A 57,671-nucleotide genomic window follows, 5' to 3' on the forward strand; every position below is an offset into this window, starting at 1 on the left:
CATTAATAATGCTAAAGCCTATGGTACATAAACGATTAGGAGACTTTCTAATGAGTTAGGTTTATCATTTGATAAAGTGATTGATAAAGATAGTGACAAAAAGGTTGATAGTAAAGCATTATCATATGATAATCGTGATAATGGAGAGCTGTTACAAATGAAAAACGACATGATAAAACTATTGGAACAGCAGCTTTCTTCACAAGAGGATATAATAACGGAACAAGCCAAACAAATTGATAAGTTAACCCAGCTATTGGATCAAGAGCAGCAATTAAATTTAAAGAAAACTCACTTACTATTAGAGAGCCAAACTAAAAAAAGTTGGTGGTAGTTCTGGAAGTGAACACATAGACAAAGGGTGCGAATAATGTTCTTATCCTTTCGGTTAAAATCGCTCAACGAAGTTTTGCGCTCGTATTATTAGTACGAGTGATTATTTGCCCCTTTCCTAAGCATTGATGAAAAGGTAGTAAACAATGCTTACATGCTTTAGTAAAGCTAAGGATATCATTATTACTTATTTTTTGTATACAGTCGTGATGGTCACAACTCGATAATATTATATTATTACTGTTACTATTAAAGCTGTTACTATTAATATGGTCGTTTTGCGTATGCACGTTTAGGTCAAAGAAAAATGGTGTTGAGTATGTTAGGTGGAACAGGATTAATAAGTATCTGAATATTGATTCGCCACAAGTGGAGAAGATAGACGTTGCCATAAGTGGCTACGATTTAATTAAATTTTACTGATTGATATAGTACTAGTGTTAGTTTGCGTATATTACTGGTAACTGATAAAGGAGGGTTAACACGGATATAGAGTTCATGAGGTTATGTAAGAAACATCCTATCATGTCGCTGGTGTATATAATAGTAGGTAAAAGTTCATGGAGGACTAAACGAGTAATGTTTGAGGTGTGGAAGTTTGTAGTATTTGATTTTGATAAGTTAATATAATACCCCTGCACTTAATTGAGTGATTAATTAAAAATTGAATACGGTTTTGAATACGGTTTGACTACGGTTTCTAGAAACTTAATGAAAATAAAAAACCGTCAACGCTTGATACGTCAACGATTTAACAGTTAATGAAACTGATTGAATTCGAAAAATGGAGGCGGCGGGAGTCGAACCCGCGTCCAAGCATATCGCCCCCTGAAATTCTACGCTTATAGACATGCTACTTAAAGTTTCGCTCCCTGTATCGCCGCATGACGGGCTTTAAAGGTTGCTAGTCTGATAATCTCTTTCAGGCATTGCAGACGGAAACACCTGATGTATCCCACTGAGTTTGAGACCCTTACCTGAGCACATGGGCGATGCCAGGAGGATCTTCGCTAACTACTTATTAGGCAGCTAAAGCGAAAGAGTTGTTTTCGTTTTTTGCAGTTATATTTAACTGAGCGTTTTTACGTAGTCGCAACCTACGAAGCGCTATTCAAGCTCGAACTATACCTGTCGAATCCGTAACGCCCCCTTAATAAATAAAGGTACATTAGTACATCTAGTAGTGTAACATAAAAGAGAGCAAAATCAACCATTTTGCTCTCTTTTTATGCTAATCAAGTAGTTGGTAATGTTTTAAACCATGAATAATTCCACCATCAGTATTCTTTTTTGTGACAAAAGTAGCAATATCTTTTAAGTGTTCTACTGCATTTCCCATAGCGATTTTATAGTCACAAGCATGGAATAAATCTAAGTCATTAGGACCATCTCCAAAAGCATAGGTTGGAACTCCTTCAAGACCGCTATTTTTCAAGAATTGTTTGACACCTGTTCCTTTTGAATTACCTTTTTTAATCACATCAATAGCAAATGGACCATTTCTAAAGTAAGTAAAGTCAGGCAGAGCTTGATGGTACTGCTCATCTTGATCTTCGCCAATAATTAACATCATGTTAACATCTTGATGCTCATAAAAGGTTGGATCTAAGGGAGGCAACCCTGAATTGATATAACTGTAACATTTTTTAGCAGCATCAGAATAACCAGATAAATAAATGTTGTTTGGATTATAAAAAGCTAACTCTTGTCCTAGCTCTTGAGTTTTCTGATGTAGTTTTAAACAAGCGTCTTTTGAAAAAGTATCTGAAAAAATTCTTTCACCTTCATAAGTGACCACCTGACCATTCATCGTTACAGAAGATTTTATTCCTGTTTGGTTTAAAATAGATGTTATTTCTAGATTTGTTCGCCCAGTTGCGATAACAGGTATGACATGGTTGCGATATAACTCTTGCATTGAATTAGCAATTTCTTTAGTAATTTTAGAATGGCCATCTAATAATGTCCCGTCTAAATCAAAAAAGGCAATTCCTTTGATTTCTTTCATATTAAAAACTCCCTATTTCATTTAATCGTTCCTATCTTAACAAACTATTGCTTGAATAGCCATGATTGTGAAATAAAAAAGAGCGATATAATTTTGATTAAATTTTTTAATATCGTCTATATAATTGTTTAAACTCATGTATAATAAGGATTGAACACTAGTTAACTAACTTAGAACTAAGGGGGCTACTCTTGTGCATATTTTAATGATTGAAGATAACGAATCTGTTTCAGAAATGATGCAAATGTTTTTTTTAAGTGAAAATTGGGAAGGGACATTTGCTTATGATGGACAAGAAGGATTGGATTTATTTTTAGAAAAACCTGAATATTGGGATATGATTACATTAGATCTTAATCTTCCAACTAAAGATGGGGTAACGGTTTGTCGAGAAATTAGAAAAGAGTCTAAAACGGTACCGATTATTATGTTAACAGCGAGAGACTCAGAAAGTGATCAAGTTATAGGGTTAGAAATGGGAGCCGATGATTATGTGACAAAACCCTTTAGTCCTTTAACTTTAATTGCTAGAATGAAAGCTCTCCATAGACGTGCAGAATTACTAGATACAACGAAAGGGTCTGTTGATTCTGAAATTGAAACCTACGATATTCAAACGGATCATTTTTGTATGAATACTAAAACAAGGGAAGCTTATTTAAACAAGCAATTAATAGAAGGATTAACGCCTAAAGAATTTGACTTACTATATACGTTAGCTAATAAACCTAGACAGGTTTTTTCAAGGGAACAATTACTTGAGTTAGTTTGGGGATATCAGTATTTTGGCGACGAGCGGACAGTAGATGCCCACATTAAAAAGTTGCGACAAAAAATTGAAAAAGTTGGACCGCAAATTATACAAACAGTTTGGGGAGTCGGCTATAAATTTGATGACTCTGAGGCAGGAGAATAATGAAGTACTTGTTTCAACAAATGATTGCTTTCTGGACGATTATTTTAACGATTTTAGTGATTGTGGGAGTTTCCTTTACCCAGTTTACTAAACAAACAGTATTAAGTAGTACCTATACACAATTGACTGGGTATGCTGAAAATATTGTAACGGATATTCAAACAGAGCCTGAAAGATTATTATCTGATATTCGGGCCACTGAAACTGTGCTACAAAAACAAAATGTTAATTTGTTTTTATTAAATATGCACCAAAGAATTGAATTTCCAGAAGAAATTCGTGGAAGTTCAGCTCAATTTATCCCTAAAAAATCTTGGAATGAAGCGATTAGAGGTCAAGTGGTTCAAAATAGACTAGATGTAGAGCTTTCTAAAAAGAAAACGCAGGTTGCAGTTATTTTGTATCCAGTTGTGATTGGTAGTGACCCTCTTGGAGTGTTGGCAGTCGTCCAACCACTAAGTACTCTAGAGCGGAGTTTACAGATGTTAACCGATAACTTATTTAAAGGTTTTTTAATCTCGAGTATTATCGCTCTTGTTTTCAGTTATTTTATTGCTAAGTTTCAAGTGAACCGAATTAATCGCATGAAAAAAGCGACGAAAGAAATTTCACAGGGAAACTTTGATGTGAAAATCCAGATTAATGGAACAGATGAGTTAGATGAGCTAGCAGGCGATTTCAATAAAATGACTCAGGCATTAAAAGAATCTCAAGAAGAAATTGAAAGACAAGAAGATAGACGTCGCCAGTTTATGGCAGATGTCGCTCACGAAATGAGAACGCCTTTAACTACGATTAATGGCTTATTAGAAGGGATTGCTTACCACGCTATCCCACCTGAACAAGAAGAAAAATGTATTAGCTTAATGCGTAACGAAACCAATCGGTTAATTCGGCTAGTTAATGAAAATTTGGATTATGAAAAAATACGAAGCAATCAAATTCATTTAGCCATTCAAAAAATTGATGCAACGAAGACCTTACAAAATATAGTGATTCAATTAGAAGGTAAAGCTCAAACATCTCAAAATGAACTAGTTTTTACTGGAGATGAGGGGATCTTTGTTTACGCAGATTATGACCGTTTTGTCCAAGTGGCTATGAATATTATTCAAAATGCTATTCAGTTTACTGAAAATGGGCGGATAGAAGTATCGGTGTATGAAGCTGCGGAAGGAATCACAATGAAAATTTCAGATACAGGTATTGGTATGTCAGAAGAAGAAGTCAGAAATATTTGGGAAAGATACTATAAAGTAGATCCTTCTAGGAAAAATACTAAGTACGGAGAATCAGGATTAGGCTTGCCTATTGTCCAAGAGATTATTCGGTTACATCACGGAAAAATCGAGGTCGATAGTCAACAAGGAGTTGGAACTACCTTTTATGTGACTTATCCAAAACAAGAAAAAGAGTAAAAGAAAGTTGTTCTTTTACTCTTTTTCTTCAGGTTACACGCATAAAATACTTGGCTTCCTGCTATACCTTCTAAGCAATTTTTGTTACACTAACCAATAAGATAGACTAATTAAAAGGAATGAATAGGATGGAGAAAAATTATAATTACCCGCTGGATATGGACTGGTCACATGCCGAGTTAATGAAAGTAATGGCTTTGTGGCAAGGAGTAGAAAAAGCCTATGAAACAGGAATAAGTCAGGCTGATTTTATGGCTCTTTACCGAGAATTTAAAACAGTTGTGAAAAGTATTGGGGAAGAACGTCAATTAGGTAGAGAATTTGAAGAAGCTTCAGGTTACTCACTCTACCGAGTTGTTCAGCAAGCTAAAAATACTTCAGGCAAAGTGAAAATGCAAGATTAGGGGAATGGTGGATGATGGAGGAAAAACTAGTTTCAAAAGTAAAAGATTGGATAGCTGTAGCCACAGCTTTAATCAAAGAACGGCTAGAAGAACCTTTAGATGTAGAAAGAAAATCCAATTATTCAGATTTAGTCACCAATGTAGATAAAGAGGTCGAAAGCTTTTTTGTTCAGCAAATTCGTAAAGAATTTCCTACTGATAAAATATTAGGAGAAGAGGGCATGGGCGGAGAGCCTGTGACTGATTTTAGCGGTCGTGTTTGGGTGATTGATCCAATTGATGGTACATTAAATTTTGTCAAACAACAAGAGAACTTTTGCATTATGATTGGCATTTATGAAGACGGAAAACCAGTCTTAGGATTTATTTATGAAGTGATGAAAAAAGAACTTATTTGGGGTGGCCCTCAAGTGGGAGTCTTTATAAATGATACAGAAATAAATCAAATCTCAACAGATTCCCTAAAAGACTCATTGGTTAATGTAAATACGATGATGTTTCTCCAAAATGACTGTCATACTCAAGAGATTGGGTTAACAAGCTTAGGAGTAAGAATGTGTGGGTGTGCTGGCATTGGCTTTAAAGATACCTTGTTAGGTCGTCACCATGTGTATATTTCTTATTTACAACCTTGGGATTATGGTGCTGGTTTAGTATTAGCAGAAACTTTAGGATTTGTGACAATTGGATTAGATAACAATAAATTAGATTTGAAGAAACGTGTACCTGTATTGGTAACTACACCAATCATTTATCAAGAATTACAAGAAACTTACGAGGAATTATAAAATTATTGAGAAAATACTATTTTCTGAAAACTTTTCCTTGTTTTTCTCCTAGTTTTCTTGGTATAATTAAAAGTCGGTGAAATTCAATTGAAGATACTGTGTTGTGTGTCAAAAGTGAGGAGAATAAACATTGAAATTAAGAGAAGATATTCGAAATATTGCGATTATAGCCCACGTAGACCATGGGAAAACGACAATCGTAGATGAGTTATTAAAGCAGTCTGATACGCTAGATGCCCATGTTAACCTACAAGAACGTGTGATGGACTCTAACGATATTGAAAAAGAACGTGGTATTACTATTTTATCTAAAAATACGGCTATTAACTACAAAAATACTAAAATCAACATTATGGATACACCGGGACACGCGGATTTTGGTGGCGAAGTAGAACGTATTATGAAGATGGTTGATGGGGTATTACTAGTTGTTGATGCATACGAAGGAACTATGCCTCAAACTCGTTTTGTTTTGAAAAAAGCGTTAGAACAAAAATTAACTCCTATCGTAGTTATTAATAAAATTGATAAACCTTCAGCTCGCCCTCAAGAGGTTGTAGATGAAGTATTAGAATTATTTATTGAATTAGGTGCCGATGATGATCAGCTAGAATTCCCAGTTGTTTATACATCTGGTATAAATGGAACTTCTAGTTTATCAGAAGACCCTAAAGATCAAGAAAAAACAATGAATCCTGTTTTGGATACAATTATTTCACGTATTCCAGCTCCTATTGATAACAGTGATGAGCCTTTACAGTTCCAAGTATCTCTATTAGACTATAATGAATATGTTGGACGTGTAGGGATTGGACGTGTGTTCCGTGGAGCGATTAAAGTAGGAGACCAAGTTTCTTTAATGAAATTAGACGGTTCTGTTAAAAACTTCCGTGTAACTAAATTATTTGGTTTCTTTGGTTTGAAACGTGTTGAAATTGAAGAAGCAAAAGCAGGAGAATTAATTGCAGTCTCTGGTATGGAAGACATTTTCGTTGGGGAAACAGTAACTCCTGTAGACCATCAAGATGCTTTACCTATTTTGCATATTGATGAACCAACGTTACAAATGACATTCTTAGTTAATAACTCTCCATTTGCAGGTCGAGAAGGAAAATATGTAACAGCTCGTAAAATTGAAGAACGTTTGTTAACTCAATTACAAACAGATGTGTCATTAAAAGTAGATCCAACTGACTCACCTGACGCTTGGATAGTATCTGGTCGTGGGGAACTTCATTTATCTATTTTAATTGAAAACATGCGTCGTGAAGGTTTTGAATTACAAGTGTCACGTCCTAAAGTAATTGTAAAAGAATTTGATGGCGTTAAATGTGAACCATTTGAACGAGTTCAAATTGATACACCAGAAGAATATATGGGAAGTGTTATCGAATCTTTAAGCCAACGTAAAGGTGAAATGCAAGATATGATCCATACAGGTAATGGACAAATGCGTTTAGTTTTCTTAGCCCCTGCTCGTGGTTTAATCGGTTACCGAACTGAATTCATGTCTATGACACGTGGTTACGGTATTATGAACCACACATTTGATTCTTATTTACCATTATTAGCTGGTACAATCGGCGGACGCCGCAACGGAGCTTTAGTTTCAATTGATACAGGTAAAGCTACTACTTATAGTATTATGAGTGTAGAAGAACGTGGAACAGTTTTTGTTGAACCAGGAACTGAAGTTTATGAAGGTATGATTGTTGGTGAAAATAGTCGCGAACGAGATTTAACAGTTAACATTACTCGTGCAAAACAAATGACTAACGTTCGTTCTGCAACGAAAGACCAAACATCAGTGATTAAGAAACCTAAGACGTTAACTTTAGAAGAATCATTAGAATTCTTAAATGATGATGAATATTGTGAAGTAACACCTGATAGCATTCGTTTACGTAAACAAATTTTACATAAAAACGAACGTGAAAAAGCAGCTAAGAAGAAAAAAATGGCTGAAGACGATAAATAATAATAACTAAAACCATCTGACTTAAGGTTAGATGGTTTTTTTGGGGATAAAAAACAAACCGTTTTCAAAAACAATAGATTTTTCTTTAAATCAGCAGAAAAAAGATAAAAAAATCGGTCAATTTTTGTTATGATATTGAAGTTGTTAGTAAAGTGAAGTATAATAAATAATGTAATGAAATGGCTTTTACAATCGGATTGAAAAAATTGCTTTCTGTAATTGTTTTTCGGACGATTTTTGTAAAGGAAATGGATTTACCAAGAAAAACATAATGGAGGCAGTTTTTACATGGAACGCGGAAAAGTAAAATGGTTTAATAATGAAAAAGGTTTTGGCTTTATCGAAGTAGATGGGAAAGATGACGTATTCGTACATTTTTCAGCTATTCAAGGAGACGGGTTCAAAACATTAGAAGAAGGACAAGACGTAGAATTCGCTGTTGTTGAAGGCGATCGTGGACCTCAAGCAGCAGAAGTTGTAAAATTATAAGAGTCCTTATAGCTATTATAACTTTAAGCACCTTTCGTTTAAACGAAAGGTGCTTTTTCATTTGATTAAAGACCAGTCTTTAGACTTTTTTTAGAGAAGTTTAAAATAGAATTTGCTATAATGGAGAAGATGTAAAAAAAGAGAGGACGTTGTAAAGTGACAACCAGACAATCCTTACTAGCAGGAATGAATCCAAAACAAACAGAAGCAGTTCTTCATACGGACGGCCCACTTTTAATTATGGCGGGAGCTGGAAGTGGTAAGACTCGAGTGCTTACTCACCGTATTGCTTATTTAATCGAAGAAAAAGGCGTTAATCCATGGAATATTTTAGCGATTACTTTTACTAATAAAGCAGCTAAAGAAATGAGAGAGAGAGTTAGTCGTTTATTAACTACTGGTGGAGAAGAGGTATGGGTTTCAACTTTTCACGCTATGTGTGTTAGAATTTTACGACGAGATGTTGACCGGATTGGTTATAATCGTAACTTTACAATTTTAGATAGCTCAGAGCAATTAACGTTAATGAAACGTATTGTAAAAGAGCAAAATATTGACTCGAAAAAATTTGATCCTAGAAGTATTTTAGGAAGCATTAGTCAATCGAAAAATAAACTAATGACACCAGAAGACTTTAGTGAATTTCAAGGTAGCTATTATGACCGTATTGTAGGACAGTGTTATGAAGCCTATCAAAAAGAGTTACATACTAATCAGTGTATGGATTTTGACGATTTAATTATGCTTACTATTCGCTTATTCCATCAAGAGCCAGAAGTATTAGCCTACTATCAAACTAAGTTTCAATATATTCATGTAGATGAGTATCAAGATACTAACCATGCTCAATATATGTTAGTTAATATGTTAGCTGCTCATTTTAAAAACTTATGTGTCGTTGGAGATGCTGATCAAAGTATTTATGGCTGGCGTGGGGCAGATATGCAAAATATTTTAGATTTTGAAAAAGATTATCCTAGCGCTCAAGTTATTTTGTTGGAGCAAAATTATCGTTCCACTCAAACGATTTTATCTGCAGCCAATCAAGTCATTGAAAATAACTATAATCGGCGAGATAAAAAGTTATGGACAGACAACCACTCTGGTGAAAAAATCACTTATTTTAGAGGAGATAGTGAGCGAGATGAAACTCGCTTTGTGGTATCTGAAATCCAAAAACAAATGAGAGAACACCAGCGGGCATATCATGAATTTGCAGTACTTTATAGAACCAATGCTCAATCTCGAGTGATTGAAGAGATGTTACTAAAAGCCAATATACCTTACAAAATGGTAGGAGGTCATAAATTCTATGACCGAAAAGAAATTAAGGATATCCTAGCTTACTTAAATCTTTTGGCTAATCCTGTTGATTCTATTAGTTTTGGAAGAATTATCAATACACCTAAACGAGGCATTGGACCTACTTCTGTTGAAAAGTTACGTCAATTTGCCAATGTGCAGGAGTGGTCATTATTAGAAGCCTCTCAAAACGTTTCATTAGCTAATATTGGCGGAAAAGCTGGCCGAGAGTTAGCTCATTTTGGTGATATGATTGAAGATCTTAGTCGAATGATTACGTATTTAAGTTTAACTGAATTAACGGAGCAAGTACTAGAAAAAACAGGCTACTTAGAGGAGTTGAGAAACCAAGCGACTCTAGAAGCTGAAGGACGAATTGATAACTTAAATGAATTTTTAACGGTGACACAAGAATTTGATAAACGCTTAGAAAAAAATGAAGAAGAAATTAATCCTGAAGATAAATTGACGGTATTTTTAAATGATTTAGCATTAGTTTCTGATTTAGATAATTTAGAAGAAGAGTCTTCCCAAGTGACTTTAATGACTTTACATGCAGCGAAAGGTCTTGAGTTTCCAGTTGTTTTCTTAATTGGATTAGAAGAAGGAATTTTTCCTTTATCTAGAGCAATCCTAGAAGAAGATGAATTAGAAGAAGAAAGACGTTTAGCTTATGTGGGGATTACACGAGCGGAAGAAAAATTATATGTATCCAATGCTAAATCTCGGATGTTGTACGGTCGGACACAGTATAATAAACCTTCTCGCTTTATTGAAGAAATCGATCAAACTCTTTTAGATGCAGAAACGTCCCATCAAGAAAATACTTACCAGACTAAGCGAAGCACCATGTCTTATAGTCAACCTAAGTACCAGTACACACAACCTAGACAAACGAAAGTTTCAAGTAAGAAAGCGACAGGAGCCGATCAATTGGCTTGGCATGAAGGAGATAAAGTCACACATAAAAAATGGGGAGTAGGAACGATTGTGCGAGTAGGGGGTACCGCTAAAGATATTGAGTTAGATGTGGCCTTCCCAGCTCAAGGTGTGAAAAGACTTTTAGCTGCCTTCGCTCCGATTACAAAGGTAGATTAACTAAAGGAGGGATTTAAATATGGAGGTAACAGAAGCTAAAAAGAAAGTATTAGAACTAAGAAAAACGCTGAAACAATATGCATACGAATACTACGTTAAGGACACTCCCTCTGTTGAGGATCATATTTATGATAAGTTATATCATGAATTAGTTTCTCTTGAACAGGCATTTCCTGAACTAGTTACCTCTGACTCCATTACTCAAAGAGTCGGTGGCATTGTGTTAGATGGCTTTTCTAAAGTAACTCATACTCATCCTATGTTAAGTTTGAGTAATGCATTTAACCAAGCAGATCTTGAAGCATTTGATACGCGCATAAAAAAATTAACAGACCAACCTTTTTCTTATATTTGTGAGTTGAAAATTGATGGCTTAGCTGTTTCGGCTAGATATGAAAATGGCGTGTTTGTTCAAGGTGCTACCCGGGGAGACGGGCGGATCGGAGAAGATATTACAGAAAATTTAAAAACTATCCACTCCATTCCACTAACTTTGCCTGAACCTATTTCAATTGAAGTACGGGGAGAATGTTATATGCCGAAACGCTCTTTTGTTGCGTTAAACAAAGCAAGAGATGAAGAAGGGTTGCCTGTATTTGCTAATCCAAGAAATGCTGCAGCAGGTAGCTTGCGTCAACTAGATTCTAAAGTCGCAGCAAAACGTAATTTAAGTACCTTTATGTACCAAGTAGTAGAACCTGCCCAGTACCAAGTGCACACTCAAAGTGAGGTGCTTAATTATGTGGATTATCTAGGTTTCCAAACCAACCCAGAACGAAAAAAATGTCTGTCCATAACAGAGGTTTGGGAATTTATTGAAACTTATCAGGAAAAACGCCATCAATTACCTTATGAAATTGATGGGATTGTTATCAAAGTAGATGAGTTTTCCGCTCAGGAAGAAATAGGTTATACAGTTAAAGCACCTAAATGGGCTATTGCCTATAAATTTCCAGCTGAAGAAGCGGAAACGGTAATTAGAGAGATTGAATGGACTATTGGAAGAACAGGTGTGGTGACTCCCACAGCTGTGATGGATCCTGTGACTTTAGCAGGAACAACGGTAGCTCGTGCGACTTTACATAATATTGATTTTATTAAAGAAAAAGACGTCAGACTAGAAGATACTGTTATTATTCATAAAGCAGGCGATATTATTCCAGAAGTATCACGCGTATTAGTGGAAAAAAGAACAGCAGAGAGTGAAGACTACTTAGCGCCTACTCACTGTCCTGTTTGTGAAAATGAATTAGTTCATCTAGACGGTGAGGTAGCCTTAAGATGTATGAATCCTAACTGTCCGGCTCAAATAAAAGAAGGACTGGCTCACTTTGCTTCTAGAAACGCCATGAATATTGAAGGGTTAGGGCCTCGGATTATTGAACAGCTATATGATCATTCCTTAGTGAAAGATGTGGCTGACTTATACACCTTAACAGAGACGGATTTGTTAACCTTAGATAAAATCAAAGAAAAATCAGCTAATAATTTGTTAACAGCCATTCAAGCCAGTAAAGAAAACTCTCTTGAAAAATTATTATTTGGTTTAGGGATTAGACATGTTGGAGCAAAAGCTAGTCAAATTATAGCTAGTCATTTTGGTACATTAGAGAAGTTAATGGCTAGTACTGTTGAAGAAATCACTCAATTAGATACGATTGGTGAGATTATAGGGGAAAGTATTATGACCTATTTTTCTCAAGAAGAAGTTAAAAAATTAATTGGTAAACTTCAAGCAGCCGGAGTTAATTTAACTTATCTAGGTGTGACTCAAGAAGAATTAGCCCAGGTAGACTCTCCTTTTAAAGGAAAAACGATAGTATTAACAGGTAAACTTGTTAAATATAACCGAACAGATGCAAAAGAAAACATCCAAGCTTTAGGTGGAAAAGTTACAGGAAGTGTTTCTAAGAAGACGGATTTAGTTATTGCTGGAAGTGATGCAGGAAGTAAGTTGACAAAAGCAGAATCTTTAAATATTGAGATTTGGTCAGAAGATGACATGATTCAAGCTATTGAAGGAGTCCTAAATAATGAAAAAAATAATTAAAGGCTTGTTACTTGGGGTTTCACTTCTACTATTAACAAGTTGTCAGGGACAAACAACAGAAAAACAACCTTTGCCTACTACTAATCGAAAAGAAGAAACAGGAAAAATTGTTAGTACTGGTCGAGTAGATGAAGCAGAATATCAAGCAGTGATGATAGACGGAAAATACGAAATTAGTCAAGCTCGTACTCTTTCTGCCAGTTATTTAAATAGCCACTATAATTTAGCTAACTTTGAATCTGGCTTGTTGACTTTATCAAAAGAAAATTATTCAGTTGATAGTTATTTGTTCCGAGAAGGTCAATTATTAGATAAACAAACTATTATGAATTGGTTAGACCGAAAGTCTAAAGATAATCCTACTGGGTTAAATCCAGAGTCAGAGGGGGAACCTTTAGTTGTCCAGCAAGTTTTAGAGCAAGATTATTTAGATAAGAAAACACAAAAATTAGCTGGTATTAGCTTAGGGATTGCAGTCAACCAAGTGGACTATAGTCAAGATCCAGCTAGAAATATTGACCAAGAAACAGCTTTAACTGTAGGGAAACAAGCTGCCCAAACTGTGATTGAGCATTTAAGACAAATAGAAGCAGGGGCTAATGTGCCAATTACAGTTGGTATCTTTGAGCAAGCGACTAAAGATGATATTGCCGGAGGAGCTTATTTACTTAAAGGGATGACAAAAGGTTCTGAAGTAACTAAATGGACAGAGGTTAAAGAAGAGTACATTACTTTACCAGTGCCAGAAGGAGAAACTAATAGTGCCACTAAAGACGGTATTAGCAATAAATACCGAGATTTTAAAGAAATGGTTCAAGGGTTTTTCCCTAATTTAAGTGGGTTTTCTGCTATTGCCCATTATCAAGATAAAAAATTAGACAAAATGGTCATAAAAATAGAAACAAAGTATTATTCTGAAACAGAAATAATCAGCTTTACTCAATTTGTTGGTAAAAATTTACTATCTTCTTTAAATATTCCAGGTGAAATTGAAGTTCAAATCAACTCCATTGAAGGACCTCAAGCTTTTATCGTGAAAAAAGCAAATGAAAATACTATTTCATCACATATATTTAATTAAAAATAGATGAGGAAAGAGTTCGTCTCTTTCCCTATTTTTATGGTAAAATAGTTGTTGATAGTTTTCATAGAAAGAAGGGAAAATAAATGAAAGAACAAGATATTCAACATGTAGCAAAACTTTCAAAGCTTTCTTTGTCACAAGATGACTTACATCAGTTTACAAGTCAATTGACAGACATTGTTCATATGGTAGAACGTTTAAATGAAGTAGATACAGAAGGTGTAGCAGTTACCGCTAATGTTGTCCATGATATAAATGTCATGCGTGAAGATGTAGCAGTAAAAGGAACAGATCGTGATTTACTTATGACCAATGTGCCAGAACATGAAGATGGCTTTATTAAAGTTCCAGTAATTATTGATAACGGGGAGGCTGGCGCGTAGTGACTAAATGGTATGATAAATCTGTTGAAGAACTTCATGACTTATTAGTTAAGAAGGAAATTACTGCAACAGAACTAACAAAAGAAACATTTAACCGTCTAAAAGAAACAGAACCAAAAATTGATGCCTTTTTAGCGTTAAATGAAGAAAAAGCTTTAGAACAAGCTAAATTAATCGACGAAAAAGGAATTGCTGCAGAAGATGTTTTAGCAGGGATTCCAATTGGGATTAAAGATAATATTGTTACTAAAGGTTTACGCACAACTGCTGCAAGTAAAATGCTTGAAAATTTTGATCCTATTTATGATGCAACAGTTATGTCAAAATTATATGACAAACAAATGATTCCTGTAGGGAAACTAAATATGGATGAATTTGCTATGGGAGGCAGTACTGAAAATTCTGCATTCAAACCAACTAAAAACGCTTGGGATCAAAGAAAAGTTCCTGGTGGCTCATCAGGTGGTTCTGCAGCTGCTGTTGCAGCGGGACAAGTTCCTGTTTCATTAGGTTCAGATACTGGTGGTAGTATTAGACAGCCAGCTGCTTTTAACGGCATTGTTGGGATGAAACCTACATATGGACGAGTATCTCGTTTTGGTTTAATTGCATTTGCTTCAAGTTTAGACCAAATTGGGCCATTGACTAGAACTGTTCGGGATAATGCTCTTGTTTTAGAAGCCATTAGTGGACAAGATGAGCGTGATAGCACAAGTGCTAGTCATCCAGTTGCTAACTATGTTGCAGATATCGATGCAGGAGTTAAAGGCATGAAATTGGCAGTGCCAAAAGAATTCATGGGAGAAGGAGTCGAGGCTGGTGTACGTGAAAGTGTTCAAGCCGCTATTGAAAAATTCCGTGAATTAGGTGCTACAGTAGAAGAAGTAAGTCTACCTAATATCGCTTATAGCGTGGAAGCTTATTATATTATTGCCTCTTCAGAAGCTTCTTCTAACTTACAACGTTTTGACGGGATTCGTTACGGGTACCGAGCAGATGATTGCCAAAACTTAGAAGAGGTTTATATTAAAACACGTTCTGAAGGATTTGGGGATGAAGTAAAACGTCGGATTATGTTAGGAACTTTTAGTTTAAGTGCTGGTTATTATGATGCTTACTTTAAAAAAGCTGGACAAATTCGGACATTGATTAAAGAAGAATTCCTATCTGTACTGAAAGAGTATGACCTAATTATTGGGCCAACTGCTCCAACAGTAGCTTATAACTTAGGTGAAAATATCAAAGATCCATTAACTATGTACGCTGCGGATATCTTAACTATTCCAGTTAACTTAGCAGGACTTCCTGGTATGTCCATTCCATGTGGTTTATCAAATGGCTTACCAGTTGGACTACAAATTATCGGTTCTTATTTTGATGAAAAAACTATGTATCAAGCAGCTTATGCGTTTGAACAAGGAACAGAGTTTCATAAACTACAACCAGAGATTTTAGGGGGGAACAACTAATGAATTTTGAAACAGTTATCGGGTTAGAAGTTCACGTGGAACTTAAAACAAACTCTAAAATCTTTTCTCCAGCACCTGTTGCATTTGGAGCAGATCCTAATACTAATACTAATGTGATTGACTGGGGCTATCCTGGAGTTTTACCTGTATTGAATAAAAATGTCGTAGAATTTGGGATGAAAGCAGCTCTTGCATTAAATTGTGAGATTTCACAACATACTTATTTTGACCGTAAAAATTATTTTTATCCAGACAATCCTAAAGCTTATCAAATTTCTCAAGATGAATTTCCATTAGGACATGATGGTTGGATTGAAATTGAAGTAGAAGGAGAAAAGAGAAAAATTCGGATTGAACGAGTACATATTGAAGAAGATGCTGGTAAAAATATCCATGGATCTGAAGGCTATTCTTATGTAGATTTAAACCGACAAGGGACTCCTTTAATTGAGATTGTTTCTGAAGCAGACATGCGTTCACCTGAAGAAGCCTATGCTTATCTAGAAGCTATTCGTTCTATTATCCAATTTACAGGTGTTAGTGATGTGAAAATGGAAGAAGGTTCTATGCGATGTGATGCTAATATATCACTACGTCCATATGGCCAAGAAAAATTTGGAACTAAAACTGAGCTTAAAAACTTAAACTCTTTAAACTTTGTTAAAAAAGGGTTAGCTTATGAGCAAAAACGTCAAGAACGTGTGTTACTATCAGGAGGCATCATCCAACAAGAAACACGTCGTTATGACGATGCAACTGGTGAAACTATTTTAATGCGAGTAAAAGAAGGGGCTAGTGATTACCGCTATTTCCCAGAACCAGATATTCCTCATCTAGAAATTGCAGATGAGTGGGTAGAATCTGTACGAGCAAGTTTACCAGAATTACCAAGTAAACGCCGTGAACGTTATGTCAATGAATTAGGTTTACCTGAATATGATGCTATGGTATTGACTCTAACAAAAGAAATGTCAGATTTCTTTGAAGAAACCTTGACTCAAGGTGCAGATGCTAAACAGGCATCTAACTGGTTAATGGGAGGAGTGTCTGCTTACTTAAATAGTGAGAAATTAGAACTTCATGAAACTAACTTAACACCTGAAAACTTAGCAGGTATGATTGAAATCATTGCAGACGGGACAATCAGCTCTAAAATTGCGAAAAAAGTCTTTAAAGAATTAATTACTAATGGTGGTCATGCAAGAGAAGTTGTAGAAGCTAAAGGCTGGGTTCAACTATCTGATCCAAGTAAATTATTGCCTATTATCAATGAAATTTTAGATAAAAATGCGCAATCAGTGGAAGACTTTAAAAATGGGAAAGACCGAGCACTTGGCTTTTTAGTAGGTCAAACTATGAAAGCAACCAAAGGACAAGCTAATCCAGGAGTTGTTAATAAATTATTACAAGAAGAATTAAACAAGCGGTAAGAGTTAAGACTATAGAAAAAGGGGACACTTTCCATGAAAGCTAGAGTAATTTATAATCCTACTTCTGGTAAAGAATTATTAAAGAAAAATTTACCAGATATTTTGGATATCTTGGAAAATGCCGGATACGAAGCCAGTGCTTTTGCTACAAAACCTGAGCCAGATTCTGCTGAGAAAGAAGCAAGACGGGCAGCTCTGGCAGGGTTTGACTTAATTGTAGCAGCTGGTGGAGATGGAACCATTAATCAAGTGGTGAATGGAATTGCTCCACTTGAGAATCGCCCTAAAATGGGCATTATACCAGGTGGAACAACGAATGACTATGCAAGAGCATTAAAGGTTCCAAGAGATAATATCTTAAATGCTGCTAGAGTAATTGCTAAAGGCCAAACTGTTAAAATGGATATTGGTAAAGCCAATGATACTTATTTTATTAACATTGGAGCAGGTGGCTATTTAACGGAATTAACTTATGAAGTACCTTCTCAACTTAAAAGTGTGTTTGGATACTTAGCCTATTTGGTTAAAGGGGCAGAAATGTTACCTCGAGTTAAACCGATTAATATGCGACTTGTTTACGATGATGGTGAATATGAAGGAAAAGCCAGTATGTTTTTCTTAGGATTGACTAATTCTGTTGGAGGATTTGAAACAATTGCGCCAAATGCTCAATTAGATGATGGAAAGTTCTCGCTAATTGTGGTAAAAACTGCTAATATGTTAGAGATCATGCATTTAATTGCTTTAATGCTAAATGGAGGTCGTCATGTCAATGACTCGCGTATTTTGTACACAAAAACCTCCAAGTTGTATGCAGAAGCATTAGATGAGGATGTTCGAATGATGATCAACTTAGATGGTGAATACGGCGGAGATGCTCCAATGACGTTCCAAAATCTACATCAACATATTGAAATGTTTGCAGATGTGGATGCTATTCCAGATGAAGCAGTAACAGGTGAAGTGGAAGAATTAAAAGAAGCTTCAGATGCCTTTATCAAAGAAGTAGAACATTTAACCGATGAAGATATTGACGGAGACGGTCATATTTCTTAGTAAATAAATTGAAGGAATCAGTTCAGTTTAGCTGATTCCTTTTCTTGTGTTTATTAAGAAACAGGCTACACAAAGAATAAGAGAAGGTGACAAGTATGGAATATCCAGTAAAGAAAAATCAACAGCTACTTGTTGAAATTATTGATTTAACGCATGAAGGTTTAGGAGTAGCAAAAGTAGATGGCTATCCTTTATTTATTGAAAATACTCTACCAGGAGAACAAGTTGAAATTCTTGTGTTAAAAGTAGGGAAGAAATTTGGTTTCGGAAAAGTAGTTAAACAAGTGACAGTAAGTGAAGACAGAGTGGAACAAGTGGATGAAACCTTTATCCGAACAGGGATTGCTCCTTTAATTCATTTAACTTACGAGAAGCAACTAGCATTTAAGCAAGATCAAGTAAAAAATGTTTTTGAACGGATAGCTAAATTGCCAGAAGTACCAGTGTTAAAAACATTAGGAATGGAAAATCCAACTCATTACCGAAATAAAGCACAGATTCCGGTAAGAAAAATCAATAATCAGTTAGAAACAGGCTTTTTTAGAAAAAATAGTCATGATTTAGTTCCAATTGAAAACTTTTTAATTCAAGAGGATCCTATTGATGACGCGATTAAAATTGTGCGAGATATTATGAGACGATTTAATGTGAAACCTTATAATGAACAAGAACATGTGGGGAACTTACGTCACATCATTATTAGACAAGGACATTATACAAAAGAGATGATGGTAGTTCTAGTAACTAGAACAGCTAAACTATTTCCACAAAAAAATATTATTGCAGCAATTAAAGAAGCTCTACCTCAAGTTGTTTCCATTGTTCAAAACGTGCAACCGGAAAAAAGTAATGTTATTTTGGGAAAAGAAACTAAAATTTTAGATGGGGAAGAAGCGTTTACCGATCAATTATTAGGTAATGAGTATCGTATCTCTGCAGAGTCTTTCTATCAAGTTAACACTAAACAAGCAGAGGTTCTTTATCAAACAGCTATTGATTTTGCTGATTTTAGCCAAGAAGATCAAGTGATTGATGCTTATTGTGGAATTGGAACAATTGCTTTAAGCTTAGCTAATCAAGTTGCTCATGTAACAGGAATTGAAGTTGTTCCGCAAGCCATTGAGGATGCCAAAGTGAATGCTGAATTAAATAACATAACCAATGCGGATTTTGTGGTTGGAAAAGCTGAAGAGGTTATGGATGAATGGGTAAAAGAAAATAAACAGTGTGATGTATTAGTAGTAGATCCTCCTCGTAAAGGTTTAGAAGAGATGTTTATTGAAAAAACTGTAGAATTAGGACCTAAAAAAATGGTTTATATTTCTTGTAACCCAGCATCTCTTGCGAGAGACTGTGCTCATTTAGTAGAACATGGATATACTGTGAAGAAAGTCCAACCAGTAGATATGTTCCCACAAACAGCGCATGTGGAGTGTGTGGCGTTGTTAGAAAAATAATCCATTGATTTGATAATAGATTTTATAGAACTCTATATAAATAAAATGAAAAATAAGTGGAAAATCATTCGCTTGTTTTTCATTTTTTTGTAAACCCAATTTTAATATAACATATAAAAATTATTAACTAATAGATATTATAGATTATTAGTTAATATAAATAACGTTTAAAATTGTTTTTTTTTATAAATTATCTTGACAATTATTAAAATATACCCTCATAATGAAAGTGGTTTCTAGGTTGGAGGGATATTTAAAAATGATTAGTAAAGAGAAGGAAACAACTGGAAAAGAGCTATATACTATCGGACAAGTAGCAAAAATGTGCAAGGTATCAAAAAAAGCACTTCGTTTTTATGAAGAGTTAGGTATTTTTGTCCCAGATAAAGTTTGTGAAGAAAATGGTTATCGTTACTATAATAAGGAAACCATGATGTTTATCCCTATTATAAAATACTATAAACAGATGGGATTTAAATTACAAGAAATGGAAGGTGTAAAAGATCATTCTTCTTATTTTTATCATGAAAATAATTTTATTAGTAAATTAAATGAGCTAGAATTAGAAGAACAAGCTATTAAAAATAAACACACCGCTGTTTCTGATTGGTTTAATTTATTACAAGAAGGAACAATGGCTATTCAAAATAAAATAGATCATGTTAGCGTTAAGTATCTAGATCAAATGAGTTATTACTACCAAGAGCAAGACTTTTTTTTTAATTATAAAGAATCTATTATTAATATTCCTTGGGTTAATTCTTTAGAATCTCATCAATGTGCAATTACTGGTCCAGTTATTTTAGAATTTTCTTCGTATCAAGATAAAATGAATCAAAAGAGTAAAAAATCTTGTATCCTACAACAACCGGTTGGAAAATTGAATTTTCAAATGGATGTGAAAGATTTTGGAGGCTCTATGTTTTTATGTGCATATCATATTGGAGACCATCAAGACATTTATAAGCAATATCAAAAAATTGAAGATTGGGCAACAGAACATGGGTATACGTGTGGACCTGAAGCTTATGAACGATATGTAATTGATTACTGGACAACAAAAGAAACAGATAAATTTGTAACAGAAGTGTTAATTAAAGCAACTAAAAGTAGCTAGTTTTTTTGTGGAAAAATTAACAAGATTAGCTGTAATTATTTAGATAGAAAGAGCAGAAAATTATTTTTCTGCTCTTTTTTTATTTTAATAAAAAACATAACAACTTAAATAATACACAAATGGTGTTACAAACAGATAAAATAATTTTACTTTTATACTAATTGTTATAAAAAAATACTTATTAAGTTTATTTTCAAACTGTTACCTTAAGGTCATACTTTTTTATATGTTTTTTTAATCAATTGAAATGTTTATATATAAACATTTTAATTATTTTTTAAATTATTTTATCATTTTAAGAAGATATATTATTTCAAATGTTATCAAAATAACTTTGTTTTTTTTTAGAAAATAAGCAGTAGCTGTGTTAATAAAAATTAATACAGAAAAAACGATTAAGGAATCATTCTAACAAAAAAATTACTCTAGTTCTGATTAAATCAAGGATTAAAAGATAACTTATAACTTGTTTTTCATTTAAAACAATCTATTTGAGAAAGCGAATTCAAAAAAAGGTGAAGTTATTGTGCAAAAATGAACAATAACTAAAAAAAGAATTGACATTCCTGTTAAGGGCAAGCTGTATCTTAATGGGGAAGACAAGGGTGCTGCAAAAACTCAATGAAAATTGAGTAAAAATATATTTTTAGGAGGAACCAAAAATGAAATATGATGCACTAGGAATGATTGAAACTAAAGGACTTGTAGGATCTATTGAAGCTGCGGATGCGATGGTTAAAGCTGCTAATGTTTCTTTAGTAGGGAAAGAAATGATTGGTGGAGGATTAGTTACAGTCATGGTACGTGGAGATGTTGGAGCAGTAAAAGCAGCGACTGATGCAGGAGCTGCAGCAGCTGAACGTGTAGGAGAATTATTATCTGTTCATGTAATACCTAGACCTCACGGTGAAGTTGAATCTATTTTACCAACTGATAAATAATAAAATACGAAACAAGGGGAATAAATATGAGTAACGAAAAATCTATAATTCAAAATCAGGTAGGTATAGTAACAGCTGATGACAAAATGAAAGCGGTTAGTAAAAAATTTCGTTTTGCAGGTATTTCTAATGGACTTATATCAGGATTAACTTACGGAATTTATTCTACGTTAGTGATTGTAGCAAGTGGGTATGATCCACTTATTAGCGCAGCAGGACTTTTAGCAGCACCGTTTGTTTGTTCAGGATTGAATGATTTTTTTGCTGGATTATGGTTATTAATTTATAACTGGAAACAAGGTAGATTAAAGGAACTAGGAAGAACCTTAAATACAAAACCAGGTAAAATGCTAGTCATCGGATTTTTATTAGGAGGCCCAATTGCTAATGGTGCTTATCTAGTGGGTTTAGCCATGGCAGGTGCATATGCTATTCCTATTTCAGCTACATGTAGTTTATTTGGTTCTTTATTTGCTTGGATCTTTTTAAAACAACGTCCAACTAAACGAGTAGTGGGTGGAATGGTTTTATGTGTAATGGGTGCTATTATTATTAATTTCGTTAAACCAGAAGGGGCTCCTAATTTTACTTTAGGAATTATTTGTGCCTTAATTGCAGCATTAGCTTGGGGACTTGAAGGCGTATTTTCAAGTTTTGGTGGAGCAATGATTGATACTGATGTAGCGGTTAACTTAAGAGAGTTAATTTCAGGAGTTGTAACATTGTTGTTAATTATCGTATTTGGTGGAGCATTTCCATTATTTAGAGAGACATTGGCAGTAGTTACACCAGTTATGTGGCTAGCTATTTCTGGATTAAGTGCAGCAGTTTCTTTCTTGAGTTGGTATAAAGCAAATTCAATGGTTGGGTGTGCTATTGGTATGTCATTAAATGTTACATATGCTTTTTGGGGAGTTCTCTTCTGTGTCATGTTCCTAGGTCAAGCATTAACACCAACAATTGTTATTGGTTCAATAATTATCGTATGTGGAGCTATCTTAGTTACTATGAATCCGTTAGATTTACTTAAAAAAGGAGAGGCTTAATTATGTTATTACCTACTCGAATGGCTGTTTTAAATCACGTGAATAAAGTGGGCAAAGCTAGTGTTAATGAAGTGATGTCAGTTCTAAAACCTTTTTACGGGAAGGAAAAACAGTTTAATGAAAAAATGTATTTGGACCATTTGATGGCTTTAGAAGCCAATGGTTTAGTATCGTTGGATAAATATAATTTAGATGCAAACAATGATTTAGTTTTAACTTATTCGATTACAGAAGATGGTCGAGGAGCTGTAGAAAAATATGTACCGAAAGAATATCAGGTTTAGGAGGAAATTCCAATGAGATATCACGGAGAAGAAGCTTTAGGATTGGTTGAAACAGTTGGGTTGGTTCCGGCTTTAAAGGCAGCAGATGAAATGTTAAAAGCAGCAGATGTAGAGTTAATTTCTTACGAAAACATTGGCTCAACTTTAGTAACTATCATGATTAAAGGTGATATTGCAGCGGTGAAGTCTTCAGTCGAGGCTGGTGCTAAAGCAGCGGCAGCCATTGGAAAATTAACAGCACAAAATGTAATGCCCCGACCAATCTCAGCTGTTGGGGATATTGTTTCAGTCCATGACATTGACATGTAAAACAAGGAGAGAAAAAAATGGAAAGATATGAAGCAATCGGAGCAATTGAAACATTTGGTTTAGTATTTGTATTAGAAGCAGCGGATGCTATGTGTAAAGCTGCTAATGTAGAATTATTAGGATATGAAAATGTTGCATCTGGCTACATTTCTGTCTTAGTTAGAGGAGATGTTTCAGCTTGCCAAGCTGCTGTAGAAGCAGGAGTTCAAGCGGTAAATGAAATGGGAGCAGAAGTTTATAGTTCTGTTGTTATTCCAAGTCCTCATGGAGATTTAGGTAAAATTGTTTCTCGCTATGCATTAGAAAATTTACTGCCTAAACAAGAGGAAGTGATTTAGATGTCTTTTGTAGATAAAGATTTGCAATCCATGCAAGAAGCTAGAATATTAGTTGAAACAGCTCGAGATGCCCATTTACTTTTAAGAGAATATGGACAAATAGAATTGACGAATATTGTTTCAGGTTTAATCGAAGAAATGAGTCATGAGCATAAAGAGTTAATTCATCAAGCGGTTTTGGAAACAGGTTATGGCAATGAGCGAGATGAAAACGATTTATTTGAAAAAGTAACTACTCAAATAAAACAAGAATGGTTAACTCAAAATTTTATAGGGGTCTTAAAAGAAGAGTCAGAAAATAAGTGGTTAGAAGTTGGGGTACCTCTAGGAGTGGTTGGGATAGCTTTACCTGCTGAAAACATTGTATTAAATGCTCTTTATGCTACATTAATTTGTTTGAAGTCTGGTAATACGTTAGTGATGATTCCACCTTATAATGCTCTTGAAATAACTAAAAAAGTAATGAAGATGATCAGTGATGTGGCTGAAAGACTAGGTGTACCTAAAGGGAGTATTAATTGGCTAGAACATGTTTCAACAGAAGGAATTGAGGAGATTCACCAACATCCAGATATAGCAATCATACTAAATATTGGTTGTGGCAGTTATATCGACCAGTTTCCTGTAAAAAATAAACCGGTTATTTATGGTGGAACAGCTTCTACTCCTGTATTTATTGAAAAATCAGCAGATATTAAAAAAGCTTGTCAGCAAATAGTTGCAAGTAGATCTTATGATAATGGATTATTACCAGGGGCGGAGCAGTATGTAATTAGTGAGGGTGTTATCGCTAAAAAAGTAAAAGAAAGCTTTACCGAGTACGGAGCTTATTTCATGAATGAACAAGAAGAAAGCAGTCTAGTTCAACATTTGAGCCTGTCTAAGCAAAGACATATTTCTCCTTATATAGGAAAATCAGCTAGCTGGTTAGCGGAAAAATCTGGTTTTCATGTGCCCAAGGGAACGAAGGTATTAGTTTCAGAGCAACCTTATATTTTTGATGAAAATCCTTATGCGGCAGATTTACGCTTACCTATTTTAACATTTTATTTAGAGCCAGATTGGTTAAGAGCCTGTGAAAAATGTATAGAATTACTACAAAGTCAACATAATGGACATACGTTAGCTATACATTCTCATAACACCCAAGTCATTCAAGAGTTTGCTTTGAAAAAGCCAGTAGGCAGAATGATTGTCAATGGACCAGCTAGTTTTACTAGTCTTGGTCTGGATTCTAATTTAGCAACTACTATGATTTTAGGAGGGTTAACAACTGGTCGAGGTGTTACAGCTAAAAATGTCACACCAAAAGAGTTAACCTATACTCGGCAAATTGGCTACGGAACCAATAAATGGATAGAATCTTCAGAAGTATCAACTGTTAGTCAATTATCAACAAATTCACAAGAACAATTTATTCAATTATTAAAGAAATTACTAGACCAATAAATATTATATAAAAGTGAGGGAGTCACATGGATATCAATGAATTTTCAGCTAAATTAGCTGAAGCAACAAAAGAATTAAGCTCAGAAGAAAGAGCAGCGTTAATGCGCATGTTTTCATCTGTTTCAGATGATATTACAAAAGAACAGCCTAAAAGTGATTCAGTTATTTTAACAGAGGAACAAACAGATATGCCAGATGGTATTACACCACGTTTACGTGCTTTAAAAGACAATTATTTAAAACAAGTGCCATCTATTACAACGCATAGAGCTCGTGCTATTACTAAAATTGCTAAAGAAAATCCAGGAATGCCAAAAAGTGTTTTACGAGCAAAATGTTTTAAATATTGCTGTGAAACAGCTCCACTTGTGATTCAAGATCATGAATTAATTGTAGGTGCACCAAACGGAGCTCCTCGTGCTGGAGCATTTTCACCGGATATTGCTTGGCGTTGGATGGAAGATGAAATTGATACTATTGGGACAAGAGCACAGGATCCTTTCTATATTTCAGATGAAGATAAACGGATTATGCGAGAAGAGTTATTCCCATTTTGGAAAGGGAAATCAGTAGATGAATATTGTGAAGATCAATATCGTGATGCTGGTGTTTGGGAACTTTCCGGAGAGTCGTTTGTATCAGATTGTTCTTATCACCAATTAAATGGTGGTGGGGATTCTAATCCAGGTTATGATGTTATTCTAATGAAAAAAGGTATGCTTGATATTCAAAATGAAGCAAAAGAACATTTGAAAGCATTAGATTATGAAAATCCAGATGATATTGAAAAAATTTACTTCTATAAATCTATTGTAGATACAACTGAAGGGGTAATGATTTACGCTCAAAGAATGTCTGATTATGCAGCAGAACTAGCACAAAAAGAAACAAATCCTAAACGTAAAGCAGAACTTGAAAAAATTTCAGAAATTAATGCACGTGTACCAAAACATAAACCAGAAACTTTCTGGGAAGCTATTCAAGCGGTTTGGACAATTGAATCTTTATTAGTAGTAGAAGAAAATCAAACAGGTATGTCTATTGGTCGAGTGGATCAATATATGTATCCATACTTTGAAGAAGATATTAAATCTGGTCGTATGAACGAACATCAAGCATTTGAATTAGCAGGATGTATGTTAATTAAAATGTCTGAAATGATGTGGATTACAAGTGAAGGTGGCTCTAAATTCTTTGCTGGCTATCAACCATTTGTCAATATGTGTGTAGGAGGCGTTACTCGCCAAGGACAAGATGCAACCAATGATTTAACTTATCTATTAATGGATGCAGTTCGCCATGTTAAAGTGTATCAACCATCTCTAGCTTGCCGAATTCATACTAAATCTCCACGTAAATACTTGAAGAAAATTGTAGATGTAGTCAGAGCTGGTATGGGATTCCCTGCTTGTCACTTTGATGATACTCACATCAAAATGATGTTAGCTAAGGGTGTATCAATAGAGGATGCTCGGGATTATTGTTTAATGGGTTGTGTAGAACCTCAGAAATCTGGTCGTCTATACCAATGGACATCAACAGCCTATACTCAATGGCCAATTTGTATTGAATTAGCTTTAAATCATGGTGTTCCACTATGGTATGGCAAACAAGTTTGTCCAGATCCAGGAAATATTTCTCAATTCGAAACTTATGAACAATTCGAAGAAGCAGTTAAAGATCAAATTCGTTATATTACTAAGTGGACAGATGTTGCAACAGTTATTTCTCAACGAGTTCATCGTGATCTTGCACCAAAACCATTAATGTCTATTATGTATGAAGGCTGTATGGAAACAGGAAAAGATGTTTCTGCTGGAGGAGCTATGTATAACTTTGGACCAGGAGTTGTTTGGTCAGGTTTAGCTACTTATGCAGATTCTATGGCAGCCATTAAAAAATTAGTCTTTGATGAGAAAAAATATACATTAGAAGAGTTAAATGAAGCATTAAAAGCAGATTTTGAAGGGTATGAACCAATTAGAACAGATTGTTTGAAAGCGCCAAAATATGGGAATGATGATGATTATGCTGACTTAATTGCAGCAGAATTAATTACATTTACTGAATCTGAACATAGAAAATACAAAACACTTTATTCAGTTCTTAGTCACGGTACTTTATCTATTTCAAACAACACACCATTTGGTCAAATGACTGGTGCAACTGCTAATGGTCGTCGTGCTTGGACGCCTTTATCTGATGGAATTAGTCCAACACAAGGTGCTGACTTTAAAGGACCTACAGCGATTATTAAATCTGTTTCAAAAATGTCTAACGATAGCATGAACATCGGAATGGTACATAACTTCAAGATTATGTCTGGGTTACTTGATACACAAGAAGGAGAAGAAAGTTTAATTACTCTATTAAAAACAGCTTGTCATTTAGGAAATGGTGAAATGCAGTTTAACTATTTAGATAATGAAACATTGTTAAAAGCACAACAACATCCAGAAGAATATCGTGACTTAATTGTTCGAGTTGCAGGTTATAGTGCATTCTTTGTGGAACTTTGCAAAGATGTTCAGGATGAAATTATCAGTCGAACTATGTTGACAAAATTTTAAAAGTGAATTCAGGAGATGAACAGTGATGGCTAATCAAAGAGAAGGTGGAATTGAACGTCAAGCGATGATTTTCAATGTACAGAAATATAATGTTTACGATGGACCAGGGATACGGACGATAGTCTTTTTTAAAGGCTGTCCTCTCCGTTGCCAGTGGTGTTCCAATCCAGAAGGGTTAGAACGTAAATATCAAGTGATGTTTAAAAAGAATGTCTGTACAGATTGCGGAGCCTGTGTAGATGTTTGTCCATTAGGGATTCATTACATGGATGAAAATGGTCATCATCAAGTTGATCGTGAAAAAATATGTAATGGTTGTCGAAAATGTGTGGATATCTGCCCAATGTCTGCTTTAAATATTACCGGTGAAGTTCGGTCTATTTCTGAATTATTAAAAATCGTTCATGAAGATGACGCTTTTTATGAAATGTCAGGTGGTGGTGTCACTCTAAGTGGTGGAGAGTGTACATCACAACCAGAAGCAGCACTTGCTCTTTTGAAAGCTTGTAAAGATGATGGAATTAATACAGCCATTGAAACATGTGGACATAGTCGAATGGACAGATTATTAAAAATTGCTGAATATGTTGATTTATTTTTATTCGATTTAAAACACATGGATCCTGTTCGTCATAATGAATTAACTGGAATTAGTAATGAAAAAATCTTAGCTAATTTACAAGAGATTTTAAAAAGAGGTTATAAAGTAAAAATTAGAATGCCAATGCTTAAAGGAATTAATTCAAGTCAAACAGAAATTCAAGCAATCATCCAATTTTTACTACCTTATAAAGATTTACCTAATTTCCAAGGAATAGATTTACTGCCCTATCATAAATTAGGTGTTAACAAATACGGACAGCTGGGAATGGAATACCCTGTCGAAGGTGATCCAAGTTTAAGTAATGAAGAATTAGACAAAATTGAAAACTGGATTAAAGAATACGATTTTCCTGTTAAAGTTGTTCGCCATTAATATATCAAAAGATAAAATTAAAAAAATAAAACAAAGATAAATTTATTAAAAACTCAGAAAGGAGGAAATAATTTGGGAAATTATAAAATGCCAACCAAAATCTTTTTTGGGCAAGATTCACTAAAAAATCTTAGTCATATGGATTTAGGCAACGTCTTAATTATTTGTGATCCTTTCATGGAAAAATCCCATAAAGTAGATAATTTAACCGTTATTTTAGAGCAACAACAACTTGTTTACCAAATTTTTTCTAAAGTGGTACCAGATCCAACTATAGCAGTCGTAACTGAAGGAGTAGCAGCAGCTATTCAATTATCGCCTAAAACAATTATTGCTCTGGGTGGTGGTTCTGCGATTGACACAGCTAAAGCAGTTCGTCAAATTTATCAAGCCACTACGAAATCTTCTCATATTCAATTAATCTGTATTCCAACAACTAGTGGAACAGGTAGTGAGGTTACTTCATTTTCGATTATTTCTGATCCAACTGTTCAGACTAAATACGCTTTAGTAGATGATAGCCTTATTCCAGATGTGGCAATTCTTGATCCTAACTTTACTGTGAGCGTACCAAGTAGTGTAACAGCAGATACTGGTATTGACGTATTAACTCATAGTTTAGAAGCTTATGTGTCAACAAATGCATCAGATTTTACAGATGCTTATGCTGAAAAAGCGATGAAAATAATTTGGGAAAATTTAGTAGCAGTTGTTAAAGATGGAGAAGATATAGCTAAACGAGAAAAAATTCATAATGCATCTTGTTTAGCAGGGATTGCTTTTAGTGAAGCTTCTTTAGGAGTTTGTCATAGTTTAGCTCATGCTTTAGGTGCTAAATTCCATATTCCACATGGCCGAGCTAATGCTATGTTGCTACCTTACGTTATTTCGTATAATGCTGGATTAGAATTAAAAGAAGAATTACCCGCTCTAAATCGTTATCAAGAAGCTGCTAAGTTGTTGGGTATCCAGTCAGGAACACCCAAAGCTACTGTGCACCGTCTGATTAGTTTATTATCTCGTCAAATGAAAGAGATGAATATTCCTAAAACTGTAGAAGAGCTAGGAATTGATAGTAATGAATTTTTAGAGGCTATTCCAGCAATGGCTGAAAAAGCGATGATGGATAAATGTACTATCACCAATCCAAGAAAACCAACTATAGAAGAGTTAGAAGAACTTTATAAGAGGTTGTGTAAAGGGGGATATTAATGCATTTTATCACTGAACGTGAATTAAAAGCTAATTATCGCCAACATCCATTTACTCATTTATTGCTAAAAAAAACGGAACGTTTGACACCTGAAGCAAAACAATTTTTAGTGGACCAAGGAATTAAAGTTTCTTGTGATGAAGACCAAGTCGAAGTAGCTATGACTAAAAAGTCTAATAAACCAGAAGAATTAGCGAAGTCAGAATCAGTATCTGGCTTAACCGATTTATCTTTATCATTGTCTTATCAATATGAGTTACTTTATACAGAATTTTTAGAAGCAGGTTTACTAGCCAACGGGATTGATTTTACTATAAGTCAGCAGCTATTTTCTTTAGGAAATTGTTTACGAGATATTAGTAGTGACAAAATTTTACCAATGTCTAGTTATGAATTACCTAGCACAGAAACTGAAATAGAAGAAGTAATTAATACATCGTATCAGTTAACTATGCTTCACGCTCTAAGTGAGCGTGGACCTCTTTTAATCAAATTAAACCAATTAAAAATAAAAGTAGAATGCTTGCTAGTAGAATCTACTTTATGCCAACAAAATCAATTAAGGTTATTTATTCCTTATTTGATTAAAATGATTGAACAGTTATTAGGAGTGAAAAAATGACCACAACAAAACTTGATTTAAACCAATGTAATCAGTTAATTTCTAAATTTGAACAAGTAATCAAGACCCCTATAAAAACACCTTCCTCCGTTTATTATACTGGGGTTGATCTTGGAACAGCTTGTATTGTCTTAGCTGTTTTGGACGAAAATTATGAGCCTGTAGCCGGATCTTACCGTTATGCTAATGTGGTAAAAGATGGAATGGTTGTAGACTATATTGGAGCCATTAAAATTGTAAGAGAATTAAAAGCTGAATTAGAAGAAATTTTAGAGACAGAATTGGTTTATGCTGCTGCAGCGATTCCACCTGGAACCAACGAGTTAGATTCTGGTGCTATCCGAAATGTTGTGGAAGGTGCTGGTTTTGAGTTAACAGCGTTGCTAGATGAACCGACTGCAGCTAATCAAGTTTTAAATATTGAAAATGGAGCAGTTGTTGATATTGGTGGTGGTACGACAGGTATTTCTATTTTAAATCAAGGTGAAGTTGTTAAAGTTGTAGATGAGGCAACGGGAGGAACTCATTTTTCTCTAGTAGTGGCAGGTTCTTATAAAATGAGTTTTGACGAAGCTGAATTATACAAGAGAGATACAAGTAAACATAAAGAGTTAATTGTAGTATTAAAACCTGTTGTTGAAAAAATTGCTTCTATTATATTAAGACAAATTAATGGCTATAAGGTAGAAGGGATTTATCTTGTCGGTGGAACAGCTTGTTTAGGTGGTATTGAAAATATTATTGAAAAAAATACCCACATTCCTACTTTTAAACCGATTAACCCAATGTTTGCGACACCATTAGGTATTGCAAAAAGTTGTACAGATAAAATCATGGATTAAGGAGATGCAAAAATGGATTGCCGAATTATAAAATCCCCTGGTGAAAATACTCTTGCTATTTTGACTCGTCGGAAAGGATCAGGACAAAGAGAACCTTTAGAAAAACCAGATGCAATTGGTTTAGTACAAGGTAAATTAATTGAAATGATTTGTGCTGCTGATGTTGCTGAAAAAGCAGTAGGAGTTACTGTAGAAGATATTAGGGGGAGCTGTCCTCAGAACATGATTATGTTAGCTATTTTTGGTGATACTGCTTCGGTTATCGCTGCGATTGAAGAAATCAAGAAGAAGGAGAATAACCGAAAATGGTAACTGCAAAATTAATTGATAATATTTGGGCAACAAGAAAAAGTGAAAAACTCAACGGATTAAAATTAATGCTAGCAGAAGTCATCGGAGGCTCTAGAGATGGCGAGCGTCTAGTTGTTTGTGATGTAATAAGTGCAGGAATTGGAGACAGGGTAATTATTGCTACAGGTTCTGCTGCTAGGCATATGCTATCAGATGATTCTATTCCAGTTGATGCAGCAGTTATTGGTATTATTGATGAGAGTTGTGAGTCCGTTTAAAAATAATTTATAACAGAAAGAAAGTGTGCCTATGAAAAATCTAGTTTGTGCTGATGATATTACACAGTGTTATGAACAAGGTTCGGATACACTTTATGTTGAAGAAAAGACAATTGTAACATCATTAGCAGAAGATATTGCAGAGGAGTTTGGTATTAGGATTAAAGTAAGAAAGCCAAAGCCTAAAAGTACTGCAGATGTCTTATCCAGTTCATTGGGAAACAATTTGACGACTGATCAATTGGTTTTATTACTGAAAAAATTATTAGCGAATGAACAAATTTTTTCGCTATTACCATTTGAAGCTGAATGTCACGCAAATGGCTTAAAGGTAGTAAAAGGTAGTAGTGTTAAAATGGTCCAGTTTGACACTGGTAACCCTCAAAATCAGGTTACTTTTCAAGAATTGGTCAACAAAGATGAATCTCATATGAGTGCTGGTTTCTTAGAAATTGATCATTCTTCTTTTGAATGGGAATTAAGTTATGAAGAAATTGATTATGTAATAGAAGGAACATTAACAGTAACACTTGATGGAAAAACTTATACAGCTAATGCTGGAGATGTTTTGTTTGTACCAAAAGATACTAAGGTTATCTGGGGTTCTCCAGATAAAGCAAGAGTTTTTTATGCGACTTACCCAGCCAATTGGGCAGATTTAATGTAAAGGAGTAAGTGATGAAACAAGCATTAGGATTGATTGAAACAAAAGGTTTATTAGCTGCTATTGAAGCATGTGACGTCATGCTTAAAACAGCTAATGTCCAATTAATAGGAAAAGAAACAGTTGGCGGTGGATTAGTTAGTATTACTGTTGAAGGTGATGTAGGTGCTGTTAAAACATCTACAGATGCTGCTGCCAGTGCAGTTAATCATTTAAATCCAGCTAATTTAATCGCTGTTCATGTGATTGCAAGACCAGCTGAATCACTTGATGTGATTGTTAAAGAAACATCTAAAGTAGGACTAAATGAAGATCCCGATGAGAAAGAAAGTTGTGACTGTCCAGAAGAAATAAATCAGACTTTAGAGAACTCAGTAAAGGGTGATGAGAATACTTTAGAAGTTAAAACAACTAAAGAAGAATTAACTAATGTTAAGCCAGTTATTACTCAACAGACACCTGAAGAAGTAGTAACTAACTATTTGGCTCAAGAAAATCAATTAGAAGCTAAAAAATATTTAACTTCTTTAAAAGTTTCAGACTTAAGAGCAATGGCAAAACGCCATAGTGATTTTGCTATAACGAAAAAAGAATTATATAAAACAAGTAAAGACAATCTTATTGAAGCCTTTATCAGCTACTTTAATAAGTAAAGTTTTTTGAAGTAGGAGAGTAAAATAAAATGGAAAAATTTGATAAAGATTTATGTTCTGTTCAAGAAGCAAGAAACTTAGCAAGAGAAGGATATCAAGCAGCAAAAAAATTAGCTACTTATACAAATGAACAAATAGATGCTATTTTAGTAAGTATGCGTGATGCTGCAGCAAAACATACTGTTTGTTTAGCAGAAATGGCAGTGGAAGAAACAGGGTTTGGTAAAGTTGCTGACAAAGCGTATAAAAATCATGCTGGTTCAACGTTGCTTTATGAAGAGATAAAAGACCAAAAAACAGCGGGAATTATTGCAGAAGATCCATTAAAAGGAACATTAGATATTGCTGAGCCTGTTGGGTTGGTCTTGGGAATTGTTCCATCAACTAATCCGACTTCTACTGCTTTTTTTAAAGCTATGATTGCTATTAAATCACGGAATGCCATTGTGTTTGCGCCTCATCCAGCTGCAGCTAAATGTACCAATAAAGCAGCTGAAATCATGCGTGATGCAGCAATTTCAGCCGGTGCCCCTCAAGGAGTTATCGGCAGTGTATCTACTCCAACAATGGCTGCTACCAATGAATTAATGCACGCTAAAGAAATCTCATTAATCATTGCAACAGGTGGTCCAGGTATGGTAAAAGCTGCGTATAGTTCTGGTAAACCAGCTATTGGTGTTGGTGCTGGTAATTCACCTGCTTATATTGAAAGAAGTGCAAATGTTAAAGAAGCAGTTGAAAAAATTATTGCAAGTAAAACATTTGATTATGGAACTATCTGTGCATCAGAACAATCAGTTATTTGTGAGAAAGCTAATCAAGATGAAGTTCGAAAAGAGTTTGAACGTCAAGGTGGCTACTTTATGACAAAAGAAGAAACTGAAAAAGTTTGTCAGTTGCTCTTTAAAAATGGTGGTCATGCGATGAATGCTAAGTTTGTAGGTCGTTCTCCACAGGTTATTGCTAAAGGAGCAGGTATTACTATTCCAGAAGGAACAAAAGTGTTATTAGGAGCACAAGAAGGTGTAGGAGATAGTTATCCGCTTTCTTACGAAAAATTAACCTCTGTTTTAGCATTTTATGTGGTAAATGATTGGGAAGAAGCTTGTCAATTGAGTATTGATTTACTTCAAAATGGTATTGGTCATACAATGAGTATTCATACTAACAATCATGAACTTATTTTGAAATTTGCTGCTAAACCAGCTTCTCGTATTTTAGTTAACACAGGTGGCAGCCAAGGTGGTACTGGAATCAGTACTGGTTTACCAATTTCTTTTACTTTAGGATGTGGAACATTTGGTGGAAGTTCTGTTTCTGAGAATGTAAGTCCAAAACATTTATTAAATGTAAAAAAAGTGGCTTATGGTTTAAAAGATGTAACTAAATTAGTAGAGAATGATAAAACATTTAACTATCCTGAATTAAATCAAACAAATAAAATTAATTTAAATATCAGCCCATCTGAAAATCAACAAACATTTGAAGAAAGCTTAACTAAAGTAGTAGATTCTGCAGTTGGTAGCAATCAAGATAAAGAAAAATTAGCAGAGATTGTTAGAAAAGTCTTACTAGATATGGGAAAATAATAGGAAGAGTGGACAAGATGGAAAATTATGAAGAGATACTAGAGTTAGTTGTCAACCGCTTGACTCAACCTCAAGGAAGTTTACAAAAAAAGGTAGTACCATTAGGAATTTCCAATCGACATATTCATCTATCACAATGTGCTGTTGATAAGTTATTTGGAAAAGGCTATCAATTAACTAAAATAAAAGATTTAGCTCAACCAGGCCAGTATGCTTGTAAAGAGTGTGTAACTTTAGCAGGCCCTAAAGGAGTTATTCAAAAAGTACGAGTGTTAGGTCCTGTTAGACCAGAAACACAAGTAGAAATTTTACAAGGTGATTCATTTAAATTAGGTGTAAAAGGAGATGTTAGACTTTCAGGTGACTTAAATGGCACATCTGGAATTACTATCATCGGATCAAAAGGTTCATTAGAATTAACTCAAGGTGTAATAGTAGCTAAGAGACATATTCATATGACATTAGAAGATGCCAAACGTTTAAATGTTTGCGACGGAGAAACTGTATCAATTGAATTAACTGGATCTCGCGGTGGTACGTTAAACAACGTTATCATTCGTGCACAAGCTAACGCTACGTTAGAGTGTCATGTAGATACAGAAGAAGCTAATGCTTTAGGCATTACCCCAGGAACATGTGTAGAAATTATAAAAAATAAATAAGCTATGGATAATTAGGAGGAAATACAAATGAAATCTGATGCATTAGGAATGATTGAAACAAAAGGATTAGTAGGAGCAATTGAAGCAGCTGACGCAATGGTTAAAGCGGCGAATGTAACCTTAGTTGGTAAAGAAAAAGTAGGTGGAGGTATTGTGACAGTGATGGTACGCGGTGATGTTGGTGCAGTTAAAGCAGCAACTGATGCAGGGGCGGCAGCAGCTGAACGAGTAGGCGAATTGTTATCTGTTCATGTTATCCCACGTCCACATTCTGAAGTTGAAGTTATCTTACCTACAGAAAAAAACTAAATATAAGCTAAATTAAAAAAAGATAGCACTCAAATAATCATTTGGGTACTATCTTTTTTTATTTGAACATAAATTTTTTACAATTTCCGAAGTTCTTTACTTTTAACTTGATAATGCTTATATAAGGCAGCAAATTTTTCTTCATAGTGATGATCCCAGGGCTTTTCTTTTCCGCAAAAGTGCAAAAAAACAGTATGTTGCATCACCCAATCCAAAGTAGTTTGCTTGTTGCTCATTAAGTAGTAGGTGTGAGTATAACGAACATCATAATTCCAAATTTGATCATCTAAAGCATAAATAAGATGGCCATATAATCCGTTTAAGATATCTTGATCAGGGAGAACAAGTTGTTTTTCATTATCTTTAATGAATGTATAGATAGCTTGTTTATCAACTATTTTTCTTACCTGATCTAGATTGATTAACAGCACACCTGAATTAAAATAGCCATCATTGCCGTAAGTTTTTAGTCGTAATTTGTTCATCGCTCGGCTCATGCCAGTCATACTTGGATGAGAACATCCTGCATACAGATAGGAACCTAAGTCATAATTAAAAATAGAAGTTAAATCGTTGATACATAAAATATCTGCATCTAAGTATAAAATTTTAGTCAAATCTTTAGGTAAAAATTCATGGGCTAAAAGTCGGTAGTAAATAGCTTTTGGATAACGTGAAGAAGAGGGAGCGTCAGAAAAATAACTTTCAGGTATAGAAATAAAACTGATATTAGAACCATAACGCCCACAAAAGCTTTCTAGAAATCTTTGAATTTCTTCAGAAAGATCAGTATGTAAAATGTAGATATCAAAAGATTGAGAAGAATTCATAAAAATAGAATACAAAGTAGTTTGTAGCTGTTCAGCAAAAGAATGATCAATTGAAAAAAGCAATGGATAATTTTTTTGCATTAAAAATCCCTCCTTAAATAATCTAGTTAGTTTAATTATACCAAATTTTACGTAATATAATAGAAGGAACAGTTGGAAAAGACTGGTTAGCTGAGTAGGTAAACGATTATAAATGATAAATATAGAGATGAATCAGGAAAATCAAAGGAGTGATATTTTAGACAAAAAAACCACTTGAATGATGAGTAACTAAGCTATTTTTACCAAATAGATGGATGAACACAAAAATAAAAAACTATTATTCATTTGTTTAAGATGAATAATAGTTTTTTTGATTAGTCTAATAATTGTTTTCTATCATTAAAGTAGCTTTTATAAGCTAAGTAACTGGCAATCATGGTAGAAAAACCAGTGGTAGCGATAAGCATAAACATAACTACAATTTGGTAGCGAATAGCAGTAGTTGGTTCAATTCCTGCGAACATTAACCCTGACATCATACCTGGTAAACTAACTAATCCAACTGTTTTTGCCCGGTCGATACTTGGAGCCATAGCAGATTTAATACTGTGACGAATAATAGGAGCTGTAGCTTGTTTTATATCAGCACCTAACGCTAATTTTTCTAAAACTTGTTGTCTTTGATCTTTAAAACTAGCATTCATAGAGCGGTAGCCTACACCAACTGCTGTCATAGCATTACTAGCAATCATACCAGTAATAGGCACAATTTGTGAAGGTGTCCATTCAAGCGCACCAGAAACAAAGAGAACAATTAAAGATACCGCTGTTCCTACACCAATTGCGATGAGAGAAATACTAAAAGCTTTATCAATTCCTCCAGTACGTTTAGCAGCATTGATTGCCGCATTAACGATAATAAAAAGAACCATAAACAAGGTTACTAAAATGTTGTCTAATTTAAAAATGTAACTTAATACATAACCAATGACAAATAATTGAACGACTGTTCGAATGGCTGCAATAAAAATATCTTTTCCTAACCCTAATTTTTCCTTGTAGTCGATTAAAAGAGCAATAACAATAAGAACACTTGCAAAAATTAATGATGTATTGGAAATATTTAAACTATTCATGATATTCCTCCTGTATTTGACCTTCTACCATTTTAATTTGATGAGTTCCTTCTTTAAATTCATCTGGGTTATGGGTAACCCATAAGACTGTAATATTTTCTTCTTGATTTAATTGAAAAATTAAGTCTCGAATAATTTGACTATTTTCATGGTCAAGAGCACTAGTTACTTCATCTAAAAGTAAAACATCTGTTTCAAATAATAAGTTACGAATAAGAGCAACTCGTTGTTTTTCACCACCAGAAATATCGTGGATGCTTTTATCTAGATAGCTAGCATCTAATCCAACACGTTCTAGTAAGTGAATAGCTCGTTTTTGATCAAATTCTTTATGTCTGATTTCATAAGGAAAGCTTAGGTTATCTTGAACAGTATCTCCAAATAAAGAAGGAGTTTGGAAACAATAAGAAACAAGTTTTCGGTATTCTGTTGGTTCGTATTGATTAATATCTTTATCGTGGAATAGAATTTTTCCGGAAGTTTCAGAAAGTAATGTTGCAATTATTTTTAGCAAAGTACTTTTACCGCTACCAGAAGGTCCAGTAATAGTGACCAATTCTCCTTGTTTAACTGTAAATGAAATATGTTGTAAGATTTTTTTTTGATCTGCTTCGAAATTAATATCTTGCAGGGTAAAAATCGGTTGGCTCATATGATAATTCCTCCTAATATATTTTATGCAAATTAAATCATAACATGTTTGTAAAATAAATGATAATGAATAAGTTTAATTGAGAATGATAGTAGTTCTCAATTGCTAAATGAGGGATTTATTTAATAATAATTATAAAAGATAGTTAGAGATTAGTCAGGTTTCAATAGGCTAGACAGAGCTAGATTTTATTTTGGTATAAAAATAGTATATATAATAGTAGAAACAGGTTTAAATTGAAAAAAACTAGTGGATTATTTTAACCGACAGGCTAAAGGACTAATAACTATTAAATAAATGATTTCAAACTAGATAAAAGTTACTAAAAGGATATAAAAAGAAATAAATCATATGAGATATGTAATAATACCCCCCTAACTTCTTTGCTTTTAGTAATAAAAGGTTGTTTTTGTCACAGTTCTGTTAAAAAAGCGAGTAAATACTAGATATTTTTACTTTTTTAGTTAATTTTCATGAAAACAAGCTGAAATTAACTAATTTTTAGATTATTTTAAGAAAAAAATCTAAATAAATTGAAAAAAGTTAAATGAACTATAAATAAGTAAAAAAGTAAAAAAATAAAAGAATTAAGTTATTAGTTTTATATCTATATAGTAAAAATATAAGGACAAAACTTTGATATAGCCTTATTCAATTAGAATTTAGATGGATATTTTGACTTAATTAATATAAGATATATCGTTATGTTTGTAAATCTTATCACAGGTTCATATATAGAGCTAAAAACCTACTATTTTACAAGTTGTTACAAAAAACATGTTCCTGTAATGAATTGTTACAAGTTGTTTACCAATGAAATATTATGAGATGGTAAAGTAGTTCCTGTCGTCAGATACGAATGACGTAGACACATGTAAACAAAATAAAAAATATTTCTCAAAGGGGATTAACATGAAATCAATTAAACATTTATTAGTCGGAACATTATTAGCAGCTGGTTTGTTTGTAGTAGGATCAGCAAGCGCAAGTGCAGATAGTCTTTATACTGTTCAATCAGGAGATACTTTATCTACTATTTCTGTAAAATTTGCTGGGAACAACAGCTTAGTTGAAAAAATTGCTAAAGCTAACAAAATCGAAAATGTTAACTTAATCTTTTCAGGTGAAAAATTAAATATTCCTGGTGTTGATAAAGTAGTTAACGAAGCACCTACTCAAGATGTACAACCTGTTGCAGTACAAGAAGCACCAGTACAAGAAGCTCCAGTACAAGAAGCACCAGTACAAGAAGCAGCACCAGTTGTTTCAACATCATCAGCAAAAGAATGGATTGCTATGAAAGAATCTAGTGGTTCATATGATGCTCGTAATGGTCGTTATGTAGGTCGTTACCAATTAGATTCATCTTATTTAAATGGAGATTTCTCTCCAGCTAACCAAGAACGTGTTGCGGAACAATATGTATCTCAACGTTATGGTTCATGGGAAGCTGCTCAATCATTCTGGTTACAAAATGGTTGGTATTAAGATAAAAAAATAACAATTATCCTTAAGAAACAAGTCTTTTATGACTTGTTTCTTTTTTTTGTTCTTGACAAACAGTAAAGAAAGCGTTATCTTTTATATAAACATAAGACGTCATACGTCATATAAGGAGAGAGGAACATGGAAATAGGATTAGTTGGTTTAGGAAAAATGGGATTAAGCTTAGCTAAAAATTTAGTCGATCATGGTCATCAAGTAGTGGCTTATGATTTAAAACAACCAGAACTTGAAGGAGAGTATCAAGCTACTATTAAGTTGACTCAGTCAGTTGAGGCAATGGTAGAAGCACTACCTGAATTAAAAATTGTTTGGTCTATGGTGCCGTGTGGTGAGCCAACCGATCAAATTATCGAAAAAATGCAAGCATTATTACCAGCTGGCTCTATTTTGATTGACGGAGGAAATTCTAATTATAAAGAATCTGTTGCACGAGGGGGACGTTTAGCTAGTCAAGGTATTCACTTTTTTGATGTAGGAACTTCAGGTGGAGTAGAAGGGGCTCGGCAAGGAGCTTGTTTTATGATTGGTGGAGATGCCACTGTTTTCCAACAAATTGAACCTTTATTCCAAGATATGGCAGTAGAAAAAGGTTATCTGTATGCAGGACCAGTAGGTAGCGGTCATTACTTAAAAATGGTACATAATGGGATTGAATACGGCATGATGCAAGCTATTGCAGAAGGCTTTGATGTGTTAGAGCATGGACCTTTTAATTATGATTATGAACAAGTAGCTCGGGTTTGGAATAATGGGTCAGTTATTCGGTCATGGTTAATGGAGTTAACGGAGTCAGCCTTTTCAAAAGATGAACATTTGGACGAAATTCAAGGCAAAATGTTTTCATCAGGAGAAGGAAAATGGACAGTAGAAGAGTCTTTGGCTACTCAAGTCCCTACGCCCGTTATCACAATGGCGCTAATGATGCGTTACCGCTCGATGTACCCAGATACTTTTAGTGGAAAGGTCGTAGCAGCTTTACGCAATGAATTCGGTGGACACGCTGTAGCTAAGAAAGGAGATTACTAACATGGAAAAGGATTTAATGATTGGTGTAGATATTGGAACAACCAGTACTAAGGCTGTTTTATACGACAAAACAGGTAATAATTTAGCTTATGCCAATGTTGGCTATCCACTTTATCAAGAAGAACCTGATATGGCTGAACAAGATCCTGATGAAATTTTTGATGCAGTTTTGGATGTTTTAACTCAAGTGATACGTAGAGCTGGAGATAAAAAAGACCAAATTTCAGGCGTGTCTTTTTCTAGTGCTATGCATAGTTTAATTTTGATGGATGAACATAATCAACCTTTGACTAGATGTTTGACTTGGGCAGATAACCGAGCTTACGAATGGGCAGACAAATTAAAAAATAGTGATAAGGGATTGGCATTATATCACCGAACTGGTGTGCCTATCCATCCCATGTCTCCGTTGTGTAAAATGCTTTGGTTAAAAAATGATTGGCCTGAGTTATATGAGAAAACTGCTTATTTTATTGGGATTAAAGAATATATTTTTCATAAATTTTTTGGTAAATATGTGGTAGATATTTCGATTGCTTCCGCTACAGGTTTATTTAACATCCATACTTTAACTTGGGATGAGGAAATTATTCAGCTACTAGATATTGAGAAAAATCAGTTACCTCAATTATTAAATACCACGGACTATCTAGAAAATTTAAACACTAGCTACTTTGAAAGAATTGGTTTAAGTGATCAGATACCTTTTTATATTGGAGCCAGTGATGGTTGCTTATCTAATTTGGGTGTTAATGCTATTGAAGAAGGAACTATGGCTATAACGATTGGAACAAGTGGTGCTGTGAGAATGGTAGTAGATCACCCTGTAACAGATCCTAAAGGACGGACGTTTTGTTATGCTCTAACAAAAGATTTATGGGTGATTGGTGGTCCGGTGAATAATGGAGGAATTGTTTTTAGATGGGTGCGCGATCAACTGTTTGCACCAGAAAAATTAACAGCAGAACAAATGCAAGTGGATAGCTATGAAATTCTAACACAAATGGCAGAAAATATTCCAGCAGGTTCGAACGGCTTAATATTCCATCCTTTTTTAGGTGGAGAGAGAGCCCCTTTATGGAATGCTAATGCAAAGGGATCATTTATTGGCTTGACTACAACTCATACCCGGGCACATATGATTCGTGCAGCTTTAGAAGGCATTGTTTTTAATTTATATACAGTTTCTTTGATTTTAGAAGAAATTGCAGAACGACCTAAAAAAATTCAGGCAACAGGTGGGTTTGCTCGTTCAGCTTTATGGCGTCAATTACTGGCAGATATTTTTGAACAGGAGGTAGTTATTCCTAAAAGTTTTGAAAGTTCTTGTTTAGGAGCTGCTGTTTTAGGGATGAAAGAGCAAGGGATAATAGCATCGCTAAATGAAGTAGAACATATGATTGGGGTAACTCATTCACATACACCGCAACCAGAAAACTTTTCTGTTTACCGAGAGTTACTACCAATTTACATTCGAACAACTCGGTTATTAGAAACTGAGTTTTCAGCTATTGCAGATTTTCAAAGAAAACATTCATAGGAGATAAGGAGTGAGTGAATATGTTAATGGTATTACTAGGAATTTTGGTACTATTAGTATTAATTGTAAAATTTAAATTAAATACATTTGTATCATTAATTATCGTTTCGTTAGGTGTAGGGTTAGGCTTAGGTATTCCCTTTAACGAGATTGTATCAGTAGTTGAAAAAGGAATAGGTGGTCAACTTGGCCACCTTGCCTTAGTATTTGGTTTTGGTGCTATTTTAGGGCGATTAGTAGCAGATGCAGGAGGAGCGTACCGAATTTCCCACACATTAATTGATAGATTTGGAAAAGCGAAAATTCAATTTGCAGTGCTGATTGCATCTTTTATTATCGGGATTGCTCTATTTTTTGAAGTAGGATTAGTCTTACTTATTCCTATTATCTTTGCAATTGCCAATGAAGTTGGTGTATCTATTTTATATTTAGGGATACCTATGAGTGCCGCTTTATCTATAACTCATGGTTTTTTACCTCCCCATCCAGCTCCTACTGCGATTGCGAATATTTACGGAGCAAATATCGGCATGGTTTTATTGTATGGCTTTATAATAGCGGTTCCAACAGCTATTATTGCAGGTCCGTTGTACACAAAAGTCGCACAAAAAATAGTGCCAGATGCTTTCAAACATAAAGGAAATTTAACCGCTTTAGGAGAACAAAAAACATTTAAATTAGATGAAACTCCAAGTTTTGGGATAAGTCTACTAACATCTTTGTTTCCAGTTATTTTAATGGCGATTACTACCATTTATGAATTAATAAAAGGCTATAACTTAAGTGATAGTAAACATTGGTTTGAACAGGTTTTATCTTTTATAGGTAATCCAAGTATTGCTATGTTGTTATCCTTATTGCTAGCTATTTATACTATGGGAATTCAACGGAATATCCCGATGAAAACAGTGATGAAATCAGCTGAAGAAGCTATCAAGCAAATAGCTATGATGTTATTAATCATTGGTGGTGGAGGTGCTTTTAAAGAAGTTCTTATTGCAGGAGGTGTAGGGGATTCTGTTGCACAGTTATTTATGAACTCTAATTTGTCACCTATAGTATTAGGTTGGTTAATTGCGGCAGTGTTAAGAATTTGTTTAGGTTCAGCTACTGTGGCCGCTTTGACTGCTGCTGGATTAGTGGCACCTTTAATGGCAGCTACTGGGACAAATCCTGCTTTAATGGTTATTGCTACTGGTGCAGGTAGTTTAATTGCTTCTCACGTAAACGATGCAGGTTTTTGGATGTTTAAAGAATATTTTAATTTATCCATCAAAGAAACTGTTGCAACTTGGACAGCATTGGAGTCGGTTATTTCAGTGGTCGGTTTAGCTGGGGCTATGTTGTTAAATTTATTTGTTTAATAATTGGTTAGTTGAATAGGAAAACCCAAGGGATGATTTAATCTCTTGGGTTTTTTACTATTCAAAATCATTTTTGATGAGGATAATATACTCTTTTATTACTTTAAAAAAAGCATTGATTTCTTCTACAGAGCAATGTTCTAATAGTTGCTCCATAGTTTTAGCAATGTCAATTGTGTCGTAAAGTTTATGAGCTTTACTTAGCTTTAAGCCTTGTTCTGTCACAAATAAATGTTGAATTTTTGCATTATCCACTGATTGTCGTTTTTCGATTAACTGTCTGTCTACTAGTTTGGTAATAGTTTGAGACATGGCTCCTTTTGTTTTATTCCAGTATGTTGCTAACTCACTAACCGTTGTTCCTGGATTTTCTTCAATGAAGGTGATTGTATGAGCTTCAATCATGGAGACTACATCTCCAGTTCCGTAATCGTGTTTAGAAATAATATAGTTATAATATAACATTACAAATTGATATATATTATTGTGTCGATCATTTAAAAGTTTAAATTGATCGTCAATTGATGGGACTTTCTTTTTTTCTTCTGACATGGAATCCATCCTTATAAAATAATTTAATTCTCTTTATTATGTCATAAATAGATTAAATATACAAATTCGGAAAACCCTTATTAATTAGTAAAATAGTTTAGGTGCTAAACTATTTTGTGATAAGCTATTGACTTAATAAAGGTTTTTGATTAATATTTAGATAAATAGTTAAGGGCCTAAACTATTATGCTAAGTGTTAAGGAGATTATAAAAATGTTACAACGAATTAAAAGTTCAAAAGTACCAGGTGCGATTGGCAGTTATTCTCAAGCTACATTAATCGATTCATTTATTTTTACTTCAGGGCAATTACCCTTAGATACGGAAATAGGTGATATTCGCCAACAAACTAAACAAAGTTTACAAAATATTGAGAATATTTTAAAAGATAATGGAAGCGATTTAGATCACGTGATTAAAACCACTGTTTATCTGAAACAGATTGAAGATTTTAGTCAAATGAATGAGGTTTATAGTAGTTTCTTTAAAGAAGGAGATTACCCTGCTCGTACAGCTTTTCAAGTAGGAAATTTACCCAAAAACGCACTAGTTGAAATCGAAGCAATTGCAATTTTAAAGGAAGAGGTTGAATAAACATGGAAATGACAGAATTTATTAATCAATACGGAGTGGAAAGAAAACAAACTAACTCATTAAAATGGGATGCACTAGATGTGAGATACGGAGATCCTGATTTAATTGCTATGTGGGTAGCAGATATGGAATTCAAAGTACCAGAAGCTGTTCAAGAAGCACTACATCAACGTGTAGAACATGGGGTATTTGGCTACTCTTATACACCAGATTCTTACTATGAAGCATTTTTCGCATGGCAAAAGAAACGTCATAATATTGATTTAGAAAAAGAATGGGTTCGTTTTTCACCAGGAGTTGTTAGCGCTTTATACTGGTTTGTTAATATTTTTACAAAAGAAAATGATAGCGTAATGATTCAATCTCCTGTTTACTATCCTTTCCACAATGCTGTTTTAGATAATAATCGTCGGTTAGTTCGCTCTGAGTTAGTTAATACGAATGGTCATTACACTATGGATTTAGCTGATTTTGAGAAAAAAGTAGTAGAAGAAAAAGTTAAATTATTCATTTTATGTTCTCCTCATAACCCAGCCGGTCGAGTATGGTCAGAAGAAGAGTTGATAAAAGTATTAGATATTTGTCAGAAGCATGATGTGTTAGTTGTATCTGATGAAATTCATCAAGACATTATCTTAGGGGACAATGAGTTTGTTTCTAGTTTAAATGTAGGAAATGGCAAATATCAAGATAATTTAATTGTTTGTACAGCTCCGTCTAAAACATTTAATTTAGCATGTCTATTGAACTCTCATATTATTATTCCCAATGAAGACATTCGGAACGCTTTTGATCTAGGATCTAAAAAAATTAATCAATGTGAAACAAGTATTATGGGGCAAATTGCTACAGAAGCTGCTTATCGTCACGGAGAAGAATGGTTAGATAGTTTGCTAGAAGTTATCGAACATAATTTTAATTACTTGAAAAAAGAATTGAATGAACACGCTCCTAAAGCAGTAGTGACTCAATTAGAAGGAACTTACCTAGCATGGGTGGATCTAAGAAATTATGTGGAACCAAAAGAGATTAAAGGATTTATTCAAGATAAATGTCGTTTAGCTATTGATTTTGGTGAGTGGTTTAGTGATGAATGTCAAGGATTTGTTCGCTTAAATATGGCTACTAATCCTAAATTTGTAGAAAAAGGTGTCCAAAATATGATTGCTGAATTACAAAAGATTGATGGGTGATTAGAATGAGTATTTTGAAAAATTATAAATCATCATTTATTTTACTATTTGGAATTATTATGGGTTCTATTATTGGCGCGGTAATGGGACCTAAAGCCAGTATGTTAACTCCAATAGCTGAATTGTTTTTAAACTTATTGTACTGCTGTATTGTTCCTATGATTTTTACGTCTTTAGTGTCAGCTATTGCTAACATGAAAAGTACCAAACAGTTAGGCAAAATTTTAGGAACGATGTTGTTCCTGTTTATAGTTACAGGTATTATTGCAGCTGTTTATATGATTGTGGTTTGTGTAATCTTAGATCCTTCTAAGGGAGCAAATATTCAACTAAATCAAACCATTGAAAGTGGTAAAGCAAATACTAACTTTGTTTCTATGTTGACAGTCAATGATTTTAACTTACTTTGGAGTCGACAAAATTTAATGGCATTAATTATTTTTACCATTATTTTTGGAATAGCTACGTCTTCTTTAGGAGAAAAAGCTTCTTCAGTTATTCAATTTTTTGATCAACTATCTAAAGTGATTATGAAGATTGTGGGTTATGTTATGTATCTTGCTCCAATTGGTTTAGGTGCTTTTTTTGCCACACTTGTAGGAGAACAAGGAGCTCAAATTGTTGGGCCTTTATCACGCTCTTTAGTTATTTTTATCGGAGCGTCACTTGTTTATTATTTAATTTCTAATACAGTGCTAGCCTTTTTATCAGCAGGACATGATGGAGTGAAGGTATTTTGGAAACATATTATGCCACCAACTTTAACTTCTTTAGGGACTTGCTCAAGTGCCGCAGCAATTCCAACCAATTTAATCGCTGGGCAAGAAATTGGTCTGTCTGATGAGATTAATAATATCGCGGTGCCAATGGGAGCTAACTTGCATAAAGATGGAGCAGTCTTGATTCAAATTTTAAAAATTGTTTTTATGTGTAAAATATTTGATGTAAATATTTTAGAACCAAAAAATTTCATCACAGCTGTTATGGTTTCAGTGTTAGCATCTTGTGTCATGGGAGCTATTCCAGCTGGTGGTTATACAGGAGAAATCTTCATTGTATCAGCTTTCGGTTTTCCAGAAGTATCGATTCCTTTAATGGTATTAATTGGTACAATAACAGATGCACCTGCTACAGCAATTAATACGACTGGCGATGTAGGGGTAGCTATGTTGATTGAGAGAATGATTAATGGAAAAGATTGGATGAAAAAAAATAAACAAGCTAAAGAACAATTAAAACAAGAAGAACAGTTAACAGGAAAACAAGCTATTTTATCATAAAATGAACTATATGCCTTTTGTCAGTTAGTAACTAAACTAATAGACAAAAGGCATTAATTTTTTCTCTAGCTTATTGAGGATAAAACATTTAAACTAATAATTATTAAAGACTTATACTTATTTGGAGGGAAGTATGACAACTTATTTGATTTTATATACCACTGTAGATGGTCAAACGAAAAAAATCGCTCAATTTTTGGCAGAAAAATTAGCGGGAAAGGTAACGTGTCAACCATTAGAAGAAGATATTGAGTTACAGTCCTTTGACAAAATTATTATTGGGTCTTCTATTCGTTATGGTCATTTTCCAAAAAAATTATATCGATTTGTTAAAAAGCACCAATCTATTTTAGAAGAAAAACAAGCTGATTTTTTTGGCGTAAACTTAATTGCTCGTTCTCCTGAAAAACAAAAGGTTGAAAATAATGTTTATGTACGTAAATTTTTAGAAAAAGTGACATGGCAACCAAAAAATGTTTATATTTTTGCAGGAGCATTACTTTATACCAAGTACCGATTTTTTGACCGAAAAATGATTCAATTTATTATGAAGTTAACTGAGGGGCCAACTGACCCACAAGTGGATTCTGAATTTACTGATTGGAAACAAGTGACAAGTTATGCCAATCAATTAAATCATGAGAAATAAGTCGACAGATATATTAGGTTGATAAAATAGTTAGAAAATGAGTAAAAGTGTAAAATTAATAGACACTTTTACTCATTTTTTTAAGTAAAAAGAGGAGGTTGAATAGGGGATAAGATATTATATAATATTAGTTATTTATTTGTGAAATAGTTATCTTATAAAAATAATTATGTAAAATAAGTTTAATTTTAAGTGAATACATCTCATATAAATGTCAATTATATCTTTTTTACAAGGGATTAGTTATATTTATAATGTTATTTTTGAGTGTTATAAGTGCAAAAATATAAATAATATGATAAATTTTAACTAAGAGTAAACGCTTTATAGACATGTCTTGTACTCTTTTGTTGAAAAAATCCATATTTTTTGTTATGGAAATATAGTTTTTTTATTGTTTTTTAATTTATTTTAATTATTTTTTCGAAAAAGAAACATATTTAGCTTAAAAAAATGAATAAAATTCACAAAAAAGACTTATCTAAAGATAAATCACCAATATTTAGTGTATCTAAATGTTAGATAGGTGTTTGAAAAGAGGTGATTCATAGTATGAAAAATTGGTGGATTAGATGGATAATTCTTTTTACTTTAGTCAATGTGACTACCTCAATTGTTCAAGCTGTTGACAGTAACGTTCAAAGTGATGCAACTGTTTCTTTTTTTGGAGAGTATTCAGAGGATCCTCTAGAACCATCGCCATTAAAACCTGAATCGCCTAAACCGTCGCCTACACCTAAACCATCCCCTGTTTTTCCGCAATTGAGTGAAACACCATTTACCATTTGGCCACTAACGATTGGAGGTATCTGTCTCATTTTAGCTAATTTGTTGCTTATTTATCAACTATTTGGAGGGGAGGGGCATGTATACTAAGGGATTAAAAGGTATTTTTATAATGATACTAATGTTTGGTTTAGTAATTCCTACTTCATTAGTGTTAGGTGAAACAAATGAAAAAAAGGCTACTTCTTATGGCAGTATTTATTTTGAAGTAGATGATTCCCCTACTGACCCACTTGATCCTACTGATCCTTCTCAGCCTGTTGAACCGGAAAAACCTGGTCAAAAAGGACCTTTAAGTTTAGATTTTGTGTCTTCATTAGATTTTGGTACGCAAGAAATTTCAAAAGAAGATCGTGTGTATTATGCCACAACACAGCAAATCAAACAACAAAACACGGGAGTAGTTAAGCAAGTTCCCCACTATGTTCAAGTAACGGATAAACGAGGACAGGACGATGGATGGATTGTACAAGTTAGACAAAATGGTCCTCTTAAAGCAGCGACAAGTAAATATCCTGTTTTAACAGGGGCAATTATTACCTGGAATTCACCTAAAAGTGTATCAGTATTTAAAACAGAGGAGAATGATGTTGAGGTGTTTCCAATTGAGTTAAATGAAAATGGAGTAGCTTCAACTGTTATGAACGCTAAAGCTTACCATAGTTTTGGAACATGGTTATCAGTATACGGAGAGGAAACTAGTCTTACCAGTGTAGTAGAAAAAACGCCGCAAGGGAACCGAATGAGAAAAATCAATCCGGCTGTCTCGCTTTTTGTCCCAGGAAAAACACCCAAAGATGCGGCTAAATATTATACGTCTCTAACTTGGGAACTATCGAGTGTCCCAGTAGAATAAAAAAAGAAAAAGGGAGGCATTACCCATGAAAACGAAAAAATATAGAGGGATATTGTTACTCAGCGTGTTAGCTTTAGGCATGCTAGGACAGGCTACTTTATCTTTTGCAGAAGAAGAAAATAGTGTGAATTCTAAAGGGGATATCTACTTTTATGAAGATACTAGACCAGAGTTACCAGTAGATCCAGAAGACCCAGATAAACCAGTAGCCCCAGAAGAACCAACAGATAGTACTGAAGGGCCTTTAAGTATTGATTATGTTCCTAATTTTCATTTTGGTAGCCGAAGAATTGCTGTTAGTGGGATGACTTATGGAGCAAAATACAACCGGATGAAACCAGTTAAAATTTATGAAAAAAATGAGGCAGGCGAATTTGTACCAGCGACAAGATTTAACCGGGAAAGTTTGAAAGAGGGCGAAGAGTTAGAGAAACTGAGTGAGGTTACAGAAAATAGAGATCAACTTTATTACAAGGTAAAGGTATATGAAGATGATAAGCTTAAGGAAGAAAGTTACTTACCAATCACTCATATTTTAAAAGAGGGAGAGAAGTTAGAATATGATGATAATCTTGAGTTAGTGAGACACTATGTTCAAGTAAGTGATAAACGAGGGTCTAGTGGTAAGTGGGAGTTAAAAGTTAAACAAGATAGCCAATTTACTGGTAATAGAGTAAAAGATGAAGAAACAAATGAAATGTACAAGTTAGATGGGGCTGTACTGAGACTTGCAGCAGCAGAGGATGGAGCAATTGTAGGAAATAGTCAAAATGGGGGAGTTAAGCCTGAAGATATATTAGGCGTTAATATGCAAGAGATTAATATAGAGCCAGGAGAGGCTCAAGTTGTTATGAAATATGGCGCCGAATCTTCTACTGGTGGTATTGGTACTTGGGTTTATCGTTTTGGTAAAGCTCCTTATGATAAAAAAGCAGAGTGGGAGCAAAAATATAATGGTTCTTATAAAGACGCTGTAAAGAAAGATTTAGGAGTAGAAGCACCAGGTGTAACAAATCAATTACAAATTTTACCTCGTTGGTATCCAGATAACAAAGAAGGAGTAACTTTAGAGGTGCCAGCAGGTGCCAATCCACAAAAAGATACTTTGTATGAAACTAAGTTAACATGGACATTAGCAACGGCTGAATAAAACACTTTTTCTAGAATAGAGTGGTTTTAAAGATGCTCTATTCTAGAAAAATAGATGACAATATAATTACGGAGAAATGGCTATGAAAAAAATTCAATCAATATTTATTATCTTATGTTGTATATGTTTTTTTCCAGTAATTAGTTCAGCAAAATCATTAGATTTTTATGTTGAACCTAAATTACCAGATAATCAATATCGTCAAAATGTTGGGTTTTATGATTTAATTGTGAAACCTAGTCAAAAACAAACATTAGAATTAAAACTAGTGAATGGTTCTGATAAAGAAGTTCGAATTAAACCGTTACTGAAGCAAGCTCGTACTAATTTAAATGGAGTGGTTGAATACGGAAAAACAAAGGATAAACTGGATAAAGAAGTCCCCTATAAGATTGAAGACGTTGTAGTTCCAGTTGAAAAAGAAATAGTCCTTCCTAAACAAGGGGAAAAAGTATTGCACTTACAAATAAACATGCCTAAACAGGCATATAAAGGATTACTAGCAGGAGGGATTACACTTAAAAATGAATTAGATAAAGGTGAAAAGGATGCTGAAGCGAAAGATTCTGCTGTGAGTATTACGAATCAATTTGCTTATGTTATTGGAATCGTAATAAGAGAAAGTGAAGAAGAACTTCCTTCTAAGCTAACTATGGGGGATGTTAAAGCTGGCCAAGTCAATCATCGTAATGTGATTAACGCTACTTTGTATAATAAGAAAGCTAAGTTTATGAATGAAGTAGAAGTAGATGCACAGGTCTTTAAAAAAAATAATCAGGACAAGCCAGTTTATCATTCTGTTAGTCGTAATATGAAAATGGCACCTAATTCTTATTTTAAATATCCAGTCAAATTAAATGGACAAGAAATGAAGCCAGGGAAATATATGATGGATTTGACTGTTAAATCAAAAAATAATGAAAAATGGCATTTCACGAAAGAGTTTAAAATTGATAGGAAAATGGCCAAAAAATATAATGAGTTAGATGTGTTAGTTGAAAAAGATAATACACGATTATACATGCTTATTGGCTTTGGAGTAGTGCTAACATTATTGTTAATCGGAATGTATCTTGTTCAAAGAAAAAATAAAAAAGAAAAAGCTATGCTAAGAAATGAAATTAAGTTAGCTGATCAAACTAAAGGGAAAAAGAGAAAACGACGCAGGAAATAAAATAATGCGTTTACATTTATGAATATATGTGATAGTCTGTAAATGAAATCAATCTTATATAAGTGGATTGTTACTATTCAATTAGGCAAAAACCGCATGCAAGAAACTAGTTAATGCTAGTTTGTTGTTTGCGGTTTTTCTTTTTTATTAAATAGGAGGGATAGATTTGGAAAATAAAAGTCATTTTACAAAGGATTTTTTATTTGGCAGTGCAGCAGCAGCTTATCATTTTGAAGGAGCTTATAATCAAGATGGTAAAGGAGTAGCAATTTCAGACGTGGTTCCTAACGCTCCTTCAGATGGGAGAACTAAAGAACCTACAGAAGATAATCTCAAGTTACAATCTATTGATTTTTATAATCGATATGAAGAAGATGTAGAACTGTTTAGTGAGCTAGGATTACGTTGTTTTAGAACCTCTATTGCTTGGTCAAGAATATTTCCTACTGGAATTGAAGAAAAACCGAATGAAGCTGGCTTAGCATTTTATGACCGTTTATTTGATAAGCTTTTATCTAAAGGAATTGAGCCAATTATTACAATTACTCACACATCTGAAATGCCTTTATATTTAGCAGAAACATATAACGGATTCGCTAATCGAAAACTAATCGATTTTTATTTGAAATATGTTGAAACAATTGTGACAAGATACAAGGATAAAGTGAAATACTGGTTGACTTTTAATGAGATTAACGCTCTTTTAGGAATGCCTTTTTATCAAGCTGGGATTGATGAAACAAATGGTGTTACAGAAGAAGAAAAATTTCAAGCACTTCATCATATGTTTGTAGCTAGTGCTAAAGCAAAACAACTAATTAAAGGTATTTCTCCAGATGCACAGGTCGGATGTAGTTTTATATCAAGATTGACCTATCCCTTAAGTTCTAAACCAACGGATATTTTGGCAGCACAAGAAGAAAATCTATTTTATGATTTTTTTACAGATATTCAAGCATTTGGCGAATATTCCTGGTTTATTAAAAACTATTTCAAGAAGAATGAGATTAACTTATCTATCGATACAGAAGATATGAAATTATTAAAAGAAAATACAATGGATTTTTTAGCATTTAGCTACTATAATACGTCTTGTTCAACTTATGATAAAGATGCTGGAGAAAAAGGTAAAGGCAATATTTTTGAAACAGTAAAAAATCCCGAATTAGTTGAAGATGAGTGGGGTTGGCAAATGGATCCAATTGGATTAAAAGTCTTTTTAAATCATCTTTGGAATAGATACCAATTGCCAATGTTTATTGTAGAAAATGGTTTTGCAGCGATTGAACAATTAGAAAAAAGAGATGAGAAGTTGACTGTTAGGGACGATTACCGAATCAAGTTGATTGGTGATCATTTGAAACAAATTAACGAAGCTTTGGCTGATGGTATACATGTAATTGGATACACCAATTGGGCAGTAATGGACTTTGTTAGTGGAACTACTGGAACCATGTTGAAGCGATGGGGATTTATTTATGTAGATTATCAGCAAGATGGCTCTGGGACACTAAATCGCTATAAAAAGGAAAGTTTTGATTGGTATCATCAAGTAATTGAAACTAATGGTTCTAGCTTATTTGATTGTTAAACGTTAATGTATATTTCTGAATTAAGAGGAGTTGTATTAGAAAATCATAATTTTTTCATAATAACTTCTCTTAATTTTTATTTTAAAATGATATAATTATTATTTTATGATAAAACGTTTACATTTATACAGATATATGCTATCTTATGTATATAGAATAATATTTAGTGGATTGTTACTATTTAATTAGGCAAAAACCGCACACAAGAGACTAGCTGATGTTAGTTTGTTGTTTGCGGTTTTTTCTTTTTATATTAAAGAGGGAGGAGGAAATAAATGAAAGTTTTTCAAGTGTTAAATAATAACGTAGCAATAGTTCGTTTAGATGATGGAGAACAAGCTATCGCAATGGGAAAAGGCTTAGTTTTTAACAAAAAGAAGGGAGATCGATTAAATAAGCAGCAAGTTGATAAGTTATTCAAATTAGAGGGACAAAATCAAGAAGAAAATATAGCTTTGTTACTGCTGCATGATGTCCCAATCGATTTTATTACAACAACGTATGAAATAGTTGAACATGCCAAGATAAATTATCAATTTTTAACTCAAGAGTATATCTATGTGACATTAACTGATCATATTTATTGGGCATACAAAAGGTTGGAAAATAATGAGTTAAATAATAACCTAATTCCTAATATGGAAAAACAATACCCAATAGAATACCAAATTTCAAAAGATGCTTTAGCTATTATTTATAGGAATTTAAATATATCTTTCCCAAAAGAAGAAATTCAAAGCATTGCTCTACATTTTATTAATGCCAAAGGACAATCTGAAGAAACAAGTAAGTATGAAAATCGAAATATTAAAAATGTTTCAGAAATTGTACAAGAAGAGCTGAATTTACAGGGAATTTTTAGAACGGATAAAAACAAAAATTATTATGATCGTTTTATGGTTCACTTTAATTATTTTATTGATAGGTTAGATGAAAAAAGTGCTACAGATATTGAATTTACCAATGACCTTTTGGACCAACTACAACAGAGGTATCCTAAATCTTATCAATTAGCAACTAATATTTACACACGATTAGAGCATGAATTTTGTATTCAAATTAATAAAAGCGAAGAGTTATACTTAGTGATTCATATCCAAAGATTAATTGGAGAATCATCAAAAAGATAAACAGAAAAAATTTTGGAGGTAAATAATTATGGCAACAAAAGAAGAGATTTCATTAATAGGATTTGCGATTGTAGCATATGCAGGAGATGCTAAAACATGTCTATTTCAGGCAATGGACAGTGCTAGATTAGGAAAGATAGAGGAAGCAAGGAGCTATGTAGAAGAAGCAAACCAAGCAATTGTGGATGCACATAACGAACAAACTAATTTATTAAGTCAAGAAGCAGGAGGTGCTGATTTAGATGTAACTTTTATTATGGTTCACGCTCAAGATAGTCTTATGACAACTATGTTATTAAAAGATCAAGCAGAATATTTTATTGACATGTATGAGCGGCTAAATCAATTAGAAAAAAATTAATAATGGAGGGATAAAAATGGATGGAATTATTAAACAAATTGATAAGTGGCAACCAACTTTTAAAAAGATTGCTACTAATAAGTATTTAAGAGCGATTAGAGATGGCTTTATTTCACTAATGCCAATTATCATTTTTTCAAGTTTATTTTTACTAGTTGCTTATGTACCTAACATCTGGGGATTTATGTGGCCAGAAAATGTAGAAGCGGCTTTAAATAAAGCGTATAACTATTCTATGGGAGCATTGGCATTTTTTGCGGCAGCAAATGTTTCGAGGGCTTTGGCTGTAAATTTAAATTTAGAACTACCTAAAACTAATCAGGTACCTGTTTCATCAGTGATGTTTGCGACTCAAGTTGCCTTTTTATTAGTAGCAGTAGATCCAGTGTTTACTGATGAAGGTTTAAATTTATTTACAGGTTTTATTGGATCCAAAGGTTTGATTGCAGCATTTTTAGTGTCATTTATTGTGCCTAATATTTATTTTTGGTGTTTTAAACATAAAATTACCATAAAATTACCTGATGAAGTTCCTCAGAATATTTCAGAAGCTTTTCAAAATATTATTCCATTTAGTATCTCAACAACAGTATTTTGGTTGTTTGATATTGGGTTTAGAAAGCTAACAGGTACTAATTTAGCTGCCTGGATTATTGAAGCATTGGCTCCCCTTTTTACAGCTGCAGATGGCTATATTGGGTTAGCAATTATTTATGGGTTAATGGCATTTTTCTGGTTTATAGGTATTCATGGTCCCTCTATTGTTGAACCAGCAGTAACTGCAATTTACATGGTTAATGTAGAGCAAAATTTACATTTATATCAAGCAGGCCAGCATGCAGCTAATGTGTTGACTCCAGGAACTCAATATGCCGTAGCTACTTTAGGCGGAACTGGTGCCACTTTAGTAATTACTTATATGTTTGCAACTCTTGCAAAATCTAAAGAAATGAAAGCAGTAGGACGTGCTTCAGCCATACCAGTTACTTTTGGTGTTAATGAACCTATCTTGTTTGGAGCACCCTTAATTCTGAATCCAACATTCATGATTCCATTTATATTTGCTCCTATCGCAAATGTTTGGTTATTCAAATTTTTTGTCGATGTTATTAAAATGCCAAGTTTTATTTACAATTTACCTTGGACAACACCTGGTCCTCTTTATATATTTATGGGAACCGGTTTTTCATTAATTGCATTACTATTTGCTGTAGTAGTTATGGCACTTGATTTTGTAATTTATTATCCATTCTTTAAAGCTTATGACAGAATGAAAGTAGCTGAAGAAAAAGAGCAAGAACAAGAAGCTGAAACAGTTGAAAAGAAAATAACTGAAAGTATTACTAACACAGACGTTGAATCTAAAGAAGTAGGAAATGTAGTTTATAATGCGTCTGAATTAATTAACTTAAATCAAACAAAAGATGGACAACACTTGAACGTTTTAGTGCTTTGTGCAGGTGGGGGAACTAGCGGTATTTTAGCTAAATCTTTAAATCAATTATCAGAAAAAGAGCATTTACCATTAGAAGCAGCAGCAACTGCATTTGGTAATCACACTGCTTTGATTTCAGATATGGATGTTGTTGTACTGGCACCTCAGATGGCAACAATGAAGGATGAATTACAAAAAGAATGTGATTTAAATAATGCTAAGATGATTACGACTAATGGAAAAGAGTATATTAATATGACTCGCAATGCTGATAAAGCATTAAAACTTATCACAGAAACCTTAGTATAAAAAGAAAGGACGAATTAGCTCATGACTAAATTATTACCAAAGAATTTTGTTTTAGGTGGAGCAACAGCGGCATATCAAGCAGAAGGTGCTACAAAAGAGGATGGTAAAGGTAAGGTTGCTTGGGATGATTTTTTAGAAAAACAAGGTCGATTTAAAGCAGATCCTGCTAGTGACTTTTATCATCGTTACCCAGAGGATTTAGAATTATGTGAAAAATTTGGGGTAGACGGGATTAGAATTTCTATTGCTTGGTCAAGAATTTTTCCAAATGGGAATGATCAAGAACCTAATCCACTTGGAGTGAAATTCTATCATGATCTATTTAAAGAATGTCATAAAAGACAAGTAGAACCTTATGTAACTCTACATCATTTTGATACTCCAGATACTTTGCATAAAGAAGGAGATTTTTTAAATTTAGATACAGTTGAAGCATTTGCGAGATACGCTGATTTTTGTTTTAAAGAATACGAAGGAGAGGTAACTAAATGGTTTACATTTAACGAAGTATGGCCAGTCTCTTCTTGTCAATATCTTACAGGAACTTTCCCACCAGGCATTCGTTTTGATTATAGTAAAGTAGTTCAATCTATGCATAACATTATGTTGGCACATGCACGGGCTTTGAATTTGTTTAAGGAAAAAGGGTATGCGGGACAATGTGGAATCATTCATTCTCTTGAAACTAAATATCCTTATAATAGAGATAGTATTGATGATCAACGGGCAGCTGAGCTAGCAGATACTTTATCTAATAA

Annotated in this window: 56 protein-coding genes and 1 other RNA gene (1 of these 57 only partly in view); 51 read left to right on the forward strand and 6 right to left on the reverse strand. The window is 33.8% G+C overall.

Features of this window, described 5'->3' with window-relative positions; all coding sequences use genetic code 11:
• Nucleotides 1–157 precede the first annotated feature (157 nt).
• Nucleotides 158–334, forward strand: coding sequence for a hypothetical protein (locus tag C7P63_RS10290; protein WP_165863813.1), 177 nt, complete (start codon nucleotides 158–160; stop codon nucleotides 332–334).
• Nucleotides 335–1,115: 781 nt separating this feature from the next.
• On the opposite strand, the gene ssrA is transcribed toward C7P63_RS10290, so the two are convergent.
• Nucleotides 1,116–1,483: a transfer-messenger RNA gene (gene ssrA / locus C7P63_RS09045) on the reverse strand.
• A gap of 81 nt (nucleotides 1,484–1,564) precedes the next feature.
• Nucleotides 1,565–2,341: a Cof-type HAD-IIB family hydrolase gene (locus tag C7P63_RS09050; RefSeq protein ID WP_125943830.1), complete on the reverse strand. Its 777-nt coding sequence runs from the start codon at nucleotides 2,339–2,341 to the stop codon at nucleotides 1,565–1,567.
• A gap of 193 nt (nucleotides 2,342–2,534) precedes the next feature.
• Between C7P63_RS09050 and C7P63_RS09055 the strand changes: the two genes are divergently transcribed.
• From C7P63_RS09055 to C7P63_RS09215, 33 genes are all read left to right on the forward strand, one after another.
• Nucleotides 2,535–3,257, forward strand: coding sequence for a response regulator transcription factor (locus C7P63_RS09055; protein WP_125943831.1), 723 nt, complete (start codon nucleotides 2,535–2,537; stop codon nucleotides 3,255–3,257).
• The gene (locus C7P63_RS09060; RefSeq protein WP_125943832.1) at nucleotides 3,257–4,675 is read left to right on the forward strand and encodes a sensor histidine kinase; all 1,419 of its coding nucleotides are present in this window, start codon (nucleotides 3,257–3,259) and stop codon (nucleotides 4,673–4,675) included. The genes C7P63_RS09055 and C7P63_RS09060 overlap by 1 nt, the downstream gene beginning before the upstream one ends.
• 128 nt (nucleotides 4,676–4,803) lie before the next feature.
• Nucleotides 4,804–5,079 carry a UPF0223 family protein gene (locus C7P63_RS09065; protein ID WP_341538931.1) on the forward strand — a complete coding sequence of 92 codons (276 nt, stop codon included), beginning with the start codon at nucleotides 4,804–4,806 and terminating at the stop codon, nucleotides 5,077–5,079.
• A gap of 11 nt (nucleotides 5,080–5,090) precedes the next feature.
• Nucleotides 5,091–5,867, forward strand: a complete 777-nt coding sequence (locus C7P63_RS09070) for an inositol monophosphatase family protein (RefSeq protein WP_125943834.1) — start codon at nucleotides 5,091–5,093, stop codon at nucleotides 5,865–5,867.
• A gap of 130 nt (nucleotides 5,868–5,997) precedes the next feature.
• Nucleotides 5,998–7,845, forward strand: a complete 1,848-nt coding sequence (typA, locus tag C7P63_RS09075; RefSeq protein ID WP_125943835.1) for a translational GTPase TypA — start codon at nucleotides 5,998–6,000, stop codon at nucleotides 7,843–7,845.
• A gap of 288 nt (nucleotides 7,846–8,133) precedes the next feature.
• A complete protein-coding gene (locus tag C7P63_RS09080) occupies nucleotides 8,134–8,334 on the forward strand; it encodes a cold-shock protein (protein ID WP_125943836.1) in 201 nt (66 codons plus the stop codon).
• A 186-nt stretch (nucleotides 8,335–8,520) separates the two neighbouring features.
• A complete protein-coding gene (gene pcrA, locus C7P63_RS09085) occupies nucleotides 8,521–10,734 on the forward strand; it encodes a DNA helicase PcrA (protein ID WP_424580164.1) in 2,214 nt (737 codons plus the stop codon).
• A gap of 19 nt (nucleotides 10,735–10,753) precedes the next feature.
• Nucleotides 10,754–12,784 carry an NAD-dependent DNA ligase LigA gene (ligA, locus tag C7P63_RS09090; RefSeq protein WP_125943838.1) on the forward strand — a complete coding sequence of 677 codons (2,031 nt, stop codon included), beginning with the start codon at nucleotides 10,754–10,756 and terminating at the stop codon, nucleotides 12,782–12,784.
• Entirely contained in the window at nucleotides 12,768–13,865 is a 1,098-nt protein-coding gene (locus C7P63_RS09095; protein WP_125943839.1) for a CamS family sex pheromone protein, read from the forward strand. Before ligA ends, C7P63_RS09095 begins: the two co-directional genes overlap by 17 nt.
• Before the next feature lie 86 nt (nucleotides 13,866–13,951).
• On the forward strand, nucleotides 13,952–14,251 hold the full coding sequence (gene gatC / locus C7P63_RS09100) for an Asp-tRNA(Asn)/Glu-tRNA(Gln) amidotransferase subunit GatC (protein ID WP_125943840.1): 300 nt from the start codon (nucleotides 13,952–13,954) through the stop codon (nucleotides 14,249–14,251).
• Nucleotides 14,251–15,720, forward strand: coding sequence for an Asp-tRNA(Asn)/Glu-tRNA(Gln) amidotransferase subunit GatA (gene gatA / locus C7P63_RS09105; RefSeq protein ID WP_125943841.1), 1,470 nt, complete (start codon nucleotides 14,251–14,253; stop codon nucleotides 15,718–15,720). The genes gatC and gatA overlap by 1 nt, the downstream gene beginning before the upstream one ends.
• Nucleotides 15,720–17,150 (forward strand): Asp-tRNA(Asn)/Glu-tRNA(Gln) amidotransferase subunit GatB, encoded by a 1,431-nt coding sequence (gatB, locus tag C7P63_RS09110; RefSeq protein ID WP_125943842.1) that lies wholly within the window; start codon nucleotides 15,720–15,722, stop codon nucleotides 17,148–17,150. Before gatA ends, gatB begins: the two co-directional genes overlap by 1 nt.
• Nucleotides 17,151–17,183: 33 nt before the next feature.
• Complete coding sequence (locus C7P63_RS09115) at nucleotides 17,184–18,206, forward strand: diacylglycerol kinase (RefSeq protein WP_125943843.1); 1,023 nt, start codon at nucleotides 17,184–17,186, stop codon at nucleotides 18,204–18,206.
• A 95-nt stretch (nucleotides 18,207–18,301) separates the two neighbouring features.
• The gene (gene rlmD / locus C7P63_RS09120; RefSeq protein ID WP_125943844.1) at nucleotides 18,302–19,663 is read left to right on the forward strand and encodes a 23S rRNA (uracil(1939)-C(5))-methyltransferase RlmD; all 1,362 of its coding nucleotides are present in this window, start codon (nucleotides 18,302–18,304) and stop codon (nucleotides 19,661–19,663) included.
• Between the two features lie 259 nt (nucleotides 19,664–19,922).
• Nucleotides 19,923–20,780, forward strand: coding sequence for a MerR family transcriptional regulator (locus C7P63_RS09125; RefSeq protein ID WP_125943845.1), 858 nt, complete (start codon nucleotides 19,923–19,925; stop codon nucleotides 20,778–20,780).
• A gap of 662 nt (nucleotides 20,781–21,442) precedes the next feature.
• Nucleotides 21,443–21,721, forward strand: a complete 279-nt coding sequence (eutM, locus tag C7P63_RS09130) for an ethanolamine utilization microcompartment protein EutM (RefSeq protein ID WP_125943846.1) — start codon at nucleotides 21,443–21,445, stop codon at nucleotides 21,719–21,721.
• A gap of 26 nt (nucleotides 21,722–21,747) precedes the next feature.
• Entirely contained in the window at nucleotides 21,748–22,767 is a 1,020-nt protein-coding gene (locus tag C7P63_RS09135) for a DMT family transporter (protein ID WP_125943847.1), read from the forward strand.
• 2 nt (nucleotides 22,768–22,769) lie between these two features.
• The gene (locus C7P63_RS09140) at nucleotides 22,770–23,051 is read left to right on the forward strand and encodes a hypothetical protein (protein WP_125943848.1); all 282 of its coding nucleotides are present in this window, start codon (nucleotides 22,770–22,772) and stop codon (nucleotides 23,049–23,051) included.
• A gap of 12 nt (nucleotides 23,052–23,063) precedes the next feature.
• A complete protein-coding gene (locus C7P63_RS09145) occupies nucleotides 23,064–23,360 on the forward strand; it encodes a BMC domain-containing protein (RefSeq protein ID WP_125943849.1) in 297 nt (98 codons plus the stop codon).
• Between the two features lie 17 nt (nucleotides 23,361–23,377).
• Nucleotides 23,378–23,698, forward strand: a complete 321-nt coding sequence (locus C7P63_RS09150) for a BMC domain-containing protein (RefSeq protein WP_125943850.1) — start codon at nucleotides 23,378–23,380, stop codon at nucleotides 23,696–23,698.
• Nucleotides 23,699–25,147, forward strand: coding sequence for an aldehyde dehydrogenase family protein (locus C7P63_RS09155; protein ID WP_125943851.1), 1,449 nt, complete (start codon nucleotides 23,699–23,701; stop codon nucleotides 25,145–25,147).
• A 26-nt stretch (nucleotides 25,148–25,173) separates the two neighbouring features.
• On the forward strand, nucleotides 25,174–27,717 hold the full coding sequence (gene cutC, locus C7P63_RS09160; RefSeq protein ID WP_125943852.1) for a choline trimethylamine-lyase: 2,544 nt from the start codon (nucleotides 25,174–25,176) through the stop codon (nucleotides 27,715–27,717).
• Between the two features lie 25 nt (nucleotides 27,718–27,742).
• Nucleotides 27,743–28,693 carry a choline TMA-lyase-activating enzyme gene (gene cutD / locus C7P63_RS09165; RefSeq protein ID WP_125943853.1) on the forward strand — a complete coding sequence of 317 codons (951 nt, stop codon included), beginning with the start codon at nucleotides 27,743–27,745 and terminating at the stop codon, nucleotides 28,691–28,693.
• 72 nt (nucleotides 28,694–28,765) lie between these two features.
• Complete coding sequence (locus C7P63_RS09170) at nucleotides 28,766–29,905, forward strand: 1-propanol dehydrogenase PduQ (protein WP_125943854.1); 1,140 nt, start codon at nucleotides 28,766–28,768, stop codon at nucleotides 29,903–29,905.
• Nucleotides 29,905–30,528, forward strand: coding sequence for a hypothetical protein (locus C7P63_RS09175; protein ID WP_125943855.1), 624 nt, complete (start codon nucleotides 29,905–29,907; stop codon nucleotides 30,526–30,528). Before C7P63_RS09170 ends, C7P63_RS09175 begins: the two co-directional genes overlap by 1 nt.
• Nucleotides 30,525–31,370, forward strand: a complete 846-nt coding sequence (gene eutJ / locus C7P63_RS09180; RefSeq protein ID WP_125943856.1) for an ethanolamine utilization protein EutJ — start codon at nucleotides 30,525–30,527, stop codon at nucleotides 31,368–31,370. The genes C7P63_RS09175 and eutJ overlap by 4 nt, the downstream gene beginning before the upstream one ends.
• A 12-nt stretch (nucleotides 31,371–31,382) precedes the next feature.
• Entirely contained in the window at nucleotides 31,383–31,682 is a 300-nt protein-coding gene (locus C7P63_RS09185; protein ID WP_125943857.1) for a BMC domain-containing protein, read from the forward strand.
• A complete protein-coding gene (locus C7P63_RS09190; RefSeq protein ID WP_125943858.1) occupies nucleotides 31,676–31,939 on the forward strand; it encodes a EutN/CcmL family microcompartment protein in 264 nt (87 codons plus the stop codon). Before C7P63_RS09185 ends, C7P63_RS09190 begins: the two co-directional genes overlap by 7 nt.
• 31 nt (nucleotides 31,940–31,970) lie before the next feature.
• Nucleotides 31,971–32,606, forward strand: coding sequence for a cupin domain-containing protein (locus tag C7P63_RS09195; RefSeq protein ID WP_125943859.1), 636 nt, complete (start codon nucleotides 31,971–31,973; stop codon nucleotides 32,604–32,606).
• A gap of 11 nt (nucleotides 32,607–32,617) precedes the next feature.
• Nucleotides 32,618–33,256: a BMC domain-containing protein gene (locus C7P63_RS10400; RefSeq protein WP_279386795.1), complete on the forward strand. Its 639-nt coding sequence runs from the start codon at nucleotides 32,618–32,620 to the stop codon at nucleotides 33,254–33,256.
• 29 nt (nucleotides 33,257–33,285) lie between these two features.
• The gene (locus C7P63_RS09205; RefSeq protein ID WP_125943861.1) at nucleotides 33,286–34,845 is read left to right on the forward strand and encodes an acetaldehyde dehydrogenase (acetylating); all 1,560 of its coding nucleotides are present in this window, start codon (nucleotides 33,286–33,288) and stop codon (nucleotides 34,843–34,845) included.
• 17 nt (nucleotides 34,846–34,862) lie between these two features.
• Nucleotides 34,863–35,507, forward strand: a complete 645-nt coding sequence (gene pduL / locus C7P63_RS09210) for a phosphate propanoyltransferase (RefSeq protein WP_125943862.1) — start codon at nucleotides 34,863–34,865, stop codon at nucleotides 35,505–35,507.
• Nucleotides 35,508–35,534: 27 nt separating this feature from the next.
• A complete protein-coding gene (locus C7P63_RS09215) occupies nucleotides 35,535–35,816 on the forward strand; it encodes a BMC domain-containing protein (protein WP_125943863.1) in 282 nt (93 codons plus the stop codon).
• A 77-nt stretch (nucleotides 35,817–35,893) separates the two neighbouring features.
• Here C7P63_RS09215 and C7P63_RS09220 read toward each other — a convergent pair whose 3' ends face one another.
• The 3 genes from C7P63_RS09220 to C7P63_RS09230 form a co-directional block, all read right to left on the reverse strand.
• Nucleotides 35,894–36,727: a glycosyltransferase family 8 protein gene (locus C7P63_RS09220; protein WP_125943864.1), complete on the reverse strand. Its 834-nt coding sequence runs from the start codon at nucleotides 36,725–36,727 to the stop codon at nucleotides 35,894–35,896.
• Nucleotides 36,728–37,002: 275 nt separating this feature from the next.
• Entirely contained in the window at nucleotides 37,003–37,767 is a 765-nt protein-coding gene (locus C7P63_RS09225; RefSeq protein ID WP_207853032.1) for an ABC transporter permease, read from the reverse strand.
• Nucleotides 37,757–38,416 carry an ABC transporter ATP-binding protein gene (locus C7P63_RS09230; protein ID WP_125943866.1) on the reverse strand — a complete coding sequence of 220 codons (660 nt, stop codon included), beginning with the start codon at nucleotides 38,414–38,416 and terminating at the stop codon, nucleotides 37,757–37,759. Before C7P63_RS09230 ends, C7P63_RS09225 begins: the two co-directional genes overlap by 11 nt.
• A 912-nt stretch (nucleotides 38,417–39,328) precedes the next feature.
• Between C7P63_RS09230 and apf the strand changes: the two genes are divergently transcribed.
• The 4 genes from apf (at nucleotide 39,329) to C7P63_RS09250 (ending at nucleotide 43,852) form a co-directional block, all read left to right on the forward strand.
• Nucleotides 39,329–39,904, forward strand: a complete 576-nt coding sequence (gene apf / locus C7P63_RS09235) for an aggregation-promoting factor (protein ID WP_125943867.1) — start codon at nucleotides 39,329–39,331, stop codon at nucleotides 39,902–39,904.
• A 138-nt stretch (nucleotides 39,905–40,042) separates the two neighbouring features.
• Nucleotides 40,043–40,948, forward strand: coding sequence for a phosphogluconate dehydrogenase (NAD(+)-dependent, decarboxylating) (gnd, locus tag C7P63_RS09240; RefSeq protein ID WP_125943868.1), 906 nt, complete (start codon nucleotides 40,043–40,045; stop codon nucleotides 40,946–40,948).
• Between the two features lies 1 nt (nucleotide 40,949).
• Nucleotides 40,950–42,488, forward strand: a complete 1,539-nt coding sequence (gene gntK / locus C7P63_RS09245; protein ID WP_243640830.1) for a gluconokinase — start codon at nucleotides 40,950–40,952, stop codon at nucleotides 42,486–42,488.
• 14 nt (nucleotides 42,489–42,502) lie between these two features.
• Entirely contained in the window at nucleotides 42,503–43,852 is a 1,350-nt protein-coding gene (locus C7P63_RS09250; RefSeq protein ID WP_125943869.1) for a gluconate:H+ symporter, read from the forward strand.
• A 57-nt stretch (nucleotides 43,853–43,909) separates the two neighbouring features.
• Here C7P63_RS09250 and C7P63_RS09255 read toward each other — a convergent pair whose 3' ends face one another.
• Nucleotides 43,910–44,404 (reverse strand): MarR family winged helix-turn-helix transcriptional regulator, encoded by a 495-nt coding sequence (locus C7P63_RS09255; RefSeq protein ID WP_125943870.1) that lies wholly within the window; start codon nucleotides 44,402–44,404, stop codon nucleotides 43,910–43,912.
• Nucleotides 44,405–44,617: 213 nt separating this feature from the next.
• On the opposite strand from C7P63_RS09255, the gene C7P63_RS09260 reads away from it, so the two are divergent.
• The 13 genes from C7P63_RS09260 to lacG all read left to right on the forward strand — a co-directional run.
• Nucleotides 44,618–44,998 (forward strand): Rid family detoxifying hydrolase, encoded by a 381-nt coding sequence (locus tag C7P63_RS09260; RefSeq protein ID WP_125943871.1) that lies wholly within the window; start codon nucleotides 44,618–44,620, stop codon nucleotides 44,996–44,998.
• Between the two features lie 2 nt (nucleotides 44,999–45,000).
• Nucleotides 45,001–46,191 carry a MalY/PatB family protein gene (locus C7P63_RS09265; protein WP_125943872.1) on the forward strand — a complete coding sequence of 397 codons (1,191 nt, stop codon included), beginning with the start codon at nucleotides 45,001–45,003 and terminating at the stop codon, nucleotides 46,189–46,191.
• 5 nt (nucleotides 46,192–46,196) lie between these two features.
• Entirely contained in the window at nucleotides 46,197–47,471 is a 1,275-nt protein-coding gene (locus C7P63_RS09270; protein WP_125943873.1) for a dicarboxylate/amino acid:cation symporter, read from the forward strand.
• 133 nt (nucleotides 47,472–47,604) lie between these two features.
• Nucleotides 47,605–48,120, forward strand: a complete 516-nt coding sequence (gene hemG / locus C7P63_RS09275) for a menaquinone-dependent protoporphyrinogen IX dehydrogenase (RefSeq protein WP_125943874.1) — start codon at nucleotides 47,605–47,607, stop codon at nucleotides 48,118–48,120.
• Between the two features lie 552 nt (nucleotides 48,121–48,672).
• On the forward strand, nucleotides 48,673–48,996 hold the full coding sequence (locus C7P63_RS09280) for an EF2685/EF0750 family sortase-dependent surface protein (RefSeq protein ID WP_125943875.1): 324 nt from the start codon (nucleotides 48,673–48,675) through the stop codon (nucleotides 48,994–48,996).
• Nucleotides 48,986–49,762 carry a WxL domain-containing protein gene (locus tag C7P63_RS09285; protein WP_125943876.1) on the forward strand — a complete coding sequence of 259 codons (777 nt, stop codon included), beginning with the start codon at nucleotides 48,986–48,988 and terminating at the stop codon, nucleotides 49,760–49,762. The genes C7P63_RS09280 and C7P63_RS09285 overlap by 11 nt, the downstream gene beginning before the upstream one ends.
• A gap of 25 nt (nucleotides 49,763–49,787) precedes the next feature.
• Nucleotides 49,788–50,912, forward strand: coding sequence for a WxL domain-containing protein (locus C7P63_RS09290; RefSeq protein ID WP_125943877.1), 1,125 nt, complete (start codon nucleotides 49,788–49,790; stop codon nucleotides 50,910–50,912).
• Between the two features lie 82 nt (nucleotides 50,913–50,994).
• The gene (locus C7P63_RS09295) at nucleotides 50,995–52,086 is read left to right on the forward strand and encodes a WxLIP family cell surface protein (RefSeq protein ID WP_165863814.1); all 1,092 of its coding nucleotides are present in this window, start codon (nucleotides 50,995–50,997) and stop codon (nucleotides 52,084–52,086) included.
• Nucleotides 52,087–52,252: 166 nt separating this feature from the next.
• Nucleotides 52,253–53,677, forward strand: a complete 1,425-nt coding sequence (locus C7P63_RS09300) for a glycoside hydrolase family 1 protein (RefSeq protein ID WP_125943879.1) — start codon at nucleotides 52,253–52,255, stop codon at nucleotides 53,675–53,677.
• Nucleotides 53,678–53,953: 276 nt separating this feature from the next.
• Entirely contained in the window at nucleotides 53,954–54,808 is an 855-nt protein-coding gene (locus tag C7P63_RS09305; protein ID WP_125943880.1) for a PRD domain-containing protein, read from the forward strand.
• A 28-nt stretch (nucleotides 54,809–54,836) separates the two neighbouring features.
• Nucleotides 54,837–55,169, forward strand: a complete 333-nt coding sequence (locus C7P63_RS09310; RefSeq protein ID WP_125943881.1) for a PTS lactose/cellobiose transporter subunit IIA — start codon at nucleotides 54,837–54,839, stop codon at nucleotides 55,167–55,169.
• A 16-nt stretch (nucleotides 55,170–55,185) separates the two neighbouring features.
• Nucleotides 55,186–56,913 carry a PTS lactose transporter subunit IIBC gene (locus C7P63_RS09315; RefSeq protein ID WP_125943882.1) on the forward strand — a complete coding sequence of 576 codons (1,728 nt, stop codon included), beginning with the start codon at nucleotides 55,186–55,188 and terminating at the stop codon, nucleotides 56,911–56,913.
• Nucleotides 56,914–56,934: 21 nt separating this feature from the next.
• Nucleotides 56,935–57,671 carry the 5' portion of a 6-phospho-beta-galactosidase gene (gene lacG / locus C7P63_RS09320; RefSeq protein ID WP_125943883.1) on the forward strand. 676 nt of this gene lie beyond the right edge of the window, so only the first 737 of its 1,413 coding nucleotides appear in the window; it begins with the start codon at nucleotides 56,935–56,937; its stop codon lies beyond the right edge, outside the window.

The sequence above is a fragment of the Vagococcus humatus genome (assembly GCF_003950325.1).
In the GTDB taxonomy this organism is placed as follows: domain Bacteria; phylum Bacillota; class Bacilli; order Lactobacillales; family Vagococcaceae; genus Vagococcus_C; species Vagococcus_C humatus.

Excerpts from the sequence above, each read along its gene's own strand:
- C7P63_RS09205 (WP_125943861.1), top strand. The coding sequence starts at position 33,286 with ATGGAAAAATTTGATAAAGATTTATGTTCTGTTCAAGAAGCAAGAAAC.
- rlmD (WP_125943844.1), top strand. The coding sequence starts at position 18,302 with ATGGAATATCCAGTAAAGAAAAATCAACAGCTACTTGTTGAAATTATT.
- eutJ (WP_125943856.1), top strand. The coding sequence starts at position 30,525 with ATGACCACAACAAAACTTGATTTAAACCAATGTAATCAGTTAATTTCT.
- cutC (WP_125943852.1), top strand. The coding sequence starts at position 25,174 with ATGGATATCAATGAATTTTCAGCTAAATTAGCTGAAGCAACAAAAGAA.
- C7P63_RS09315 (WP_125943882.1), top strand. The coding sequence starts at position 55,186 with ATGGATGGAATTATTAAACAAATTGATAAGTGGCAACCAACTTTTAAA.
- eutM (WP_125943846.1), top strand. The coding sequence starts at position 21,443 with ATGAAATATGATGCACTAGGAATGATTGAAACTAAAGGACTTGTAGGA.
- gatB (WP_125943842.1), top strand. The coding sequence starts at position 15,720 with ATGAATTTTGAAACAGTTATCGGGTTAGAAGTTCACGTGGAACTTAAA.
- C7P63_RS09305 (WP_125943880.1), top strand. The coding sequence starts at position 53,954 with ATGAAAGTTTTTCAAGTGTTAAATAATAACGTAGCAATAGTTCGTTTA.
- C7P63_RS09265 (WP_125943872.1), top strand. The coding sequence starts at position 45,001 with ATGGAAATGACAGAATTTATTAATCAATACGGAGTGGAAAGAAAACAA.
- C7P63_RS09195 (WP_125943859.1), top strand. The coding sequence starts at position 31,971 with ATGAAAAATCTAGTTTGTGCTGATGATATTACACAGTGTTATGAACAA.
- C7P63_RS09150 (WP_125943850.1), top strand. The coding sequence starts at position 23,378 with ATGGAAAGATATGAAGCAATCGGAGCAATTGAAACATTTGGTTTAGTA.
- C7P63_RS09125 (WP_125943845.1), top strand. The coding sequence starts at position 19,923 with ATGATTAGTAAAGAGAAGGAAACAACTGGAAAAGAGCTATATACTATC.
- C7P63_RS10400 (WP_279386795.1), top strand. The coding sequence starts at position 32,618 with ATGAAACAAGCATTAGGATTGATTGAAACAAAAGGTTTATTAGCTGCT.
- C7P63_RS09255 (WP_125943870.1), bottom strand. The coding sequence starts at position 44,404 with ATGTCAGAAGAAAAAAAGAAAGTCCCATCAATTGACGATCAATTTAAA.
- C7P63_RS09190 (WP_125943858.1), top strand. The coding sequence starts at position 31,676 with ATGGTAACTGCAAAATTAATTGATAATATTTGGGCAACAAGAAAAAGT.
- C7P63_RS09155 (WP_125943851.1), top strand. The coding sequence starts at position 23,699 with ATGTCTTTTGTAGATAAAGATTTGCAATCCATGCAAGAAGCTAGAATA.
- C7P63_RS09050 (WP_125943830.1), bottom strand. The coding sequence starts at position 2,341 with ATGAAAGAAATCAAAGGAATTGCCTTTTTTGATTTAGACGGGACATTA.
- C7P63_RS09095 (WP_125943839.1), top strand. The coding sequence starts at position 12,768 with ATGAAAAAAATAATTAAAGGCTTGTTACTTGGGGTTTCACTTCTACTA.
- gnd (WP_125943868.1), top strand. The coding sequence starts at position 40,043 with ATGGAAATAGGATTAGTTGGTTTAGGAAAAATGGGATTAAGCTTAGCT.
- C7P63_RS09260 (WP_125943871.1), top strand. The coding sequence starts at position 44,618 with ATGTTACAACGAATTAAAAGTTCAAAAGTACCAGGTGCGATTGGCAGT.
- C7P63_RS09145 (WP_125943849.1), top strand. The coding sequence starts at position 23,064 with ATGAGATATCACGGAGAAGAAGCTTTAGGATTGGTTGAAACAGTTGGG.
- C7P63_RS09220 (WP_125943864.1), bottom strand. The coding sequence starts at position 36,727 with ATGCAAAAAAATTATCCATTGCTTTTTTCAATTGATCATTCTTTTGCT.
- C7P63_RS09285 (WP_125943876.1), top strand. The coding sequence starts at position 48,986 with ATGTATACTAAGGGATTAAAAGGTATTTTTATAATGATACTAATGTTT.
- C7P63_RS09185 (WP_125943857.1), top strand. The coding sequence starts at position 31,383 with ATGGATTGCCGAATTATAAAATCCCCTGGTGAAAATACTCTTGCTATT.
- C7P63_RS09270 (WP_125943873.1), top strand. The coding sequence starts at position 46,197 with ATGAGTATTTTGAAAAATTATAAATCATCATTTATTTTACTATTTGGA.
- C7P63_RS09295 (WP_165863814.1), top strand. The coding sequence starts at position 50,995 with ATGAAAAAAATTCAATCAATATTTATTATCTTATGTTGTATATGTTTT.
- hemG (WP_125943874.1), top strand. The coding sequence starts at position 47,605 with ATGACAACTTATTTGATTTTATATACCACTGTAGATGGTCAAACGAAA.
- C7P63_RS09290 (WP_125943877.1), top strand. The coding sequence starts at position 49,788 with ATGAAAACGAAAAAATATAGAGGGATATTGTTACTCAGCGTGTTAGCT.
- C7P63_RS09140 (WP_125943848.1), top strand. The coding sequence starts at position 22,770 with ATGTTATTACCTACTCGAATGGCTGTTTTAAATCACGTGAATAAAGTG.
- C7P63_RS09215 (WP_125943863.1), top strand. The coding sequence starts at position 35,535 with ATGAAATCTGATGCATTAGGAATGATTGAAACAAAAGGATTAGTAGGA.
- C7P63_RS09080 (WP_125943836.1), top strand. The coding sequence starts at position 8,134 with ATGGAACGCGGAAAAGTAAAATGGTTTAATAATGAAAAAGGTTTTGGC.
- cutD (WP_125943853.1), top strand. The coding sequence starts at position 27,743 with ATGGCTAATCAAAGAGAAGGTGGAATTGAACGTCAAGCGATGATTTTC.
- C7P63_RS09115 (WP_125943843.1), top strand. The coding sequence starts at position 17,184 with ATGAAAGCTAGAGTAATTTATAATCCTACTTCTGGTAAAGAATTATTA.
- C7P63_RS09175 (WP_125943855.1), top strand. The coding sequence starts at position 29,905 with ATGCATTTTATCACTGAACGTGAATTAAAAGCTAATTATCGCCAACAT.
- apf (WP_125943867.1), top strand. The coding sequence starts at position 39,329 with ATGAAATCAATTAAACATTTATTAGTCGGAACATTATTAGCAGCTGGT.
- ligA (WP_125943838.1), top strand. The coding sequence starts at position 10,754 with ATGGAGGTAACAGAAGCTAAAAAGAAAGTATTAGAACTAAGAAAAACG.
- C7P63_RS09310 (WP_125943881.1), top strand. The coding sequence starts at position 54,837 with ATGGCAACAAAAGAAGAGATTTCATTAATAGGATTTGCGATTGTAGCA.
- pcrA (WP_424580164.1), top strand. The coding sequence starts at position 8,521 with ATGAATCCAAAACAAACAGAAGCAGTTCTTCATACGGACGGCCCACTT.
- pduL (WP_125943862.1), top strand. The coding sequence starts at position 34,863 with ATGGAAAATTATGAAGAGATACTAGAGTTAGTTGTCAACCGCTTGACT.
- C7P63_RS09280 (WP_125943875.1), top strand. The coding sequence starts at position 48,673 with ATGAAAAATTGGTGGATTAGATGGATAATTCTTTTTACTTTAGTCAAT.
- C7P63_RS09230 (WP_125943866.1), bottom strand. The coding sequence starts at position 38,416 with ATGAGCCAACCGATTTTTACCCTGCAAGATATTAATTTCGAAGCAGAT.
- C7P63_RS09135 (WP_125943847.1), top strand. The coding sequence starts at position 21,748 with ATGAGTAACGAAAAATCTATAATTCAAAATCAGGTAGGTATAGTAACA.
- C7P63_RS09070 (WP_125943834.1), top strand. The coding sequence starts at position 5,091 with ATGATGGAGGAAAAACTAGTTTCAAAAGTAAAAGATTGGATAGCTGTA.
- C7P63_RS09060 (WP_125943832.1), top strand. The coding sequence starts at position 3,257 with ATGAAGTACTTGTTTCAACAAATGATTGCTTTCTGGACGATTATTTTA.
- C7P63_RS09065 (WP_341538931.1), top strand. The coding sequence starts at position 4,804 with ATGGAGAAAAATTATAATTACCCGCTGGATATGGACTGGTCACATGCC.
- gntK (WP_243640830.1), top strand. The coding sequence starts at position 40,950 with ATGGAAAAGGATTTAATGATTGGTGTAGATATTGGAACAACCAGTACT.
- C7P63_RS10290 (WP_165863813.1), top strand. The coding sequence starts at position 158 with ATGAAAAACGACATGATAAAACTATTGGAACAGCAGCTTTCTTCACAA.
- gatC (WP_125943840.1), top strand. The coding sequence starts at position 13,952 with ATGAAAGAACAAGATATTCAACATGTAGCAAAACTTTCAAAGCTTTCT.